Source organism: Micromonospora sp. FIMYZ51 (genome assembly GCF_038246755.1).
Lineage (GTDB): Bacteria > Actinomycetota > Actinomycetes > Mycobacteriales > Micromonosporaceae > Micromonospora.
On the sequence record NZ_CP134706.1, the window covers coordinates 1,026,358 to 1,083,701 of the forward strand.

The following is a 57,344-nucleotide window of genomic DNA, read 5'->3' on the forward strand; positions in this document are numbered from 1 at the left end:
ACTTCAGCAACGTCTGCTACGTGGGGTGCCGGTTCTGTGCCTTCGCGCAGCGGGAACGTGACGCCGACGCGTACCGGCTGTCGGTGGAGCAGGTGGCCGACCGGGCCGAGGAGGCGTGGGCGGCCGGTGCCGGCGAGGTCTGCATCCAGGGCGGCATCGACCCGAAGCTGCCGGTGACCATCTACGCCGACCTGGTCCGGGCGATCAAGGCGCGGGTGCCGCAGATGCACGTGCACGCCTTCTCGCCGATGGAGATCGTCACCGCGGCGGCCAAGGCCGGGGTGTCGGTGCGGGACTGGCTGACCGGACTGCGCGACGCGGGGCTGGACACCATCCCGGGCACCGCGGCGGAGATCCTCGACGACGAGGTGCGGTGGGTGCTGACCAAGGGCAAGCTGCCGACCGCCGCCTGGGTCGAGACCGTCAGCACGGCCCACGAGCTGGGCATCCGGTCCAGCTCCACGATGATGTACGGCCACGTGGACCATCCGGGGCAGTGGCTGGCGCACTTCCGGGTGCTGGCCGGGGTGCAGGACCGCACCGGCGGGTTCACCGAGTTCGTGGCGTTGCCGTTCGTGCACACCAACGCCCCGATCTATCTCGCCGGCATCGCCCGGCCCGGCCCGACCTGGCGGGAGAACCGGGTGGTGCACGCGATGGCCCGGGTGCTGCTGCACGGTCGGATCGACAACATCCAGTGCTCCTGGGTCAAGCTTGGCGACGCGGGCACCGTCGAGATGCTCCGCAGCGGCTGCAACGATCTGGGCGGCACGCTGATGGAGGAGACGATCTCGCGGATGGCCGGTTCGGGCAACGGGTCGGCGCGTACCGAGGAGCAGCTTCGGTCGATCGCGGCGGCGGCGGGCCGGCCGGTGCGTAGGCGTACCACCGCGTACGGTCACATCTGCGCGTAGCGTCGAACCTTCGCCCGGCGGCAGCCGTACCTGTCGATGCCGGCGGCGGTAGCGGCGAGGACCGCCGCCGGTGCCCCTCGCGGGGGCCGGCGCGGCAGGCGTCGCGACCCCCGTCCGCCATCGCGGGCGCGTGCGCGCCGCCGCTGGAAAGGTTGCCCATGAGAACTGAGTCCCGTAAGCGGCGCTGGCCGAAGCTGACCCGCCGACAGACGTTGACGGCTGCGGCCAGCGCCACCCTCGGTGCCGCCGCTCTCGCGGTGCCGGGTCTCTCGGCGGCCGGCGACGGCGACAAGGGCGCGGCCGGTCCGGACGAGACGATCATCGTGCATCTGCGCGACGCCCGAAACGGCACGATGGACGTGTTCGTCGGCGAGTCCCGCCTCGAGGTGCGGGACAAGGGCCTGGCGGACCGGCTGCGCAAGGCCGCCGCGCGGCGCTGATCCCGCTTCGGTCCGGCTCTTCTCGGCCGTCTTTCTTCGGCCCGGCGCGGGCTCTCGGCGCCCGGCCGGCCATCCGATTCACCATTCTGCCCAGTGAGGTGGGTTCGCCATGTCTTCACACCGCGAGGCACCGGAGATCGCCAAGGATCCGGTCGCCGATTCGTCGGACCTGTACGCTTTCGTCACCCCGAACAAGCCGGACACGGTGACGCTGATCGCCAACTACGTGCCGTTGCAGCTTCCCTCCGGCGGCCCGAACTTTTTCGAGTTCGGCGACGACGTGCGATACGAGATCCACATCGACAACAACGGGGACGGCGAACCGGAGGTCACCTACCGCTTCGAGTTCACCACCGAGATCACCAATCCGAACAGCTTTCTCTACAACACCGGCCCGATCGAGTCGCTGGAGAGCGAGAACTGGAACCGGCGGCAGTTCTACAGCCTGACCCGGATCGCCGACGGCCGCAAGCAACTGCTGGCCCGCAAGCTGCCCTGCCCGCCGAGCAACGTCGGCCCGCTCTCCATCCCCCGGTACGAGGACCTGGTCCGCCAGGCGACCTTCGCGCTCTCCACCGGGGAGAAGGTCTTCGCCGGGCAGCGCGCGGATGGCTTCTACGTGGATCTCGGCGCGATCTTCGACCTCGGTACGCTGCGGCCGTTCCAGCAGTTGCACGTGGCCGGCAAGAAACTGTTCCGGGAGGCCGGCGAGCCGGTCAACGCCCTCGACCGGATGAACGTGCACAGCCTGGCCATCCAGGTGCCGCTGGACAAGTTGCGGCGGCGGGCCGACCGCTACCACTGGCAGGAGCCGGCCTCGGTGATCGGGGTATGGACCTCGGCGTCGCGCCGGCAGGTCAAGGTGCTCGGTGACCGGTCCGCAGGCGACACCGATGCCGGGCCCTTCACCCAGGTGTCCCGGTTGGGCAATCCGCTGTTCAATGAGGTGATCGTGCCGATGGCACAGAAGGACCTCTGGAACACCCTGCCGCCGTCGGAGGACAAGCGGTTCGCGAAGTTCGTCGAGCAGCCGGAACTGGCCGCCCTGCTGCCGGTGCTCTACCCGGGCGTCTTCGACAACCTCGCCAAGTTGAACAAGTCGAAGAAGGCTCGCGCCGACCTGGTCGCCATCCTGCTCACCGGCATCCCGGAAGGACTGATCAACGGCTTCAGCAACGCCACCGGCGACGTCCAGGCCGACATGCTGCGGCTCAACACGGCCATCCCGCCGGCCCGCCGTCCGAACCGGCTGGGGGTGCTCGGTGGCGATCTGGCCGGCTGGCCGAACGGCCGTCGGGTCACCGACGACGTGGTGACCATCGCGCTGCGGGCGGTGGCCGGGTTGACCGTGCCGCTTGTCGACAAGAAGTTCACCCCGGACGATGCGGCGGCGGCGGTGACCCCGGGGCTGACCGAGGCGGACGTGACCGCGCCCTTCCTGCGGAACTTCCCGTTCCTCGGTACGCCGTACGACGGGTTCAACAATCCGCCGGTATCGGCCTGAACCAGGGAGGGAACATGAGCGGACACTCACACGTGTACGGGCCGACGGGTAGCGGGGCGGTGCTGCTCAACCTGGGCGGCGACACCGGTGCCTTGATCATCCATACCGGACGACAACTGCTCGGCCGGGAGATCGAGGTGAGCCGGGCCGATCAGGAGGACCAGTCGCGTACGCATGCTGCGGTGCGGGAACGGCAGGTCCGGGACGGCACCTTCCACAGCGCGGTCTATCCGGATCTTCCCGCTGGCCGCTATACCGTCTGGTGGGACGATGACACGCCCGCCGGAACGGTCACCGTCGCGGGTGGATTCGTCGCTGAGTTCGTCTGGCCTACCAGCACATCTCCGACTTCCGACTGACCCGCGAGGCACTCTGACGACCGCGTCCCGTCCACAATGTGGGCGGGACGCGGTCGTTGTTCACCCGCTCGACGGGCAGGACGGGCGGAGGCGCGTTAACCTTGCCCCTCAAGATCAACGAATCTTGAGGGGTGGCCTTCCCGGGGTTCCTGCCGGGCTCGATCGTCCGGCCGGGGCGTGGTGCGCCACGGGAGAAAACTCCGGCAACTCGCCGGGGAGGGCGTTACTCGGCCGGGGTCTGAATCGATAGGGCAAGGCGAGGACGGGGGTGGTCCGGACTGCCGTCCGGGCGCGTGTCGGGAGGGCGACTCCAATATCAAGTTTGGCTTGACGGCGCACGCATTACACGCGTGTAATTTGAATGGGGTTGTTCGCGCGGAACGCAGCAAAACGGGTCCGGACGGACAAACACGCCTTTCGCGTGGGGGGTTGCAGCGGCGATGACGCCGGTGCGCGACAAGGAGGCAATTGATGGACGGCCAGCTCGAGGCGGCCGACCTGCTCGGGAACGCGCCGGAGTGGCAGGAGCGGGCGTTGTGCTCGCAGACCGACCCGGAGGCGTTCTTCCCCGAGAAGGGCGGCTCTACCCGAGAAGCGAAGCGAATCTGTACGCGGTGTGAGGTCAAGGCGGAATGTCTCGAGTACGCTCTCGGCCACGATGAGCGGTTCGGCATCTGGGGTGGGCTCTCCGAGCGGGAACGGCGCAAGCTGAAGCGGCGGGCGGCCTGACTCGTCGGGCCGGGGCGGTTGGGGGACCGCCCTGCCCGGCCGAGCGGAGCTAGGGTTCCGCAGTGGAGCTCCGGTTCCCCGGCAGTGGAGTTCCGGTTCCCCGGCAGTGGAGTTCGGGTTTCTTCGGTGGAGCTAGAAGTCCCCGCAGTGGAGTTCGGGTTTCTGCGGTGGAGCTAGAGTCTCCGCAGTGGAGCTCGGTTTCTGTGGTGGGTTGCCCGTCGGCTCGTGCTCAGGCCAGCTCGTCCGGGTCGACGCCGAGCAGATTCGCCACCTGCTCGATGATCACGTCGTGCACCAGGTCGGCGAGATCCTCCCGATCCATCGCCCGGAACTCCAGGGGCCGTCGGTAGAGCACGATCCGGGGCGGCAACTCCTGGCGGCCGGGTCGGCCCGGGAGCAACCGGGCCAACGGCACCTCGCCGTCCTCCAGCACGTCGGAGTCGTAGACGTTCAGCTCGGGCGGCACATCCTCGACGGCGAACTCCACCCCGGCCAACTCCTTGGCGAACCGGCGTTCGAGCGTCTCGACGGTGTCCAGCACCAGGTCGTCGAAGATCTCCGCCTTGGTCCGCGCCAGCGGCACGGTGGCCGGCACCAGCCGCCCGCGCAGGCCCCGACCGTGCCGGTCGCGGTGGGCCCGCCGGCTGGCGCCGGGGCGGCGGTTCTCCGGGCTCGTCATGGGCAAAGGGTAGCTTCCGGAGATGACCGGACCGTATCAGCGCCGCCACCGTGGCGAGCCGCGTCGGTACGGGAGAAATGTGATCACCCAGATGGGCGTGTCGCAACGCGAAGCGGTGCGCCGGACCCGGTAATGGAGATACCCTGCGCCCGTGAGGTCACCACGGCGCTGCTCCCGTAATGGCTGCCCCCGGCAAGCGGTCGCCACGCTGACCTATGTCTACAACGAGTCAACGGCCGTGGTGGGTCCGCTGGCCGCCTTCGCCGAGCCACACACGTACGACCTCTGTGAGCCGCACGCCCGCAGCCTCACCGCACCCCGGGGCTGGGAAGTGGTCCGGCACGAGGGCGAGTTCGAGCCGCCGCCGCCCACCACCGACGACCTGGTCGCGCTGGCCGAGGCCGTGCGTGAGGCGGCCCGCCCGGCCCCCCGCCCACCCCAGGACGACCAGAACCACACCCCGAACACCCCCACCACTACCTCGTCCCGCCGCGGCCACCTCCGCGTAATCCCCCCACCCCACTGATCCCCGGCCCCCCTTTTCGTGGTTGATCATGAGGTTGGCGGCACTTTGAAGATCAACTACTGCCGCCAACCTCATGATCAACGGGGCAAGGATGGGGTGGGTGGGGGTGGGGCCAGGGTGGGTGGGGTGGGGTGGGTGGGGTTAGTGGTTTAGGAGGCGGGAGAGGGTGGCGGCGCGGCGGGAGGGGCGGTTGGTGCGGGACTCGGCCTCGTCGGCGGAGTGCATGATCCTCAGGCCGGCGTTGACCGCCAGCCAGCGCAGGGGTTCCGGCTCCCAGTTGGGAGAGCGGTGGTTGACCCAGGGTAGCCGGGTCAACTCGGTCTGCTCGCCCCGGATCAGGTCGGCAAGCGTGCGCCCGGCCAGGTTGCTGGTGCCCACGCCGTCGCCGACGTAACCGCCGGCCCAGGCCAGCCCGTCAGCCCGGTGGAACCCGACCGAGGCGGCCCAGTCCCGGGCGACCCCCAGCGGCCCGCCCCAGGTGTGGGTCACCGGCACTTCCGGGCCGAGCACCGGGAAGAGTTCGCCGAGGGTACGGCGCAACGCGGCGAAGACCCGTGGCTCCCGGTCGTAGCCCGGCAGGGTCCGCGAGCCGAAGTGGTACGGCGCACCCCGCCCGCCGAAGGCGAGCCGGCCGTCGGCGGTCCGCTGGCCGTAGATGATCATGTGTCGGTGGTCGGAGAACGTTTCCCGCTCGGCGAGGCCGATCTGCGCCCAGGTGGACGCCGGCAGCGGCGCGGTGGCGACCATCAGCGAGTAGACCGGCGCGATGGCCCGCCGCTGCCCCCGCAGCCCAGGGGTGTATCCCTCGGTCGCCCGCACCACCACCGGGGCGCAGATGGTCCCGTGCGGGGTGACCGCCGCACCCGGGCGGATCTCGGTCACCGGGGTCCGCTCGTGGATGGTCACCCCCCGGCGCTCGACCGCTCGGGCCAGGCCGCGTACCAGCCGGGCCGGGTGCACCGCCGCGCAGTGCGGCGTGTAGGTGGCGGCGCGTACCCCCTCGGCGGCGCACCGGCTCGCGGCCTCGTCCCGGCCGAGCAGGGTGAGGTCGGCCGGGCCGAAGCCGAACTCGCGGGCCTCCGCCACGGCCGCCTCGGCCCGCGCCACCTGCGGGGCGCTGCGGGCCAGCACCACCGTGCCGCCGTACGACAAGTGGCAGTCGATGCCCTCGGCGGCGACCACCCGGCCGACCTCGCGCACGGTGTCGTGCATCGCGCGCTGCATGGCGATCGCGGCGTCGCGGCCGTGCCGGCGGGCCAGCCCGGTCAGCGACGTCGGCAGCAGCGCCGAGCACCAGCCACCGTTGCGACCGGACGCGCCGAAGCCGGCCACCTGGCGCTCCAGGACGGTGATGCGCAGCGCCGGGTCGGCCTGCGACAGGTAGTACGCCGTCCAGAGGCCGGTGTAGCCGGCGCCGACGATCACCACGTCCGCTACGTCGTCGCCGGGCAGCGCCGGGCGCGGGGTCAACGGCTCGTCCACACTGGACAGCCAGTACGACAGGTCCTGGTAGCGCATGGCTGCTCCTAGAGGCGGGACCAGGCCTCGGTGAGTACACCGCGCAGGATCTGTTCGATCTCGTCGAACTGCTGCTGCCCGGCGATCAGTGGCGGGGCGAGCTGCACCACCGGGTCGCCCCGGTCGTCGGCCCGGCAGTAGAGCCCGGCGGAGAAGAGCGCGCTGGAGAGGAAGCCCCGCAGCAGCCGCTCGGACTCGGCCTCGTCGAAGGTCTCCCGGGTCGACTTGTCCTTGACCAGCTCAATGCCGTAGAAGTAGCCGTCGCCGCGGACGTCGCCGACGATCGGCAGGTCGGTCAGCTTCTCCAGGGTGGCGCGGAACGCGGCCTCGTTGGCCCGTACGTGCCCGACGAGATCCTCGCGGGCGAAGACCTCCAGGTTGGCCAGGGCCACCGCGCAGGAGACCGGGTGTCCACCGAAGGTCACCCCGTGGGCGAACATGCCGGTCTCGGTCAGGAACGGCTCCATCAGCCGGTCACTGGCGATCATGGCGCCGAGCGGCGCGTAGCCGGAGGTGATGCCCTTGGCGGTGGTGATGATGTCGGGCTGGTAGCCGTAGCGGACCGCGCCGAAGTACTCGCCGAGCCGGCCCCACGAGCAGATCACCTCGTCGCTGACCAGCAGCACGTCGTACGTGTCGCAGATCTCGCGGACCCGCTCGAAGTAGCCGGGCGGCGGCGGGAAACAGCCGCCCGAGTTCTGCACCGGCTCCAGGAAGACCGCCGCGACCGTGTCCGGCCCCTCCCGCTCGATGGCGCGGCCGATCTCCTCGGCGGCCCACCGGCCGAACGCCACCGGATCGTCGCCGTGCTCCGGGGCCCGGTAGAAGTTCGTGTTAGGCACCTTGATGCCGCCGGGTACCAGCGGCTCGAAGTCGGTCTTGATGCCGGGCAGCCCGGTGATCGACAGGGCACCCATCGAGGTGCCGTGGTAGGCGATGTACCGGCTCACCACCTTGTGCTTGGTCGGCTTGCCGGTCCGCTTGAAGTACGCCCGGGCCAGCTTCCAGGCCGCCTCGACGGCCTCCGACCCGCCGGTGGTGAAGAAGACCCGGTTGAGGTCGCCGGGAGTCAGCGCGGAGATCCGTTCGGCCAGCTCGACGGCGGTCGGGTGGGCGTACGACCAGAGCGGGAAGTAGGCCAGCTCGCCGGCCTGCTTGGCCGCCGCCTCGGCCAGCTCGGTGCGACCGTGGCCGGCGTTGACGACGAAGAGCCCAGCGAGCCCGTCCAGGTAACGGCGGCCCTGCGCGTCCCAGACGTAGGCACCCTCGCCGCGGACGATGGTCGGCACCTCGCTTGCGGAGTAGCTCGCCATCCGGGTGAAGTGCATCCAGAGGTGGTCGGTGGCGTTGGCCATGTCAGCCCCATCGGTCTCGGGCCGGTCAGGGGTCACCGGCCGCTCTGCCCACGGTTATCCCACAGCCTCGCGCCCAAAGGCAAGTGCAATCGGTTGACCAGGCGGCCTGTAGCAACGAATTCAGCGAGACGGAGTGACATGAGCAACGGAATCCGCATCTCCGCTTCGCCACACCCCGGCCCTGGCGACAGCGGTCGGGACCCGTGCCGTGCCCCGACCGGACCGAGGTCGGAACCGGTGATCGCCCCGGGTGGGTGCGGGGTGCGGGTTGGCAGGGGGTTGGGTGTGGCGGGAGGTGGTCGGCGGGACTCTTCTGGGGCGTTTGGGGGACGTTTCGGGGATGCGTGAGATGCGCCGAAACAGTCCTGCGGAACACGCCGGGAGCGGGCGGACAGTCTCACTCAGGGTGGCTAGCGTGCAGCGCAACGTGACGCTCGGGCGGAGGTCGGGAGATGAACGAGGCGCTGAGGCTGGCGATGGCGAACAAGGGCGAGACCGCTGAGTCGTTGGCCGGGAAGGTCGGCGTCGACCCGAAGACGGCGGGTCGGTGGGTCGCCGACGGGCGTACTCCGCATCCTCGGACCAGGGTCGCCGTCGCCACCGTGCTCGGGCGTCAGGCCGAGGAACTCTGGCCCGGGCCGTTTCGCCGTCGCGATCTGCCCTGGTTCCGGGAGTGGGCGGAACTGGAGCAGAAGGCCAGCTCACTGCGGTCATATGAGCCGCTGTTGGTGCCGGGGCTGCTCCAGACCGAGGCGTACGCCCGGGGGGTGCTGGCCACCGGCGGCCTGTTGCCGCCGACGGAGGTCGAGGAGATCGTCGCCGGGCGGTTGGCGCGGCAGCGGGTCCTGGAGCGGGAGAATCCGCTCCAACTGGTCGCGGTGATCGACGAGGTGGTGCTGCGCCGGCAGGTGGGCCGCGATCGGGCGGTGATGGCGGAGCAGCTTGCCCACCTGGCCGAGGCGGGCGAGCGGGAACACGTGCAGGTGCGGGTGATTCCGGCGGCGAACCCGTGGCACACCGGCCTGGCCGGGCCATTCGTGCTGGCCCGGACGCCGGATGGCGGCGAGGCGGCCTATCTGGACAATCAGCTGCGCGGTCAGGTGGTGACCGAGCGTGCCGACCTTGCTAGCCTGGGCGCTAGATGGGAGAGCGTCACCGGTGAGGCGCTGCCCCGTCGCCAGTCCATCGAGCTGATCAGGGAAGTGGCGACGACATGGAGATGACCGGCGCCCGCTGGCGCACCGCCACCCGCAGCAGCAACAACGGCGGCAACTGTGTCGAGGTGGCGGACAACCTGCCCGGCCGGATCCTGGTACGCGACAGCAAGGACCGGGCCGGCGGCCTGTTGACCTTCACCCCCGACGCCTGGCGCACCTTCGTCGCGGGCACCCCACGCCAAGCCGGCCGCTGACTGTCGCGGTTCGCCGTACCGGGCTGGCTGATCGACTCCGTTTCGCCGTAACGGCGGTATCAGGGCGGCGTCGACCCCGCCATTACGCCGTAACGGAGTTGATCAAGCAGGGTGGGTCAGGCGGTGCCCCAGCTGTAGGTCTGCTTGCGCAGCTTCAGGTAGACGAACGCCTCGGTGGAGACCACGCCGGAGACCGCGCGCAGCCGTTGCAGGATGTCCAGCAGGTGCGCGTCGTTGCGGCAGACCACCTCGGCGAGCAGGTCGAAGGAGCCGGCCGTGATCACCACGTAGTCGACCTCGTCGAGCTCGGCGATGCGGTCGGCCACGCTCTCCAGGTCGCCGTCGGTACGTAGGCCGATCATCGCCTGGCGGGGGAAACCGAGTTGCAGCGGGTCGGTGACCGCGACGATCTGCATCACGCCGGCATCGAGCAGGCGCTGCACCCGCTGGCGTACCGCTGCCTCGGAGAGTCCCACGGCCTTGCCGATGGTGGCGTACGGCCGGCGTCCGTCTTCCTGCAACTGCTCGATGATCTGCTTGGCCACGTCATCGAGCAGGACGTGGCTCGCGCCCTCGCGCACGCTGACCCGGCGTCCGCCGTTGCCGTTGTCGTGCTGCCGGTTCGTCATCGACCGCTCCCCATGTCCGTCATCCGGCTGAGCCTAAGCCATCGGCTGTCCCGGCGAAATTCGTCGTAGATGGCTATCCCGGCAACGGAATCCCTTGTAAGAGAACTTCCCTCATGTCAGGATCAGTCGTCCATCGCCATTGACCCTCCACCGGCGTGCGCACCCCCCGTCCCGCCGCCGATGATCCCCTAGGAGTCGTCACATGCGTAGTGCCCTCCGGCCCGTCACCCGGCGTCGTCTGCTCACTGGCACCATCGGCTCGGCCGCGCTGCTCGCCACGGGTGGCACCCTCGCCGGCTGCGGCACCCCCGCCGCACAGCAGACCGAGGCCGGCTGCGTCAGCGAGGACATCTCCAGTACGGAGAAGAAGCTCGCCTTCTCCAACTGGCCGCAGTACATGGATGTCGACGAGAAAGACGAGTCGAAGCGCCCCTCCCTGGACAGTTTCGTCAGCTCCAGCGGCATCCAGGTGACCTACACCGAGGACGTCAACGACAACAACGAGTTCTTCGGCAAGGTGCAGAACCAACTCGCCGCCTGTCAGAGCACCGGGCGGGACATCATGGTGCTCACCGACTGGATGGCGGCCCGGATGATCCGGCTGGGCTGGATCCAGAAGCTGGACAAGGCGAACCTGCCGAACGTCGAGGCCAATCTGCTGCCGTCGCTGCGCAACCGCCCCTTCGACGTGGACAACCACCTCGCCGTGCCGTGGCAGTCCGGTCTGGCCGGGCTCGCCTACAACGGCCGGGTCACCGGGGAGATCCGTACCATCGACGAGTTGCTTACCCGCCCCGACCTCAAGGGCAAGGTGACCGCGTTGACCGAGATGCGGGACACCATCGGGCTGCTGCTGATGTCGAACGGGCACAACCCGGCCGACTTCACCGGCAACCAGTTCGACGACGCGCTGAACAAGCTGCGCAAGGCGGTCGACTCCGGGCAGATCCGCCGGTTCACCGGCAACGACTACGCACCCGACCTGGCCAAGGGCGACATCGCGGCCTGCATCGGCTGGTCCGGTGACATCATCCAGCTCGGCTTCGACGACGATCGGATCAAGTTCGTGGTGCCCGACTCCGGCGTGATGCTCTGGTCGGACAACATGCTGGTGCCGAACCGGGCGACCCACAAGGCAAACGCCGAAGCGCTTATCAACCACTACTACGACCCGGCCATCGCCGCCCAGCTCGCCGCGTACGTTAACTACATTTGCCCGGTGCAGGGTGCGCAGGAGGAGATGGAGAAGATCGACCCGGAGCTGGCCGCCAACCCGCTGATCTTCCCGGACGACGCCATCCTCTCCAAGGCCCGGGTCTTCATGGCCCTGGACGAGCAGCAGGAGCGGGAGTACGAGACCAAGTTCCAGCAGGTAATCGGAGCGTGACGATGGCGCGGGACACCCCGGCCGGCGATCTGCGGCTGGCCAACCTCACCAAGACGTTCGGCCCGTTCACCGCCGTCGACGACCTGAGCCTGACCGTGCCACAGGGCTCGTTCTTCGCCCTGCTCGGTGCCTCCGGCTGCGGCAAGACCACCACCCTGCGGATGGTCGCCGGCCTGGAAGAGCCGACCAGCGGGCAGGTGCTGCTCGGCGACCGGGACATCGCCCGGCTGCGCCCGTACAAGCGGCCGGTCAACACCGTCTTCCAGAGCTACGCGCTCTTTCCCCACCTGGACATCTTCGAGAACGTCGCGTTCGGGCTACGCCGACGCGGCATCCGCTCGGTCGACGAGCAGGTCCGGCAGATGCTGTCGCTTGTGCAACTCACCGGCTACGAGCGGCGCCGCCCCGCGCAGCTCTCCGGCGGCCAGCAGCAGCGGGTCGCGCTGGCCCGAGCCCTGATCAACCACCCGCAGGTGCTGCTGCTCGACGAGCCGCTCGGCGCGCTGGATCTCAAACTGCGCCGCCAGATGCAGATCGAGCTGAAGCGGATCCAGACCGAGGTCGGCATCACCTTCGTGCACGTCACGCACGACCAGGAGGAGGCCATGACGATGGCCGACACGGTCGCGGTGATGAACGCCGGGCGGATCGAGCAACTCGGCGCACCGGCCGAGATCTACGAGTTCCCGGCCACCGCGTTCGTCGCCAACTTCCTCGGTCAGTCCAACCTGATCGCCGGTGAGGTTTCCGGCAGCAACGGCGACGACCTCCTGATCACCGCGCACGGCGCCCGGTTCTCGGTGCCGTCGGCCCGGGCCCGCGCCGACCAGGGCCCGGTCCACCTGGGCATCCGTCCGGAGAAGCTGCACCTGGCCAGCGCCGCCGTGCAGGTGCCCGCCGGCAGCCAACACCTGGACGGCACGATCACCGACGCCTCGTACGTCGGGGTGAGCACCCAGTATCTGCTGCGTACCGGGTGGGGGACCGAGCTGAGCGTCTTCGTCGCCAACAGCGGCGCGCAGCAGCGCTTCGCCGTCGGCGAGCGGGCCGTGGCGTACTGGGATCCCCGGCACGCCTTCCTGCTCGGCCGCCGCGCCGACGAGGACGACCGGACCACGCCCGTCCTGGACGAGCCGGTGGGCGCCTCCTCATGAGCGCGTTCGTTGCCCACGTACCCACCGGTTCCGGGCAGCCGGCGTCGCCGCCGCCGGCTGCCCGCTCGGGGCGACAGCGGTTCCTGCCGTACCTGCTCCTGCTGCCCGGCGCGGCCTGGCTCTTGCTCTTCTTCGCCGTGCCGCTGCTGCAACTCGCCTCGGCCAGCCTCTACGACCCGAACGGCACGCTCTCCACCGGGTACGCGATGACCTGGGCCTTCGGGAACTATCCGACGGCATTGCAGGCGTACTGGCCGCAGTTCGGCAGGTCATTCCTGTACGCCGGCATCGCGCTGGTGCTGGCGCTGCTGATGGGCTACCCGCTGGCGTACGCGATCGCGTGCAAGGCCGGCCGATGGAAGAACCTGCTGCTGGTCTGCGTGGTGGCGCCGATGTTCACCAGCTTCCTGGTGCGCACCCTGGCCTGGAAGACCATCCTGTCGGACAACGGCTGGCTGGTCGGGCTGCTGCGCGACGTGCACCTGCTCGGTCCGGACGGCCGGCTGCTGGCCACCCCGGTCGCGGTGGTGCTCGGCCTGACGTACAACTTCCTGCCGTTTTTGGTGCTGCCGCTCTACGCGAGCCTGGAGCGGCTCGACCACCGGCTGCTGGAGGCGGCCAGTGACCTGTACGCGAGCGCGTGGCACACGTTCCGCCGGGTCACCCTGCCGCTGTCCATGCCCGGCCTGATCGCCGGCACCCTGCTCTTCTTCATCCCGGCGACCGGCGACTACATCAACGCCGAACTGCTCGGCACGCCGAACGAATACATGATCGGCAACGTCATCGACTCGGCGTTCCTGGTCCGGCTGGACTACCCGCAGGGCGCGGCACTGTCGTTCCTGCTGATGTCGACGATCCTCGCGGTGGTCTTCGTCTACCTGCGCCGCGCCGGCACGAAGGAAATCCTGTGAGCGCGAGGAGTGCAGCGCAGCGGAGCCCCGCAGTCGCGAACGAAAGGCGGCACCGATGAGGGTCTCGCGCTGGTTTGCCCAGCACTGGGTGATGGGGGTGGCCCTGCTGGTGCTCGGCTACCTGTTCCTGCCGGTCGCCGTGGTCGCCGCGTTGTCGTTCAACCGGCCTTCCAACCGGCTGTCGTACGACTTCAACGAGTTCACCCTGGACAACTGGCGCAACCCGTGCGCCACCTCCGACATGTGCGACGCGGTGGTGCGCAGCGTGCAGATCGGGTTCATCGCCACCGTGGCCGCCACCGTGCTCGGCACCCTGATGGCGTTCGCGCTGGCCCGGCACCGGTTCCGCGGCCGGTCCGGGCTCAACGTGCTGATCTTCCTGCCGATGGCGACGCCGGAACTGGTGCTGGGCACCTCGCTGCTCGCCCTCTTCGTCGCCGGTGCGGTGCCGCTGGGCTTCTGGACCATCGTCATCGCACACGTGATGTTCTGCCTCTCCTTCGTGGTGGTGACGGTGAAGGCGCGGCTGGCCGGAATGGACCGGCGGCTGGAGGAGGCCGCGATGGACCTGTACGCCAGCGAGTGGCAGACCTTCCGGCGGATCACCCTGCCGCTGGTGCTGCCCGGCATCGTGGCCGCCGCCCTGCTGGCTTTCTCGCTCAGCTTCGACGACTTCATCATCACGAACTTCAACTCCGGCACCACCGTCACGTTCCCGATGTACGTCTGGGGCGCTGCCCAGCGGGGCATCCCGCCGCAGGTGAACGTGATCGGCACGGCCATGTTCCTGATCGCGCTGCTGCTGGTGCTGGCCAGCACGCTACGCGGCCGGCGGGCCCGGCGGGCGGCGCTCGCCGCACCGGTGGTCACCGGGCAGGCGGGTGGCCGGTCATGACCGGCTCCCGTACCGGCTCCGGGCGCCCGCACGGGGCGGTGCCGCGAGCCGGACGGGACGCCCTCGCCGACGCGGCGCCCGTGCCGTACTGGCTCGACCGTCCGGAGCGCCCCGATGCGCTGCCGCCGCTGGTCGGTAGCACCAGCACCGACCTGCTCGTCGTCGGCGGGGGCTACTCCGGGCTCTGGGCCGCGCTGCTCGCCAAGCAGCAGAACCCCGGGCGGGACGTGCTGCTGGTCGAGGCGGGCACCTGCGGCTGGGCGGCCTCCGGGCGCAACGGCGGGTTCTGTGCCGCCTCGCTCACCCACGGGCTGGCCCACGGGTCCGCGCGCTTTCCCGGGGAGATCGCCGAGTTGGAGCGGCTCGGCCGGGAGAACCTGGACGCGATCGCGGCGACCGTCGAGGCGTACGGCATCGACTGCGACTTCGAGCGCACCGGCGAACTGTCGGTGGCCGTCGAGCCGTACCAGCTCGCCGGCCTGGCCGAGGACGCGGAACTGGCCCGCCGGTACGGCCACGACGTGACCCTGCTCGACGCCGACGAGGTGCGCGCCGAGGTGGACTCGCCGACCTACCTCGGTGGGCTCTGGGACCGGGACCGGGTGGCGATGCTCGACCCGGCGCGGCTGGCCTGGGGGCTGCGCCGCGCCGCCCTGGAGTCGGGCGTCCGGATCCACGAGCACACCCGGGTCACCGGCCTGGCCCGCGACGGCGCGGCGCTGCGCGCCCGGACCGTCGGTGCCGGGGACGTGCCGGGCGTGGTGCGCGCCGGCCGGGTGGTGCTCGCGACGAACGCGTTCCCGCCGCTGCTGCGCCGGCTGCGGTCCTGGATCGTGCCGGTGTACGACTACGCCCTGATGACCGAGCCGCTGACGCCCGCCCAGCGGGACGCGATCGGCTGGCGTAACCGGCAAGGGCTGGCGGACACCGCCAACCAGTTCCACTACTACCGGATCACCGCCGACGGGCGGATCCTGTTCGGCGGGTACGACGCGGTCTACCACTACGGCAACCGGGTGGCGCCCGAACTGGCCCAACGACAGGCCACCTTCGCCGCCCTCGCCAGCCACTTCTTCACCACGTTTCCGCAGCTCCACGGGGTGCGGTTCAGTCACCGCTGGGGCGGGATCATCGACACCTGCACCCGGTTCTGCGCGTTTTTCGGCACCGCGTACGACGGGCGGCTGGCGTACGCGGCCGGCTACACCGGGCTCGGTGTCGGGGCGACCCGGTTCGGCGCCCGGGTGATGCTCGACCTGCTCGACGGCGCGGACACCCCGCTGACCCGGCTCGATCTGGTGCGGAGCAAGCCGCTGCCGTTCCCGCCCGAGCCGGCCCGCGCGGTCGGGATCGGGCTCACCCGCTCGTCCCTGGCGCGTGCCGACGCCCGGCAGGGACGGCGCAACCTCTGGCTGCGTACGCTCGATCGTCTTGGCGTGGGGTTCGACTCGTGATGCGTGTCCTGCTCGTCGGTGCCGGTGGCGTCGGGTCCGCCGCCGTCGCCATCGCGGCCCGGCGTACCTTCTTCGAGTCCATTGTGATCGCCGACTACGACGTCGACCGTGCGGCGCGGGCGGTCGCCGGCCGGGACGGACGCTTCGTGGCCGCCCAGGTCGACGCCTCCTCGGCGGCGGCGGTCGCCGCCCTGTGCCGGGAACACCGGATCACCCACGTGCTCAACGCGGTCGACCCACGGTTCGTCATGCCGATCTTCGATGGCGCGTACGCGGCCGGCGCGGACTACCTGGACATGGCGATGTCGCTCTCCCGGCCGCACCCGACCCGGCCCTACCGGGAGACCGGCGTCAAGCTCGGCGACGAGCAGTTCGCGGCGGCCGACCGGTGGGCCGCCGCTGGCCGACTGGCGCTCTGCGGCATCGGCGTCGAGCCCGGCCTCTCCGACGTCTTCGCCCGGTACGCCGCCGACGAACTGTTCCGGGAGATCGACGAGATCGGCGTACGCGACGGGGCGAACCTGACCGTGGACGGCTACGACTTCGCCCCGTCGTTCTCGATCTGGACCACGATCGAGGAGTGTCTGAACCCGCCGGTGATCTGGGAGGCCGGGCGGGGCTGGTTCACCACCGAGCCGTTCAGCGAGCCGGAGGTGTTCCACTTTCCGGCGGGAATCGGGCCGGTCGAGTGCGTAAACGTCGAGCACGAGGAGGTGCTGCTGATCCCGCGCTGGATACCGGCCAAACGGGTCACCTTCAAGTACGGCCTCGGCGACGAGTTCATCGAGGTGCTCAGGACGCTGCACAAACTCGGCCTGGACTCGACCGTGCCGGTGACGGTCAAGGGCGTCCAGGTGTCTCCGCGCGACGTGGTGGCCGCCTGCCTGCCCGACCCGGCCACCCTCGGCGACCGGATGCGCGGCAAGACCTGCGCCGGCACGCTCGTGACCGGGGTGGGCACCGACGGCCGACCGCGATCGGTCTACCTCTACCACGTGGTCGACAACGAGTGGTCGATGCGCGAGTACGGCCACCAGGCGGTGGTCTGGCAGACCGCGGTGAACCCGGTCGTCGCCCTGGAACTGCTCGCCAGTGGCGCATGGTCGGGCACCGGCGTGCTCGGCCCGGAGGCCCTGCCCCCGAGGCCCTTCCTCGACCTGCTCACCGACTACGGCTCCCCCTGGGCAATGGAGGACCGTCAGGTTTAGCTCGGGCTATAGTTCGTCCATGGTTCTGGTCGTGGACTTGCCAGTGAGTACGAGCGGAGGGGGGAGCGGTGACCGAGTTCCACGATTGGGATGAGGTGCGTGCAGAGCTTGGAAGTGACGAGGCAGCCTACGAAGAGGAGCGGGCGCGCACCGAGGCGTGGGTGAGCGCCTATCACCTCGCGGAGGAACGCAAGCGCCTCGGGCTCACGCAGCGGGAGGTAGCCGAGCTGATGGGGGTCACCCCGGGACGGATCAGTCAAATCGAGAACGGCGACCTCGATGTGAACGAGGTTGCGACCTTGAGTCGCTACGCCAATGCCCTCGGGGCCAGGCTCCGGATCATCTTCGACTACGGGAACGACCTTCGTCAGATCGCCTAGAAACAGTGGGCTCTGCGGAGCCCGAGGTTGAGGTGTGGCGAACAAAAGGCCAGAAAAGGGAGTTATCCCCCATTCGTTCGGTCGCGTTGTCCGGTGCACTTGCCCGTGTTTGTCCCTGGGGCGGGGACGTGGAGGATTGCGGCGGCGGGCGCTTACGGAATCCTTAACCCCTGCCTGCGAACGTATGCCGGACGACGACGGACCACGGGGAGCGGACACGTGCGGGTACTGGTGGCGGACGACGAGCGGTTGCTTGCGGACACGGTCGCCGAGGGGTTGCGCCGCCTCTCCATGGCCGTCGACGTCTGCTACGACGGCGACGGCGCGCTGGAACGGATCGGGGTGAACCGCTACGACGTGGCGGTGCTCGACCGGGACATGCCCGGGCACACCGGCGACGAGGTGTGCCGCAGCCTCACCGACTCCGGCACCGGCACCCGGGTGCTGCTGCTCACCGCCGCCGCCGGCATCCGGGACCGGGTGGAGGGCCTCGGGCTGGGCGCCGACGACTACCTGACCAAGCCCTTCGCCTTCGCCGAACTGGTCGCCCGGGTGCAGGCGCTGGGCCGGCGTTCCGCCCCGGCGCTGCCGCCGGTGCTGGCGCAGCACGGCGTCACGCTGGACGTGGCCCGGCACACCGTCGGGCGGGACGGGCGGTCGGTCCACCTGAGCCCGAAGGAATTCGCCGTGCTGCACGTGCTGATGCGCGCCGAAGGCCGGGTGGTCAGCGCGGAGGAACTGCTCGAACAGGCGTGGGACGAGTTCGCCGACCCGTTCACCAACGTGGTCCGGGTGACCGTGATGACGCTTCGCAAGAAGCTCGGGCAGCCGCAGCTCATCCACACCGTGCCCCGGGCCGGCTACCGGATCGGCGCTGCCCAGTGACGCCGCGCCGACGCATCGTGCTTGTCGGTACGCTCGCCCTGCTGGCCGGCTACGTCCTGCCGACGTTGACCATCTGGGTTCTCGGCCGGCTCTGGATGTGGGGTCAGGGTCTCTGTGGGCTGTCCGCCGTCGACCCGATCTGCCGGCGAGCGGCCGAACTCGCCGGTGTTGGCCTCGCCTTCGCCCCGCTCGCCGCGCTCGGGATCGCCGTGGCCGGCATCTGGGCCGCCGCACTCTGGTGCCTACGTCCGGTCCGGGATCTCGCCGGACCGGTCGCGCACGTCGGACCGCAGAACCTCGGCTACCGGATCCGGCCGCGCGGCGACGACGAACTGGCCCAACTGGCCCGGTCGATCGACCAGATGATGGAGCGGATCGCCGCCGGCTACGAGGGACAGCGGCGGTTCGCCGCAAACGCCTCGCATGAACTGCGTACGCCACTGGCGGTGCAACGCACGCTGATCGAGGTCGGCATGGCCCAGTCGCTAGACAGTGCCCAGCTCGACCTGCTCACCAGCCAGCTGCTGGCGACGAACGAGCGCAACGAGCGGTTGATCGAGGGGCTGCTCGCGCTCAGCGAGAGCGACCAGGGACTGCGGTCGCGCCTGCCGCACCGGCTCGACGAGATCGTCGGCACCGTGCTCGCCGCCCACCAGGATCGGGCCACGGCGGCCGGGGTGACCATCGAGAGCCACCTGGCTCCCCGAATGGTGATGGGCGAGCGGGTGCTGCTGGAGCGCCTGGTGACCAACCTGGTGGAGAACGCGATCAAGTACAACCGGGCCGGTGGCACCCTCACCGTCACGGTCGGCCACAACCCGGCGCTGACCGTGGTCAACACCGGCCAGCCGGTGCCGGCCGAGGCGGTGGCCGGGCTCTTCGAACCGTTCCGCCGGCTGACCCGGGACCGGACCAACCAGAGCGGCGGAGCCGGCCTCGGCCTGGCCATCGCGCGCTCGATCACCCAGGCGCACGACGGGCTGATCGCCGCCCGACCCGCCGAGTACGGCGGGCTGCGAGTGGACGTCCAGCTACCCGCCGCACCCTGACCCCGGCCACAACCCACGACTGATCAGCCCGAAACGGGGCCGCGAACGCGGCGACCCGGCCCTCGGCGTGCCCGACGAACGTCGGTGAACAGGAGAGCAGTGTGACAACCCGCGACCGGCAGGAGTGGGCGGACGTCGCCAAGGGCGGCTGCATCGTGCTGGTCCTGCTCTGGCATGTGATCACGAAGGACTACCTCCAGCTCGACTGGCGGCTCGACGTGCCGGTGGCGGGCGCCTGGGGGACGCTCGGCGAACTGCTGCTGCCGATGCGGATGCCGCTCTTCTTCACCCTCTCCGGGCTGTTCGCGGCGTCCGCCGTGCAGCGGCCGTGGCGGGCGGTCGGCCGGCCCCGGATCGTCCGCTTCCTCTACCTGTACGCCGTCTGGCTCCTGATCCACACCGCCCTGCTGGCCCTCGCCCCGGGCTTCCCGACCGACCGGGCCACCAGCCCGGGAGAGTTGCTGCTCCAGCTGACCATCACCCCGTCCAACCTCTGGTACCTGTACGCGCTGGCGCTCTACTTCGTCCTGGCCAAGGCGCTGCGTCGGGTCCACCCGGCGCTGTTGCTGGTCGCGGCGGGGGCGCTCAACGCCGTGGTGTCGGCCGGGCTGCTCGACGCTCCCGGCAACCGGGCCGGGCTCTACCAGAATCTGGTGTTCTTCCTCGCCGGCCTGCACCTGCGGCGGTACGTCCGACGCTGGGCGGGCGCGGTGACCGGCCGGCGCCTGGTGGGCACGGCGACGGCGTACGCCGTGCTGCTGGCGATCGTGACGGCGACCGACGCCGGCCGGCTGCCCGGCGTGGCGTTGCTGCTGTCGGCGGTCGCGGTGGCGTTCGGGATCGCCGTCGCGGTCCGGCTCGTGCACTGGCCCTCGATCGCCCAGCCGCTCGCCGCCCTCGGCCGTCAGACGCTGCCGATCTACGTGATCCACATGCCGGTGCTCGCACTGCTGCACCGGCTGATCGCCGAGCCGATCGCCAACCTGGGCGACTCCGCCCGGTTGGCGCTGGCCTTCGGCTTTCCGTTCTCGCTCACCGTCCTGGTGCTGGCGCTCAGCCTGGCCGTGCACCGGGCGCTGCTGGCGGTCCGGGCCGGGTGGCTGTTCGACCTGCCCAAGGGACGTATCGCCAGCCGCCCGACCGGCGCACCACCGCACGATTCGACGAAGGAGACCACATGTTCGACGCAGATCCAGCTGGTTTGACCAGTGCAGAAATCGATGTGGCGGAAGCGGCGCGCTGGCTCGACGGCCGGGTGCTGCGTACGCCGCTGCTGCGTTGCCCCGCGATCGACAGGTTGGCCGGCGCCCGGGTGCTGTTGAAGGCGGAGAACCTGCAAACCGGCGGCTCCTACAAGATGCGCGGCGGGCTCTACGCGGTCGGTCGGCTCGCGGCGGCCGGACACCGGGGGGTGGTGGCGCAGAGCACCGGCAACCACGCGGTGGCGGTGGCACTGGCGGCCCGGCACCACCACCTGGCCGCGGCCGTGGTGCTGCCGGTCGACGCGGCACCGACCAAGATCGCCAAAGCTCGGGCGGCGGGGGCCCGGGTGATCCTCGCCGGCACCACGGTCGCCGAGCGGCTGGCGGTGGCCCGCCGGGTCAGCGACGAGAGCGGCCATCCGCTTGTCGACGCGTACGACCACCCGGACGTGGTCGCCGGACAGGGCAGCGCCAGTCTTGAGCTGATCGAGGAGGCGGAGCGCGCCGGCACCCCGCTGGACCTGCTGGTGTTGCCGGTCGGCGGGGGCGGCGGCGTGGCCGGTGCCTGCCTGGCCGCCGCCGGTCGGCCGATCGAGGTGTACGGGGTGGAACCGGTCGGCTGCGACTCGCTGGCCCGGAGTCTGGCCGCCGGTCGACCCACCCCGGTCCGGCCGGCACCGACAATCGCCGACGGCCTGCGGCCGGCCTGCGTGGGCGAGCTGCCCTTCGCCATCCTGCGGGACCGGCTGCAAGGCGCGATCCAGGTGGACGAGGACGAGATCGCCGAGGCGTTCCGGCTGCTCCTGATGGAGCTGAAGGTACTGGCCGAGCCGTCCGGGGCGGCTGGCCTGGCCGGCGCACTGCGGTTGACCGCACCCGGTCGGGCCGGTCCGCGTACCGGCGGCCCGTCCCGCCTCGCGGCTGGCGGTCGATCGTCGCGGCAGGTCGGCGGCGCGCGTCGGCGGCGGACCGTCGGTGTGGTGCTGACCGGGGGCAACGTGGAGGCGGAACTGGTCGCCCGATTGACCACCGCCGGGATCAGCGAAGAGGTGGCAGCGTGAACGGGCGACAGGCGAGCGGATCGGCGGCCCGGGACGGTGGTGGCGGGGGTACCCCGGTGCGGGTGGGCGTGCTGTTCGGCGGACCGTCGGCGGAGCACGAGGTCTCCTGCGCTTCGGCGCTCGGCGTCGCCCGGGCGCTGACCGGCGGTGGATACCGGGTGGTGGCCATCGGCGTCACCCGTACCGGCCTGCTGCGCCTCGTTCCGGACGCGGTGCTGACCGGCCTGCTCGACGGCGACACCACGGCGCAGCGGGCCATCGACGATCGGCTGACGGTGACCGGCCCGGCCGTGGAGCTGCGGTCCGGCCGGCACCCGTCGACCGCGCTGGTGACCGCCGTGGACGCGCCCGGCACGGTGCACGCCGAACTGGACGTGGTCTTCCCGGTGCTGCACGGCCCGCACGGCGAGGACGGTGTGGTGCAGGGACTGCTCGAATCGCTCGGCGTGCCGTACGTCGGATGCGGCATCCTCGCCTCGGCCGTCGGCATGGACAAGGTGGCGACGAAGCGGGCGCTGCGCGGCGAGGGGGTGCCCATCACGCCGTACGTCTGGTTCGACGGGCCGACCTACCGGGCCAGTGAGGACCCGGAGAAGCTGGTGGTGGGGCTGCGCCGGCCGTTGTTCGTGAAACCGGCCCGGATGGGCTCCTCGATCGGCATCAGCCGGGTGGCCGACGGTGACGACCTGGCGGCGGCGATCGACGAGGCGCTGCGGCACGACAGCCTGGTCGTGGTGGAGCAGGGGGTGACCGGCCGGGAGTTGGAGTGCGGGGTGCTCGGCGGCGGCCGACCGGAGGCGTCGACGGTGGGTGAGGTCCGGGTCAGCGGCGGCTGGTTCGACTATCAGCAGAAGTACCTCGCTGACAGCGACCCGATGACCGTGCCGGCCGCGCTGCCCGACGAGGTGACCGAGCGGATCCGGGAGCTGTCGGTACGCGCGTTCGTGGCCATCGGCGGCTGGGGACTGGCCCGGGTCGACTTCCTGTACGACGAGACGGCGAACGAGCTGTACGTCAACGAGCTGAACACCATGCCGGGCTTCACCGCACACTCGATGTACCCGAAGGTGTGGGCGGCGGCCGGCGTCGGCTACCGCGAGATCGTGGACCGGCTGGTCGCGCTCGCCTTCGCCCGGCACGCGGACCGGCCCGGCGGCAGGGGAGAGCAGCGATGATCCTGCTCTGTGACCCGCGCGTCGCGGCGGTACCCGGCGCCGACGACGGGGAAGCACTTGTGGACCTGCGTGAGCGGCCCGAGCTGCGGTTGGACGAGCGGGCCGCCGACCCGGCCGGTGCGTACGCCCGGTTGCGTCGGGGGGTGGTGGACCGTCTGCTGGCCGCGCAGCGTGCCCTCCCCGACGGCCTGCGCCTGTTGGTCATCGAGGGATACCGGCCGTACCAGGCGCAGCTGGACATCTTCACCGGCTACCGGGACGAGCTGCACCGCAATCACCCGGACTGGTCGCCGGAGCGCGTCCACCAGGAGACCACCAAGTTCGTCTCGCCGGTCGAGGTGGCCCCGCACAGCACCGGCGGAGCGGTGGACCTGACGCTCTGCACCGACGACGGCGTCGAACTGGACATGGGCACCGTCGTGGACGCCACCCCCGAGGCCAGCCACAATGCCTGCTTCACGACCGCGACGTCGATCGGTGCAACCGCCCGGCGCAACCGGCGGATCCTGGTGACCGCGCTGGCCGGGGCGGGCCTGGTGAACTACCCGACCGAATGGTGGCACTGGTCCTACGGCGAACGGTACTGGGCGTTGCTCACCGGGGCCCCACGCACCCGCTACGGCCCGGTGTGAGCCGACCCGGCGTACCCGCCCGTACCAGCTCCAGCGAGGTACGGGAGTGGCGCGCCGGCCGGCACTGGCGACCAATTCCCGGTCGGCACCCCACTGCTTGCCGGCAACAACACGGTCAAGCCGCTGCGCCGGGCGAAGAGGTCGGGTGGGTGTCGCGCGGTGCGGACGCGACACCCACCCGGCCGGTCTGTCAGCCGAAGGCGGCGTCGAGGATGTCCAGGCTGCGGGCCAGCTCGTCGGCGGAGATGACGAGCGGAGGCAGGAAACGCAGCACGTTGCCGTAGGTGCCGCAGGTGAGGGTCAGCAGACCGGCGGCGTGACAGGCCGCCGAGACCGCCGACGCGGCGGCCGGGTCCGGGGTGAGGGTGCCCGGCTGCACCAACTCCACGGCGAGCATCGCGCCGCGACCGCGTACCTCGGCAATGCGTGGGTCGCGTTCGGCGATGGCCCGCAGACGCGCGGCCAGCACCGCCTCGATCCGCCGGGCGGCGGCGACCAGATCCAGCTCGTGCATGGTCTCGATGGCCGCCAGCGCGGCGGCGCAGGCGATCGGATTGCCACCGTACGTGCCGCCGAGCCCGCCGACGTGCACCGCGTCCATCAGCTCGGCCCGGCCGGTCACGGCGGCCAGCGGTAGCCCGCCGGCAATGCCCTTGGCCAGGGTGATCAGGTCAGGTTCGACCCCCTCGTGCTGGCAGGCGAACCAGTCCCCGGTGCGGCAGAAGCCGGTCTGGATCTCGTCGGCGACGAAGACCACCCCGGCCGCCGTCGCCCAGGTACGCAACGCCGGTAGAAACCCCTGCGCCGGTACGACGAAACCACCCTCGCCCTGGATCGGCTCGATCAGCAGCGCGGCCACGTTCTCCGCGCCGACCTGCTTCTCGACCAGCTCGATGGCGCGGGCGGCGGCGGTGGCGCCGTCGAGGCCACCGTCGCGCAGCGGGTACGACATCGGCACCCGGTAGACCTCACCGGCGAACGGCCCGAACCGGTGCTTGTACGGCATGTTCTTCGCGGTCAACGCCATGGTCAGGTTGGTCCGGCCGTGGTACGCGTGGTCGAAGACCACCACCGCCGGCCGCCCGGTGGCGTGCCGGGCGATCTTCACGGCGTTCTCCACCGCCTCGGCACCGGAGTTGAACAACGCCGAGCGCTTCTCGAAACCGCCAGGGGCAAGCGCGTTGAGCCGCTCGCAGACCGCCACGTACGACTCGTACGGCGCGACCATGAAGCAGGTGTGCGTGAAGCGCTCCACCTGCGCGCGTACCGCCTCGACCACCCTCGGCGCGGAGTTGCCCACGTTGGTGACCGCGATGCCGGCGGCGAAGTCGATCCACTCGCGGCCGTCCACGTCGGTGATGGTGCCGCCGGTGGCGGTGGCCACGTACGACCCGATGACGCTGCCCACGCCCCGGGCCACGGCGGCACCCCGCCGCTTGTGCAACTCCGCCGAAGATGTCATCGGTGGTCAGCTCTCGATGTTGTGCATGACGTGCTTGATCCGGGTGTAGTCCTCCAGGCTGTAGACGGAGAGGTCCTTGCCGTGGCCGGAGTGCTTGAAGCCGCCGTGCGGCATCTCGGAGATGAACGGGATGTGGGTGTTCACCCAGACGCAGCCGAAGTCGAGCCGCCGGGTCATCCGCATCGCCCGCCCGTGGTCGCGGGTCCAGACCGAGGCGGAAAGGCCGTAGTCGACCCCGTTGGCCCAGCGCACCGCCTCGTCCTCGTCGGAGAACCGCTGCACGGTGATCACTGGCCCGAAGACCTCGTCCTGGATGATCTCGTCGTCCTGCCGGACACCGGAGACGACGGTGGGCGCGTAGAAGTAGCCGCGCTCGCCGACCTGCGCGCCGCCGGTCTGCACCGAGGCGTGGTCGGGCAGCCGGTCGAGGAAGCCGCGTACCCGGGCCAGCTGGTTGGCGTTGTTCAGCGGGCCGTAGAGGACGTCCTCGTCGTCCGGCGCGCCGGTCCTGGTGTTACGGGCCTGCTCGGTCAGGGCGGCGACGAAGTCGGCGTGGATGCCCGGCGCGGTCAGGACCCGGGTCGCGGCGGTGCAGTCCTGGCCGGCGTTGAAGTAGCCCCCCATCGCGATCGCCTCGGCCGCCGCCGCGACGTCCGCGTCGTCGAAGATCACCACTGGCGCCTTGCCGCCCAACTCCAGGTGGGTCCGCTTCAGATCGGGCGCGGCAGCGGCGGCGACCTCCATGCCGGCCCGGGTGGAGCCGGTGATCGACACCAACTGCGGGGTGGGGTGCGCCACCAGCGCCCGCCCGGTGTCCCGGTCACCGCAGACCACGTTGAACACGCCCGGCGGCAGGTACTCGGCGGCGATCTCGGCCAGCAGCAGCGTCGACACCGGCGTGGTGTCCGAGGGCTTCAGCACCACCGTGTTGCCGGCCGCGAGCGCGGGCGCGATCTTCCAGACCGCCATCATCAGCGGGTAGTTCCAGGGCGTCACCTGGGCGCAGACCCCGATCGGTTCGCGCCGCACATAGGAGGTGTGCCCGGCCAGGTACTCGCCGGCCGAGCGGCCCTCCAGCAGCCGGGCCGCACCGGCGAAGAACCGGAACTCGTCCACGGCCGGCGGCAGCTCCTCCTCGGCGGTGAGCTGCCGGGGCTTGCCGGTGTTGCGTACCTCCGCGTCGACCAGGTCGGCGGCCCGCGCCTCCACCGCGTCGGCGAGCTTGAGCAGCGCCTTCTGCCGCTCGGCCGGGGTGCTGTCGCGCCAGCCCTCGAAGGCGGTGGCGGCGGCCCGCATCGCCGCATCGACGTCTGCGGCACCGGAGACCGGGGCCTGGGCGAACACGTCGCCGGTACACGGGTCGATCAGATCGGCGTAGCCACCGTCGACCGGCTCGACGTACTCGCCGTTGACGAAGTTGCGCAGCTTCTGCTTGTCACTCATGACTGGATCACTCCGAGGGGTCCGGGGGTCACGCTGCGGCGGTTATCGCAATCTTGGTGCCATCTTCGCTACTGAATTCGCGGCAGACAAGGGCTAAGGCGACCGTTTCCGTGGAGCGCACGCTGGACTACGCTGCCTGCGTGGAAGCCACACCGTTCTTCGTCGCCGGTCGCCCCGCCCACGGTGCCGACGAGGTGACCGTCCGTCACCCGTACGACGAGCGCCCGGTCGGTCGTACCACCCTCGCCACCGCCGACCAGGTCGAGGCGGCCGTGGCGGCGGCGGCCGGGGTGGCGACGACGGCCGCCGGCCTGCCCGCCCACGCCCGCGCGGCGGCCCTGGACCATGTCTCGCGCCGACTCGCCGAGCGGGCCGACGAGGTGGCCGCCCTGATCACCGCCGAGAACGGCAAACCGATCAAGTGGGCCCGCGCCGAGGTGAGCCGGGCGATCTCGACCTTCCGCTGGGCGGCCGAGGAGACCCGGCGCTTCTCCGGCGAACTGCAACGCCTCGACACCGACCCCGCCGCGACCGGCCGTATCGCCCTGGTCCGGCGGGTGCCCAAGGGACCGGTGCTGGGCATCACGCCATTCAACTTCCCGCTCAACCTGGTGGCGCACAAGGTCGCTCCGGCCCTCGCGGTCGGTGCGCCCATCGTGGTCAAGCCGGCACCGGCCACCCCACTGTCGGCGCTGCTGCTTGGCGAGATCCTGGCCGAGACGGAACTGCCCGAGGGAATGTTCTCGGTGCTGCCGCTGCCCAACGAGCGCGCCGCCGAACTGGTCGCCGACCCCCGACTGCCGGTGGTCTCGTTCACCGGTTCCGGGCCGGTCGGCGCGGCCATCCGGCGCGCCGCGCCGGAAAAACACGTGACCCTGGAACTGGGCGGCAACGCGGCGGCGCTGATCTGCGAGGACTGGTCGGGCAACGAGGACCTCACCTTCGCGGCACAGCGAATCGCCACCTTCGCCAACTACCAGGCCGGGCAGTCCTGCATCGCCGTGCAGCGGGTCTACGTGCACGAATGGCTCTACGACGGGTTCCTGCCCCGGCTGGTCGCGGCCGTGCGGGAACTGCGTACCGGCGACCCGACCGACCCGCTGACCGATGTCGGCCCGCTTGTCTCCACCGACGCCGCGCGCCGGGTCGAGGCATGGGTGGACGAGGCGGTGGCGGCCGGCGCCACAATCGAGACCGGCGGTCTCCGGGACGGCGCCACCTATCCGCCGACCGTCCTGAGCGCAGTGCCGAAGGACGCCAAGGTCAGCACCGAGGAGGTGTTCGGCCCGGTGCTCGTCGTGGACCGGGTGGAGAACGACAGCGCCGGCTTCGCCGCCGTCAACGACTCGGCGTACGGCCTCCAGGCCGGCGTCTTCACCCACCGCCTCGACGTCGCCTTCACGGCGGCCCGGACCCTGGAGGTGGGCGGCGTCATCGTCGGTGACGTACCGTCCTACCGCGCCGACCAGATGCCGTACGGCGGCGTGAAGGGCAGTGGCGTCGGCCGCGAGGGCCTGCGTAGCGCCATGGACGACTACACCGACCCCCGAGTAACCGTCCTCACCGGCGTAGAGCTGTAAGGAAGGGCCCCTTATTAACGCCTCGGGTAGAGGAAGGGCCCCTTATTAACAACCGGCGGCGGTTCACCAGGTGCCGTCGTCGCGTACCCGGGCCGGGGCGCGGCCGAGTAGCAGCGTGGTGAGCGCCTCGTCGATGTCCGCGCCGAGGAACCACTCGCCGGCCTGATCCAGCGCGAAGATCCGGCCCTGCTCGTCCACAGCGATGATGCTGTGCTGGTGCTCGGTGCCGATCGGAAACAGCCGGACCCCGAGTACCGCCGCGAAATCGGCAAGCGTGTCAGCGGTGTGCGCGATGGTGTGCGGCCGGATGTCAAAACGGGAAATCCAGACCTGCTCACCGGGACCGAGTCGGGCGCCGACCAGGCTCGGGAAGGCGGTAAGGGTTCGTAATGCGGCCGGAAATGCTTGGTGCGAGTGACTCCTCCCGGTAACGGCGACGACATCTCGGACTCCTGCGGCGGCCATGACCTGGTCGCCGAAGTGGGGACGCCAGCCGGCCGCGACGAGTGCATTTGTCACTTCGGACGAAAACCTGCCGGGCTCCGGGTCGGCTGCCGGCTCGGGATACCACGGTGCCGTCCAGCCACGGTCAGACCAGGGCAGGACGTTGAAGTGGACGAGAAAGTTGATGCAGGAATCGCAAGGTCGTTCGGCGCGCCCGCCGGCCGGGTCGCCGGCCTCCCGCACGAGGTAGCAGTCGAAACGGGCTTCGCCGAGCAGGGCTGCCGCGTCGCCGGCGTCCATCGGGGCGATGCCTTCGGCGGCTCGGCGCTGGTCGTACTGGTGTAGGACATCGGATACGACGACGAACTCGGCGTGTCGGTCGCCGCCACGGACCAGATGCCCTGGGGGCAGTTCGTCGAGGTATGCGCGGACCAACGGATGATGATTGAGTTCCACGTCTCCCTTGACGCCGTGCGCGGTGAAGATCCGCCCTTCGATGGTCAGGTGCGCCGCAGTGGTGGGGGTGGCGGCTCGACGGATCTCCCGCAGCAGCTGGCTGGCCGGGTCCACGGTGCGTGGAACCGGGGGCCCGGTCGGGCGACTGCGACGGAAGAGCTGCTCGACCACGTCGGGCGGGACCCGGGGCCAGGTGCTCACCTCGCCGGTCTCCTTGTCGACCACCGTGGTCGGTAGGTCACCGGGGAGGGCTCTGGCCTGCGTGGACACCGTCGACGTGATGACGTAGCCGAGATCGAACTCCGTCACGACCGGATGGCATTCGTGCCCCAGGCGCAGTGAGTCGCGGCGCGCCCATACCGCCGCAATCTGCTCGGCCTGCTCGCGGTCAATCACAACGGCGAACCTACCGGACAACATGAATTCGTGGCAGCCGGTATGGTTCGCTTTACCGACGGTGACGAGAGGTGTTGCGTTGACCGACAACGTGGACCGTGCAGCCAATCGCGCCCTGCGGGCCCGGTTCGACGAGGTGTTCGGGCAATATCAGCAGCTTCGGTCCGGTTTGGACGAGCTACAGGCCCGGCTCGCCGAGCTGCGGGTGACCGAACGTTCCGAGGACGGGCAGGTCACCGCAACCGTCAACGCCCGGGGCGAACTGGTGTCGGTGGAACTGGCTTCCGCGATCTACCGGGACCGCGATCCCAGGGCGCTGAGCACGAAGATCACCGCCACGGTACGGCGGGCCAGCGCCGCCGCGACAGCGGCCACCCAGGAACTCGTGGCGGGCTACCTGCCGGCCGGCTCCGGCACCGCCGACTTCCTGCGTACCGGCGACTTTGGTGCCCTGCTCGGCCGGGCCGACACAGTGCTGCGCCGGGGCGAGTGATGGCCGGGCAGCTCTGGCTAGATCCGGTGCGAGCCCGGCGCGCCGGGGCGGACCTGACCCGCGTCGGTGAGGCGGTGACGGGGCGTCGCGCAGAGGATGGTGCCGCGATAGCGGCGGCGAGCGCCCGGCGGCCGTGGGGGCGCGACGATATCGGCGCCGCGTTCGAGCAGCAGTACCGCGGCTACGAGGAGATGGCGCTGCGGGTCTGGGCGGGAGTGGGCCGCAGGTTGGCGGAGCTGGGTTCGGACGTGGTCCGTTCCGTGGAGGCCAACCTGGAGACGGACGCGGCCAACGCCAGCCGGCTGAACCGGGTGGCCGAGACCGGGCCAGAGCGCTGATTCCCGGACCGGGAGGACGTCGATGACGGTGCTGCCGAGCCCGATCCCGCACCCTTTGGACTACTCGCCCTGGGACCTGCCCGGCTGGATCTACGAGGCGCTCGACTGGGTGATCGGCGTGGAATGGCCGGAGGGCGACGAACGCGCCGTCTGGGATCTGGCCGACCAGTGGTACGCGGTCGCCGGGGTCCTCGCCGGCCCGCAGACGGACGCGAACATCGCTGCCACCGAGGTTCGCCAGGGGTACGGCGCGGTCGGGGCGGTGGCAGCCGCGTTCGACATCGCGTGGCAGCGGGTGGCCGATGGCGAGGAGGCGCCACTGCCGGTACTGCTCGCCGTCAGCCAGGACCTGGGCCGGGTGGTGGAGGAGTGCGGCTGCGACATCGAAGGCGCCAAGCTCGAAGTCTGGATCGAGCTGGGCATTCTGGTGATCGAACTGCTGGCGCTGGCAGTGGCGGCGGTGCTCACCGCCGGGGCCGCCTCACCTGCCGCCGCCGGGGCGATTGCCGCGACCCGGTTCCTGGTGCAGCAGATTTTTCGGCGGCTGCTGGCCCAACTGGCCCGTAAGACCCTCAAACAGGGCCTCAAGGAGGCCGGGGAACGGGCAGCGAAGCAGGTGACCAAGGGTGGGGCGAAGGGCCTGACGCGCCGCGCCGCCCGGGAAGGGCTGGAGGAGGCGGCCGAGGAAGCGGGAGTGAACCTGGCCACCCAGGCGTACCAGAACTCGACGGGTCGCCGACAGGGTGTCGACGTCACCGACCTGGGAACCAACGCGATCGGCGGCCTGGCCGGCGGTGCTGCGGCGCCGCTGGCCGGCCTCGGCCGGCACGCCACCGGCCGGGCAGCCCGGATGGCGGAGCATGTCGGCCGGGAGATGACCGGCGAGGTGATCGCCGACCAGGCGGCGAGCCTCGCCACCGGGCAGGGACTGACATCCCTGGAAGACGCCGTGCGGGCGGCAGCGTCTGGTGCCCGTGGTTCGGCCACCGCCCAGACCGATCACGCCCTGCAAGCTCGGCTCAACGGCCAGCTCAGCGCCCTGTCCGATCCGTCCCTTCCACCGCTGATACTGCCCGGTCCAGCTTCTCCCGAGCTATTGCTCGACTCCGCAGCACCGGCGTATGCCGCTGGGCAGGGTTCGACGGGAGAAGTGTCGATCCCTACCCAGCGGAGCCCGGTCGAGCCGCTGTCCGCCGGGCCGTCCGCTGCTTCCCCGCTGCCCGCCGGGCCCTCGCCGGCTCAGGAGGGCAGCGTCGTCCCGGTGCCTTCCGCTGAGTCGCCGCAAGCTGCGCAGGCGACGCAGCCCGCCGGCCACGACCCGGGCCGGACACCGGACCGTCAGACCGAGGCGGGCCAGCGGCCGGAGCCGGACCAGCCGATCCGCGACGTTCCGACGATTGAGGTGCCACGCCCGGGCGAGGCAACCAGCGCACCTTCCGCCGTGAGTCAGTCGACGACGGTCCCGACGGGCGGCCCGGTCAATCCGCCGGGCCCGACGCTCTCCACGGTTGCCCCGCCGTCGCTCACACCGGGGCCGGGTGTCGTCACCGCCGTGGATATGACCGGCACGGGCACGATGGGTGGGACGGCGACCGGTACCGGCGGGCCATCTATCGTGGGCGGGCCAGCGGCGGCCCAACCGACGGTGTACCCGCCGCCAGCAAGACCAACAGAGGGCATCCCGTCCGTGGTCTCATCACCGCGACCGGAACCGCCCCCTGCTCCGCCACGGTCGGCATTGGTCGAAGCGCTCGCCCCGACCTCTCATGCTGTGCACCGCCCGGAAAGCGCCCCCGCTCCGACCTCGCCGTTCCGGCCGCCGGATCGCCACGACGGTAATTGGACCGCCGAGCGGGAATCCCTTGAACGACGCCGCTACCAGGGCCACTACGAGTCGCAGCGGGCACGTTATGAGGACACGCGCCGCTCGCGTGACGCGGCGCGGCTGAGGGGTAACGCGGCAGAGCACTACCGTAGGGCGGCTGAATACGCCGCCTACGCCCGCCAACTTCACCGCTCGGGCCAGCGGCAACTCTCAGATGACTGGCAACGTGCGGCGAACGAGGAGACTCGTGCGTACGGTGAGTGTCTGGATCTGGCGGACGAGGTGCTGGCCGGTTCCGTTGTGCCGGAGATGGTGGCGGTCGACCGGCCGGAGGACTTTCGCCGGATCAACGACGACGTAGGTGATCTTGCTGCGGGAGCGATCGAGACCAGCGACCGCTCGGCACTTTCCGGTGACGATCATCCGCCGCCGATCGACCGGTCCCGCCGGTACGGCCAGCCTGGTGGGCTGCGCCCACCGCTTGCCCTGCACCAGTTGGACGTGGAGCGGCAGATGCCCCGGGACCGGGCCGGCAACGTGCTGCGTACCGCAGATCCCCGGGTGGGCGACTGGTTCGGGCTGGTCAACGACGGTGGGCCGCAGGCCGACCCGACCCGAGGCATCAACTGTCTGGACTGCACGCTCTCGCTCTTCGACACCTGGGTGCACGGCCGTCCACGGGTTTCGGCGCCGCGCACCTTCGATGCGTACCAGTCCGGCGACGTCACCCGGCCGCTCAACGGTGAGCAGGACGGCACCGCCCGGGTCGAGGACGTCACGGGCGGGCGTTTCCAGCGGCTCTGCGACGGTACCGCCACCACGGACGCCGGCCGGCAGCAAGCACTGGACGCGGGCTACCGCAACCTGCACGACCAGCTTCTGCTTGGTGGCCACGGCAGCTTCGCCTTCGTCGTGAACCATCTGGAGCGGGGCGGTTCGCACATCTGGGTGGCGCTGAACCAGAACGGCACCGTGCTCTACGTCGACCCGCAGATCGGGTTGGTCAGTGACCGTCCGCTGTATCGGCATCATGGTGCCGCGTACCCCTTCAATGCGCTCGATGCGGACGTGTTGGTGCTCGACGGCACCGCCCGGCCGATGCCGCTGACCGGGTTGCAGCGGGGCTTGTACAGCCGACGACCGGACCTGCCGGGTTATCCATCAGCCAAGGAGCATCACGGCTACGGGGAGCCGTACCTCAATCGAGTGCACCTGCTCGGCGGCCCCGAGTAGGTCGCGGAGGCCGGCCGCCCGAGAGGGCCGAGCGCGGCGACCGCGAAGCCGGGTGGGCTGACGGTCCTCGGCGACGGCTCGGGTATCTCGCGGCCACCGCGGTGCGGCAAGCGCACGAAGCCGGGCAGCGGGGGTCCTCTCCGGGTGCCACATTCTGTTTCAGCCGTGAAGTGACGCCCGTCTCAATCAAGGTTCAAGATTGAAGCTGCTGCTCTATGCTCGACTTCAAGATTGAAGCTATCGATGTCGGGAGTAGTAATGACCTTGTTCCGGCTGGATGCCAGCATCCGCACCCACGGCTCGGCGAGTCGCGAGATTGCCGACATCGTCGAGGCGGAGTGGCTCGACAGGCACCCCGGCGACGTGGTCGAGCGTCGTCACATCGGGGTCGACGTACTGCCACCGGACCGGTGGGCGGCAGCGGTGGCCGGCGGGATGACTCCGGCCGAGGAGCGTACCGCCGAGCAGCGTGCGGGCCTTGCCCTGGCCGCGACGCTGATGGACGAACTGGTCGCCGCCGACGCGATTCTGTTCGCCGTGCCGCTCTACAACTACGGCGTCTCCGCGCACTTCAAGATGTACGTGGACCTGGTTCTCGCCGACCCGCGCGCGACCGGCAAGAACTTCCTCGCCGGCAAGCCGGTCGTGCTCGCCACGGCCCGCGGCGGCGCCTACGGGACCGGCACTCCGCGCGAGGGGTGGGACCACTCCACGCCGTACCTGCGTCGGATCATCGCCGACTGCTGGGGTGCCGATCTGACCGTGGTGGAACGTGAGTTCACCCTCGTCGGCGTCAACCCCGCGCTCGACTCCTTCGCTGACCAGGCCGCGCAGATGCATGTCGAAGCCCTGCACGCCGCCCGGGAGGCCGGGCGTGCCCTCGGCGCGCTGCCCGTCTCGGCCTAGGTTCGTCTCGGCCTAGGGCTCGTCTCGGCCTAGGTTCGTCTCGGCCTAGGGCTCGTCTCGGCCTAGGGCTCGTCTCGGCCTAGGGCTCGTCTCGGCCTCGGGCCCGACCCGACCTCTGCCAGTCGGCCGAGCAGCCGGACGATCACCGGCGGGCAGAGGGTGGCGCGGCACACAGCCGGGATGCTCGACGGCCACCCCAGGTCAGCCCCCGGTAGTAGCCTGACCGCGATTCCCCGCCCGGGGGAGGAACGGTGGTTGATCATGTCGGTACGTCGGCACGCGGCGCGGCTCGCGACGGTCTGCGTACTGCTGGGGGGCCTTGTGCTGCTCGGCGGCGTGCCCGCGCATGCCGACGAGGACCAGGTGCGGGTCCGGGCCGCCGGCAAGTTCACCGCTGGCCGCTCCGCTGAGGGGGTGTCGGTCGAGGTACGCAAGCGCACCGAAGGGTGCGTCCGGGTGCGCAGCGCGCTTGGGCTGAGCCTGCCCGGCGTACGGGCCGACCAGATCGCTGTGCAGGCCAACGTGCAGGGTCGCTGGGTGCCGGTGAGCGTCTCCGGTGACGACGGATTGCTCACCACCGCCGCGATCGCCCCGGGCCGCGACGAGCTCTGCCGGGGCAAGCGCGCGTCGATGCGGTACCGGGTGGCCTTCGGGTCGGACGCACCCGACGGCCGGTTGATCGTGACCGGTGAGGCGGTCACCGCCGGGGGTGCCGTGCTGGGCCGGGCCGCGGTGGCCTCCCGGGTGGTCGGTGGACGGGTCGCGCCCTCGCCCTCGCCGTCACCCACCCCGTCGCCGACGCCGGACGAGGATCCCGTGGAGGAGACGCCGGCTGAGGTGGTGCCGACGGTGGCGCTCGCCGCGGACGGCCCGGGCGACCTGGCGCAGACGGCCGGCGAGTCCTCGGGCGGCTCACCGGTGATGTACTTCGGCATCGCCATGGTCGCGGCCGGCGCGCTGCTCATCGGGCTACTGATCCACCGTGCCCGCAAGGACCGGCGGCAGCGCCACGAGCTGCCCGAGGTTCCATTGCCGCGTAACCCGGGCGGCACCACCTACCGGTCCGGGCAGGGCGCGGGCGCCGCGCCGGTCCTGCCGGGTCCGGGTACCGGTCCGCCGGTGCCCCGAGGGTCCGGCGTCGTGCCACCACCGCCACCCGGCCAGGTGTACGGGTCGAGCCGGCCCGGCACGCCCCGCGTCTACGGCGCTCCGTCCGCGCCCCGCCAGCCGGGCAGCGTGTACGGGGCGCGGCCGGCCGACTCCGGCGAGCGCACTCCGGCGATGCCACCGGAAGCGCCCGCCGGGCCACCCGCGCGGCCGGATGCGCCGGCCGGACCGCCGGACCCCGCCGGACCGCCGGACCCATCGGCGACCGGCGGCGCGGACGAGGATCCGAATCCTGTACGCGACCTCCCCGGCTGAGCCGGGGCGGGAGCGCCCCCTCCGATACGCTCAGCTTCGTTGGCGTCCTGCGGCCGAGGAGTGGAACTGGTGTCTGATCTGTCCCAGATCGTGAAGGCGTACGACGTCCGTGGGACGGTGCCGGACCAGTGGGATGAGCGGGTGGCCGGCGCGCTTGGCAGCGCCTTCGCCCAGATGCTCGACGGTGCCGGTGAGCCGGGTGCGGCGGTGCTGATCGGGCACGACATGCGGGCGTCCGGGCCGGGCCTGGCGGCGGCCTTCGCGGCCGGCGTCCGTGCCGAGGGCCGCCCGGTGATCGAGATCGGGCTCGCCTCGACCGACATGGTCTACTACGCCTCCGGTGCGCTCGGGCTGCCCGGCGCGATGTTCACCGCCAGCCACAACCCGGCGCAGTACAACGGCATCAAGATGTGCCACGCGGGTGCCCGCCCGGTCGGCCAGGACAGTGGCCTGGCCGAGGTCCGCGACCGGGCACAGGCCCTGCTGGACAAGGACGAGCCGCTCGGTGAACCGAACGCGCCGGCGCAGCGGCGGGACCTGCTCGCCGACTACGCGGCACACCTGCGCACGCTTGTGGACCTCACCGGCATCCGGCCGCTGACGGTGGTGGTCGACGCGGGCAACGGCATGGGTGGGCACACCGTGCCCAGCGTGCTCGGTGACGCCGTGCTGCCGGCCCTGCCGCTGCGGATCGTGCCGCTGTACTTCGAGTTGGACGGCACGTTCCCCAACCACGAGGCGAATCCGTTGGACCCGGCCAACCTGGTTGACCTGCAACGCGCGGTGGTCGCGCACGGCGCCGACATCGGGCTGGCGTTCGACGGCGACGCCGACCGCTGCTTCGTGGTCGACGAGCGCGGTGAACCGGTCTCGCCGTCGGCGATCACCGCCCTGGTGGCGACCCGTGAGCTGGCGAAACACCCCGGCTCGACGGTCATCCACAACCTGATCACGTCGAACGCGGTGCCGGAGATCATCCGGGAACACGGTGGTCAGCCGGTGGTGGCCCGGGTGGGCCACTCGTTCATCAAGGCGGAGATGGCGCGTACCAACGCGATTTTCGGTGGTGAGCACTCCGCGCACTACTACTTCCGGGACTTCTGGTTCGCCGACACCGGCATGCTGGCCGCGATGCACACCCTGGCGGCGCTGGGCGAGCAGTCGTTGCCGCTGTCCACCCTGGCCGCCGAGTACGAGCGGTACGCCGCCTCGGGAGAGATCAACTCGACCGTGGCGGACCAGGTGGCCAAGCTGGCCGAGGTGCGGGCCGCGTACCCGGACGCCGAGGTCGACGAGCTGGACGGGCTCACTTTGCGCTTCCCCGACGGCGCGTGGTTCAACCTGCGCGCATCGAACACCGAGCCGCTGTTGCGGCTCAACGTCGAGGCACCCACCATCGAGCGGATGACGTCGCTTCGGGACGAGGTGCTCGACCGGGTTCGCCGATAAGATCGCTCGCGCCGATCGGCACCGTCGATCGGTCAATCCGCATACGTGGAAGGAGCCGCGCAGTGGCCCTCGACCCGCAGTTGCTGGAAATCCTCGCCTGCCCGGACACACACCATGCGCCGCTGAACTACGACGCGCAGGCCCAGACGCTCACCTGCACCGAGTGTGGCCGGATCTTCGAGGTCCGGGACGACGTGCCGGTGCTGCTGCTGGACGAGGCGCGCGGTCGCGCGGAGTCGTCGTGATCGACGGGACGGCCGGCGTCAGCGGCCACCGCCACGCCGACGACCGGCTGCTCGACGACCCGCAGGCGTTGGCCGAGCGGGACCCGGGTGGCATGTTGCGGCACACCGCCTCGGCCGGTGCCCAGGTCCGCGAGTCGGCGGCGCTGGCTGCCGAGGCGAACCTCGCCGTACTCGCCGACGACGGACGCCCCCGGGCGGTCGTCATCGCCGGCATCGGCACCGCCGGGCGTACCGGTGACGTGCTCGCCACCGTCGCCGGGCCGCGCTGCCCGGTGCCGGTCATCGCGCACCGCAGCGCGGGCGTGCCCGGCTGGGTCGGCGCGGCCGACGTGGTGATCGCGGTGAGCGCCTCCGGCCGCAGCCCCGAGGCGCTCGGCGCCGCCGAGGCCGCCCACCGGCGGGGTGCCCGGCTGGTCGCGGTGGCCCCGCCGGATTCGCAATTGCAGTCGGTGGCCGAGCGGGCCCGTGCCCCGTTCATCCCGGTGCCCCGGCGGGCCCCGGCCCGGGCCAGCCTCTGGGGGCTGACGGTGCCGGTTCTGCTGGCCGCCCGGGCGCTGGGGCTGGTGAAGGTGAACGAGGCGGACCTCGCGGAGACGGCGGCCCGGCTGGACGCCGACGCCGACCGCTGCCGCCCGACCGCCGAGTCGTTCGTCAATCCGGCGAAGTCTCTCGCGTTGGGCCTGGCCGGGTCGATCCCGATCGTGTGGGGTTCGTCGCCGCTGGCCTCGGTCGCCGCCCGCCGCTTCGGCGACACCCTGTCGGCAAACGCCCGGTATCCGGTGGTCACCGGGGCACTCGGTGAGGCCGGTCGGGGACGGGTCGGTCTGCTGGACGGCGTCTTCGGTGGTCTCGCCGAAGGGGAGCGGGACATCTTCGCCGACCCGGACGAATCCTCGGGCGAGGAGACCCGGCTGCGGCTGGTGCTGCTGCGCGACGGCGGCCTCAATGCCGAGGACGACGCCGACGAGCCCCTCGCGGTCGAGGAGCGCCGGGCCGATGCGGTGCAGACGCTCGCCGAGCGGCGTGGCGTACGGTGCGACGTGGTGACCGCCGAGGGCGGTTCGGCGTTGGAACGGCTGGCCTCGCTGGTGGCGGTACCGGACTTCGCGTCGATCTACCTGGCGTTGGCGCACGGCCTGGATCCGATGGCGGTGCCGGCGATCACGGAGATGAAGGAGCTGTCCAACCAGTGAGCAGCCAGGGCGGCACGAAGGCGATCGTCGCCGCGTTGCTGGCCAACCTCGGCATCGCCGTGACGAAGTTCGTCGCGTACCTGTTGACGAGTTCGTCGTCGATGCTTGCCGAGTCGATCCACTCGGTCGCCGACACGGGCAACCAGGCCCTGCTGCTCGGCGGCAGGCGGGCCAAGCGGGCGGCCACTGCGCAGCACCCCTTCGGCTACGGCCGGGAACGGTACGTCTACGCGTTCATCGTGGCGATCGTGCTGTTCACCCTGGGCGGGCTCTTCGCGCTCTACGAGGCGTGGCACAAGTGGTCCGAGCCGCACGGGATCACCAGCTGGCAGTGGGTGCCGGTGACTGTGCTGCTGGTGGCGATCGTGCTGGAGTCCTTCTCCTTCCGTACCGCGATCAAGGAGTCCAACCTGGTCCGGGGCCGGGAGACCTGGAACCGGTTCATCCGTCGGTCCAAGGCCCCGGAGCTGCCGGTGGTGCTGCTGGAGGACTTCGGCGCCCTGGTTGGTCTGGTCTTCGCGTTGTTCGGAGTGGGGATGACCCTGGCCACCGGCAACGGTCGGTGGGACGCGGCGGGCACCGCGATGATCGGTCTGCTGCTGGTGACGATCGCGATCGTGCTCGCGGTGGAGACGAAGAGCCTGCTGCTCGGCGAGGGAGCCGAGCCGGTGGATGTGGCGGCCATCGAGCGGGCGGTCATCGCCGGCCCCGAGGTCGAGCGGATCATCCACATGAAGACGCTCTACCTTGGCCCGGAGGAGTTGATGGTGGCCGCGAAGATCGCGGTGCCGCGCTTCGAGAGCGCCGAGGACGTGGCCCGGGGCATCGACGCGGTCGAGGCCCGGATCCGGGCCGCCGTGCCGGTCGCCCGCGTGATCTATCTGGAGCCGGACATCTACCATGCCGAAGCCGGGCCGACGGAGGCGTCCGGCTGACGGGAGAGCTGACCGTGGAACCGCTGTACGGGCCGATCAAGGACTACGCCTGGGGGTCCCGTTCGGCGATCGCCGAGTTGCAGGGCCGCCCGGTGCCGAGCGACGGACCGGAGGCCGAACTCTGGCTGGGCGCGCATCCGGGCGCGCCGGCCGAGGTCGACCGCGACGGGGCGCGGATCGCGTTGACCGAGGCGATCGCGGCCGACCCGGACGGCTGGCTCGGCCGACCGGTGCTCGACCGGTTCGGTCCCCGGTTGCCGTTCCTGCTCAAGGTGCTGGCTGCGGAGGCCCCGTTGAGCCTGCAAGCCCATCCGGACGCCGAGCAGGCCCGGGCCGGGTACGCGGCGGATCAGGCCCGTGCCACCGGGGGCCGCCGCAACTACGTCGACCCGTTCCACAAGCCGGAACTGCTTGTGGCGCTCGGGCCGATGGAGGCGCTCTGCGGGTTCCGGGATCCGGCCAGCTCGGCGGCGGTGCTCGCCGGGCTGGGCGTACCGGAGCTGCGGCCGGTGCTCGACGCGCTTGGTGCCGGGCCGGCGGGGCTTGCCGAAGCCGTACGCCTGCTGCTGACCTGGCCGGTGGCGGAGCGTGCCGGGCTGGTCGCGGCGGTACGGGCGGCGGCGGTCGCCGGGCCGGACGCGAAGTTGGTGGCGTTGCTGGCCGAGGCGTATCCAGCCGACCCGGGGGTGCTCGTCGCGTTGCTGCTCAACCGGGTCCGGTTGGCCCCCGGCGAGGCGATCTGGATGCCGGCCGGGAACCTGCACGCGTACCTGCGGGGTACCGGCGTCGAGGTGATGGCGGCCAGCGACAACGTGTTGCGCGGCGGTCTGACCCCGAAACACGTGGACGTGCCCGAACTGCTCCGGGTGCTGCGCTTCGATCAGCTCGACCAGCCGGTGGTGTCGCCCCGGCCGGTGACCGACGGGGTGGTGACGTGGCCGGTGCCGGTGCCGGACTTCGCGCTGTATCGGGTGACGGTGGCGGCCGACCGGCCCGAGGTGACGCTGACGATGCCGGGGCCCCGGGTGGTGCTCTGCACGTCCGGCGGGGTCACCGTGGCCGACGCTGCCGGGTCGGTGACGCTCACCACGGGGCGGGCCGCGGTCGGCGCGGCCGACGTCGGGCCGTTGGTGGTGGCGGGTGCCGGCACGGCGTACGTCGCCACGACCGGCCTGAGCTGAGGTCTTCGGATTTCCGGAAGGCCAACCCGCCGTGACTCGCCGACATGTCCGACTTTCCCGGAATAGCTTGACTCAGTTCTTGCTCTGTGTGACTCTACAAGTGCGCAGCGTTGTCGCGACGAATCGTCCGGGAACGCGCGGGGGAACCAAACCGGGGGGATGCGCGGGGCGGACGGCGATGGACGGCACACGTCCATTACCGGCCGCCCCGTGCGCTGCGCGCAACTTGCCCCGCGCGCTCATGGGTGGCGCGCGTAAGGTGGATGGCTGCGCAGCATCGTCGTCCGACAGGAGCATTTATGACCAGCACCCTCCCGGCGTCCGCCAGCGGCACGTCGTCCGAGGCCCGGCCGCGCACCCTCGCCGAGGGCGACTACAAGGTGGCGGATCTGTCGCTCGCCGAGTTCGGGCGCAAGGAAATCCGGCTTGCCGAGCACGAGATGCCCGGACTGATGGCGATCCGCCGTGAGTTCGCCGACGCGCAGCCCCTTGCGGGTGCGCGGATCACCGGCTCGCTGCACATGACCATCCAGACCGCCGTGCTGATCGAGACCCTCGTCTCGCTCGGCGCGCAGGTCCGCTGGGCCTCCTGCAACATCTTCTCCACCCAGGACCACGCCGCTGCCGCGATCGTCGTCGGCCCGGACGGTACCCCTGATGCCCCGTCCGGCGTGCCGGTCTACGCCTGGAAGGGCGAGACCCTGGAGGAGTACTGGTGGTGCACCGAGCAGGTGCTCGACTGGCCCGACGGACAGGGCCCCAACATGATCCTCGATGACGGCGGCGACGCCACCCTGCTCGTCCACAAGGGTGCCGAGTTCGAGAAGGCCGGCTCCGTGCCGCCGGTCGAGTCCGCCGAATCGGAGGAGTTCGCGGTCGTGCTCGGCCTGCTGCACCGCTCGCTGGCCAGCGACAACCAGCGCTGGACCCGGATCGCCGCCAACATCAGGGGCGTCACCGAGGAGACCACCACCGGTGTGCACCGTCTCTACGAGATGCACCGCGCCGGCACCCTGCTCTTCCCGGCGATCAACGTCAACGACTCGGTGACCAAGAGCAAGTTCGACAACAAGTACGGCTGCCGTCACTCGCTCATCGACGGCATCAACCGGGCCACCGACGTGCTGATCGGCGGCAAGATGGCGGTCGTGCTCGGCTACGGCGACGTGGGCAAGGGCTGCGCCGAGTCGCTGCGCGGCCAGGGCGCCCGGGTCGTGGTGACCGAGGTGGACCCGATCTGCGCGTTGCAGGCGGCAATGGACGGTTACCAGGTCGCCACGCTTGACGACGTGGTCGAGATCGCCGACATCTTCATCACCGCGACCGGTTGCTTCGACGTGATCACCAACGAGCACATGGCCCGGATGAAGCACCAGGCGATCGTCGGCAACATCGGTCACTTCGACAACGAGATCGACATGGCCGGCCTGGCCAAGCGCTCGGACGTCACCCGGGAGAACATCAAGCCGCAGGTCGACCTCTGGAAGTTCGACGACGGCCACGCCATCATCGTGCTCTCCGAGGGCCGCCTGCTGAACCTGGGCAACGCCACCGGCCACCCGAGCTTCGTGATGTCCAACTCGTTCGCCAACCAGACGATCGCCCAGATCGAGCTGTACACCAAGACCGCCGAGTATCCGATCGGCGTGTACGTGCTCCCCAAGCACCTGGACGAGAAGGTCGCCCGGCTGCACCTGGAGGCGCTCGGCGCCAAGCTCTCCACGCTGACCAAGGAGCAGGCCGCCTACCTCGGCATCCCCGTAGAAGGCCCCTTCAAGCCAGACCACTACCGCTACTAACCCCACCCCCACCCCCACCCCCACCCCCATTTTCACGGTTGATCATGAGGTTGGCGGCAGTCTTCGATCTTCAAGCTGCCGTCAACCTCATGATCAACGGGGCGGGTCGGGGGGATGGTGGGGTCGGGGGATGGTGGGGGCGGGGTGGGCGGATCCAGGTCCAGACGCACCAGACCAGCCAGGTGACGGAGACCAGCGCTGCCAGGGTGCGTAGCCGCAGCGCGCTGAGCAGCACCACCACTGCAAGTACGGCCAGCCACGGTCCGAAACCCCTCATCACAGCCTCCTCGGGTGTCTCGGCGCCGGCCGCCGGCACCGTCGCCGCAATTCTGCGTCCCAGAGCGCATCGTCGAACAGGCGTGCTTGCCGCAGCCGACGCCGATCGGCTGGGCCGCCCAGAGAAATCAGATCCGGCCTGCTGCGGGCACGCGTACTCCTGGCGGCGGAGCGGTGGCGCGCGACGGCGCGGCCAGGAATCATGGTGACACGCGCGATCCGACCGGGTGCAGTCCCGCCCGGTGGGCGGGCTCGCGCGGCGGTGTCACCAGACCGGTGCCGGGGCGCAGTGCCCGTGGCGCCGGTAGCGTGCCGGTGCCGCCGAACCCACCGAACTTGACGGGATGGAAACATAAACCCCATGAGAGCCCGGGTACTGGTGGTCGACGACGACCCCGCGCTCGCCGAGATGCTCGGCATCGTGCTGCGCAGCGAAGGTTTCATGCCGTCCTTCGTGGCGGACGGGGAACGGGCCCTGGCCGCGTTCCGCGACAACCGGCCCGACATCGTCCTCCTCGATCTCATGCTGCCCGGGATGAGCGGCATCGACGTGGCGCGGGCGATCCGGGCCGAGTCTGGGGTGCCGATCGTCATGCTGACCGCCAAGAGCGACACGGTCGACGTCGTGCTGGGCCTGGAGTCGGGGGCCGACGACTACGTGGTGAAGCCGTTCAAGCCCAAGGAGTTGGTGGCCCGGATGCGGGCCCGGCTGCGGCGGGGCGAGGACGCGGCGCCGGAGTTGCTCACCATCGGCCCGCCCGGCAACCAGATCGCCATCGACGTGCCGGCGCACACCGTCAGCCGCAACGGCGAGGAGGTGAAGCTGACTCCGCTTGAGTTCGACCTGCTGGTCGCGCTGGCTCGCAAGCCGCGTCAGGTCTTCACCCGGGAGGTGCTGCTGGAGCAGGTCTGGGGATACCGGCACGCGGCGGACACCCGGCTGGTGAACGTGCACGTGCAGCGGCTGCGCGCCAAGATCGAGCCAGATCCGGAGCGGCCGGAAATCATCCTCACCGTGCGGGGCGTGGGCTACAAGGCGGGTACCGGATAGCCTTGGTCGCACTGTGACCACCTCCCCGATTCCGGATCTTGACAAGACCTCCCGCCGGCGCGGCGCCGGCTGGGAGCTGTGGCGTGGGCTCAGCGGTCGGGGTGCCCGGCTGGTCGCCGGCCTGCACCAGACCTGGCGGCGCTCGTTGCAGCTGCGTGTGGTGACCATCACACTTGTGGTGTCGAGTCTGCTGGTGGGCGGTTTCGCGTACCTGATCGCCGACAAGATCACCAACATCCTGCTGGACAACGCCAAGACGGACGTCCAGCTGCGGCTGACCAGCGGCGCGGAGTACGCGGCCAAGCAGTTCAGCCTCTACAGCCAGCCGCAGGAGGCGCAGCTCCAGGAAACCATCGACGGCACGGTCAACTATCTGGCCGGCGGCGGTCAGCAGCAGACCAGCGGCCTGGTGGTGGCCCTCACCGCCGACGCCTCCGGCGAGATGATCGAGCCGCGCAGCTCGCCGGCGGTGAACTTCCAACCGCTGATCAGCCCGGAACTGCGCGCCGCGGTGTCCGGCGGCAACGTGGCCAACCAGATCCGTACCGGACGGCTCGGCGACGACGGGAGCGCGACGAAGTACCTCGTCTACGGCTCGCCGGTGCCGACCCGATTCGGGCAGGTGGAGCTCTACTACTTCGTACCGCTGACGTTGCAGGACACCACGGCCGGTCAGGCGCGGGCCACCGTGGTGGCCACCGGGGTGGCCCTGGTGCTGCTGCTCGGCGTGCTCGCCGCGTTGGTCACCCGGCTCGTGGTGACCCCGGTGCGGGTGGCCGCCCGGACCGCCCAGCGGCTCTCGGCCGGGCTGCTCGACCAGCGGATGGCGGTCAACGGCGAGGACGACCTGGCCCTGCTCGCCGCGTCGTTCAACCAGATGGCCACCAACCTGCAACGGCAGATCCTCCGCCTGGAGGAGATGTCACGGTTGCAGCGCCGGTTCACCTCCGACGTCTCGCACGAGCTGCGGACCCCGCTGACCACGGTACGGATGGCGGCCGACCTGATCTTCGCCGAGCGGGACGGGTTCGAGCCGGCGGTGGCCCGCAGCGCCGAGCTGCTCCAGGCCGAGCTGGACCGGTTCGAGGAGCTGCTTACCGACCTGCTGGAGATCAGCCGGTTCGACGCGGGTTTCGCGGTGCTCGACGCCGAGCCGACCGACCTGGTGCCGGTGGTGCATCGGGTGGTGGACCGGCTCGCCGGGCTGGCCGAGCGGGTCGGTGTGCAGGTGGAGTTGGATGTCCCCGCCGCCCCGGTGATCGCCGAGATCGACCCGCGCCGGGTCGAGCGGGTGCTGCGCAACCTGGTCGGCAACGCCGTCGAGCACGGCGAAGGCCGGCCGGTGCGGATCGCCCTGGGGATGGACGAGACGGCCGTCGCGATCACCGTCCGCGACCACGGTGTGGGGCTCAAGCCGGGCGAGGAGAAGCTGGTCTTCAACCGGTTCTGGCGGGCCGACCCGTCGCGGGCCCGGCAGACCGGCGGAACCGGGCTGGGGCTGTCGATCAGCCTGGAGGACGCCCGGTTGCACGGCGGCTGGCTTGAGGCGTGGGGCGCACCCGGCCAGGGTGCCCAGTTCCGGCTCACGCTGCCAGCGCGGGCCGGTGACCGGCTCACCACCTCGCCCCTGCGCCTGGTGCCGGCGGACGCGACCCCGCCGTTCGGCGCAGCGACCGGCAACGGCCTGTTGGCCATCGGTCCCGGCCCGGGTGGTGCGCTCCCGATCGTCCGGCAGCCCGCGTCGAGTGACACCCCGACCAGCGGCCCCGAGCGGCCCGCGGAGGTGGGTTCGTGAGCCGTCGCCTGCTCAGTGGCGTGCTCGCCGGCACGCTGATGCTGGCGGGCCTGGGCGGCTGCGGCATCCCCGAGAACACCGACGTCCAGATCGAGCAGCGTGGACCGGCCGCCGAGACCAGCTGGTCGTCGGGGCGGGGCACCGAACCGCCCACCCGCACGGCCAGTGGCAGCGACGCCGAGGCGTTCGTGCGCAACTTCCTGGCCGCGGCGGCCGGCGAGCCGGATCGGGCGTACGACCGGGTCAAGCAGTTCATCGCGCCGACCGACCGGGAGGGGTTGCAGGACAAGCCGGGCAGCGAGGTGGCGCTGTCGGTGGTACGCCTCACCGACGATCCGGTGATCGAGCCGGACGTGGACAGCATGAAGGTCACCATCACGGTGCAACAGGTCGGGTTGCTGCGGGCCAACGGCGTCCTGACCCCACCGCTGGCCACCGAGACGACGTACGAGTTCCGGCTGGTCAACGCCGGTCCGGCGGGCCAGGACGACATCGGCTTCTACGTCAGCGACCCGCCCAACCTGCTGCTGCTCAGCGACGAGGCGCTGCGCCGCTTCTACGAGGCCAAGTCGATCTACTTTTGGAATTCCGATCGCACCCGGCTGGTGCCGGACCAGCGCTATCTCTCCTCGGCGGTGCCGGCGGAGCGTCGGGTGAGCGAGGTGGTCCGATGGCTGACCGGGGGCCCCTCCGAATGGCTGCGGATCGGCGTCTCCGGCCTGCCCGACCGGACCGAGATGATCAACAACGCGACCGGTTCGGATGGGCGCTGGGAGGTCAACCTCGACATGCCCGGCGTCGACGACCAGCGCCTGGAGCAACTCGCCACCCAGCTGGCCTGGTCGCTGCGCGACCTGGATCTGGACGGCACGCTGGAGATCAAGATCCTGAACCAGCCTCGCAAGCTGGTCGACCTCGGTGAGCAGCGGTCGAACAACCAGCTGTACCGCTTCGAGGAAGGCGCCCAGCGGTTCTGCGTCTACGAGGGGGCGATCCACGCGCTCGCGGTGGCAAATGAGCTGCCCGGCATGGTTCCGGTGGCCGCCGAGGTGAACCGTGACGTGGTCTCCGCAGGGCTGCGCCGTGCTGGTGGGGAGGTGCTGGCCGCGCTGGTGATCGCCGGGGAGAGCGGTCGACAGCGACTCGCCGTCGGTCGTGGCCAGGGCACGGTGCAGAACTTCGCCACAAGCGAGTCCGCGCACGCCGCGATCGGCCGGCCGGTCTGGATCCGTACCGACGGTCGACCCTCGGGGCTGGTGGTCGTCGACGGCGGCCTCTACCGCTTCGACGACCAGGCGGTGCTGCGGCCGGTGTCGATCGGCGTACCCGGTCGGGTCAGCGCGGTGGCGGCCGCCCTGGACGGGCACCGGATCGCCGTGATCATCGGCGGTGTGCTGCACGTCGCCGCGATCGGTTGGGAGGGCGGTGTGCCCACGGTCGGCCCGGTCCGACGGCTGGTCGTCTCCCTGGTCAACCCGACGGCGGTGGACTGGGCGGGGGAGAACCGGCTCGTGGTGGCGGGATCGGCCGGTCGCCCGGCGATCTACGACGTCAGCGTCGACGGTGCCCTGGAGACCCGGCTGCGGGAGGACACCGGCGCGGCGGCCACCCAGTTGAGCGCCGTACCCGCCCAGCTCGCCCCGCCCGCCGGCTCGTTCATGTACGAGGCCAACCGGGTCGCCTACCGCAGCAACCCCTTCCAACGGCTGGAGCGGGAACACGTCCAGAACGTCACCCCGCCCCCGGCCGGAGTACGTGCGGGCTACCCCACCGCTCCCTTCTTCCTCTACTGAGCGACAGCCGTGCTGGGCGGGCTGTGGGCGGATCTGGCCGATCTGGTGCTGCCCGCCGAGTGCGCCGGATGCCGGGAACAACGGCCGGGGCTGCGCCGCGGCATCTGCCCGGTGTGCGTGCGTGCGCTGCGGGCACTGCGTCCCGGCCCGGTGCGACCGGTGCCGGCCCCAGCCGGGTTGCCGCCCTGCCACGCCCTCGGGGCGTACGGCGGGCCGCTGCGGGAGACCCTGCTGGCGTACAAGGACCACGGCCGGCACGCGCTGGCCCGGCCGTTGGGGGAGTTGCTCGCCGAAGTCGTGGCGGCGGCGGTCGGTGCGGTCCGGCCGGTGCTGCTGGTGCCGGTGCCGGACACTCCGGCGGCGGCGCGTGCCCGCTTCGGCGACCACCTCGAGCGGATGACCCGGCACTGCGCCCGGCGGCTACGGGCCGCGGGGTGGCCGGTCCTGGTGCGTCGTCCGGTGCGGGCCGCACCCCGCCCGGACTCGGTCGGGCTGGACAGCGCCGGCCGGGCGGTGGCGGCCGAGGCCGCGTTCCGCGTTCGGCCGGGCAGCGCTGCGGCACCGCCGGGCTCGACCGTGGTGCTGCTGGACGACATCGTCACCACCGGGGCCACCCTCGCCGCGATCAGTCGGGTGCTGACCGCGCAGGGGCTCGCTCCGTCGTCGGCCGCGGTGCTGGCCGCGACCCGGAAAAGGCACCAACGGTGACTGATTGTGTTTCCGTTTCACCCCATCGTGTATGAGCTGTGGAAATTACTCGGCGGTATTGGCGACCAGGGGTGACGGCCGGGCAAACAGGAGTTAGCGTTTGCTTGTCAGGGGTAGGAAGGCCAACCAACCACCCACCCCCGGCGGTGAGAGGAGGCGTAGCCGTTACCACCGGTCGACGCCGAGCGGGACCTCCGACGGACGTACGACCGGGTTTCTCGGATCAGAAGACCGTCCGAACGAGGGAGGTCACGTGGACATCGTGGTCAAGGGCCGTAACGTCGAAGTGCCGGACCATTTCCGGGTGCACGTAGCAGACAAGCTGGCAAAGATCGAACGCTACGACCACAAGCTAATCCGTGCCGATGTCGAACTGTTCCACGAGCGCAATCCGCGCCAGTCCGACCACTGCCAGCGGGTGGAGATCACCTGCTACTCGCGGGGCCCGGTGATCCGGGCGGAAGCCTGCACCAACGACTTCTACAGCGCGTTGGACGCGGCGATCGCCAAGCTCGACGCCCGGCTGCGCCGCGCCGCCGACCGGCGGCGTATCCACCGTGGCCGGCACGCGCCGCTGTCGGTCGCCGCCGCCACCGCCGGCCTGCCGGTGACCGACCTGCCCGCGCTGGCCGCGCCCGCCGGTGCCGCCACCGCGGTCGCCGAGCGGACCGAAGAGGAACACGACGAGTACGACGACCAGCCGTGGCACATCGCGCGGGAGAAGGTCCACCCGGCCGAGCCGATGACCGTGGACGACGCGCTGTTCCAGATGGAACTCGTCGGCCATGACTTCTACCTGTTCCAGGACAAGGAATCCGGCCGACCGAGCGTGGTCTACCGGCGACACGCCTACGACTACGGGATCATCTCGCTGGACATCTGAGGCTGCGGCGCCGGCTCGGGGGAACTGACCGACCCGAGCCGGCGACTCCGTCTCAGCCCGCCAGATCGCCAGGTAGCAGGCCGAAAACTGTGGAGTCGGCGCGCACCCCGGCGCCGCCGGGCAGCCGTCCGCGCAGCAGACCCTCACGCCGGAAACCGGCCCGCTCCAGCACCCGCTGCGAAGCGACGTTCTCCGGCAGGGTGCCCGCCCACAGCCGGGCCAGGCCGACGTGTCGGAAACCCCATCCGACGAGCAGTCGTACGGTGCGGGTGGCCAGTCCTCGTCCGCGCCACTGCGGAAACAGGCTGTAGCCGATCATCCCCTGGTTGGCCGGCTGGTCGAGGAGCAGCATGCAGTTGCCCGCGACGGTTCCCGACGCCGCGTCCAGGATGACCATGGTTGCGCTCCTGGCGACCAGCCACTGGTTCGGCGCGTTCCGGCAGTGCTGCTCCATCGTCTCGCGGGTGGGTGGCTCCGGCGGCACCCGGCTGGCCACCACCTCCGCGCCGGTGTGCAGCCGGTACATCGCGTCGACGTCATCCGGCCCGAGGGCGCGCAGCGCGACCACGCCGTCGGTCAGCCGACCGCCGGGCAGGTCCGGCAACGGACGCGGGACCGGTCCGGGCGGGTCGTCGGCGAGGCGTACCCACACCGTCAGGTCCCGCCGGCCGCCGCCGCGTACCGCACTGGCGGATCGGCGTACGCCCTCGGGGTGGAATCCGGCGGCCAGCGCGACCCGCTGGCTGGCCACGTTCTCGACGCTGGTGAGCAGCTCCAGCCGGACGATGCCGGTGGCGAAGGCGTGCCCGGCCAATGCCCGGGTGGCGGCCGTGGCCAGGCCCCGGCCGCGCGCCCACGGTGCCACCCAGTAACCGATCTCGGCCTGGCCCCGCTGCGCCACCGGGTTGCTCAGGCCAACGGTGCCGAGCAGCCGGTCGGTCTCCGGGTCGGCGACGGCGTACGCGGCACCGCCGCCGGCGAAGGCCGCCGGGGCGCCCTCGGTGACCCACCACCGGGCGTCGGCCTCGGTGTACGGATAGGGCAGGCCGTCGAGGAAGCGTTGGGTGAGCGGGTCGGCACAGCCGGCGGTGATGTCGGCGATGTCGGCGAGCCGAAACGGCCGCAACCGGAGGCCCTCGCCCTGGATCAGGGTGGCGCTCACGCCGTCACCTGCCGGGTCAGGTCCTCGGCGAGCAACGCGCCGACCCAGGCGTCGACCCGCTGGCCCCGGTGGTTGAGGGCGCCCCGGGCGGTGCCCTCGATCGTGAAACCGGCCTTCTCGGCGACTCGGCGGGAGGCGACGTTGCCGACGTGGCTGCGCCATTCGACGCGGGCCAACCCGAGCGTGGTGAAACCCCAGGTGGTCAACGCCGCGAGCGCGGCCGGCAGGTAGCCCCGGCCACGGACGCGCGGCGCGGCCATGAAGCCGACGTCGGCCAGCAACGGGTCGGTGGGTGACAGGCGCAGGTCGATCGACCCGGCGTAGTGGTCCCGCCCGTCGGCGATCACGTAGCTGGCGGCGGTGCCACTGGCCCAGTTGTCCCGGCAGTGGGTGCGGAAGGATTCGGCCGCCGACCGGTCGTACCGCTCGGGGACGGTGGTCCAGCGCAGTGTCTCCGGATCCTGGCAGGTGCTGATCACCGCGTCGAGGTCGCGCTCCTCCAGCGGGCGCAGGCGCAGCTCGTGCTCGCCGGCGGTGGCGAAGAGGGTGGGCTGCGGCCGGCCGAAGACGGCTGCGCGGCGGGCCTCCAGCGTGCCCGGCCCGGCCGGGCCGACCTCGCCGGGCGCCGGCACATCGCCGGGCAGCAACGAGCCGAACCACTCGTAGCTGCCGCCAGCCGGGTCGGCGGAGCGCAGTCGTCCCTCGATCCGGAATCCGGCCCGGAGCGCGACCAGCCGGGAGGCGTGGTTGCCCACCTGGGCGCCCCAGGCCAGCCGCCGCAGCTTCAACTCGGTGAACGACCAGCGGGCCACGGCCCGCACGGCGCGTACCGCGACGCCGCGCCCACGTGCCCACGGTGCGGTCCAATAGCCGATCTCGCTGAGTTCGTGGGTGCGGTCGATCGTGTTCAGTCCACAGCCGCCGAGCATTTCGCCGGTGGCCGCGTCGCAGACCAGGAAGGGTGCTCCGGTGCCCTCCTGCCACTGCCGTGCCCGCTTGGCGACGAATGTTCGTGCGTGTTCCGGCAGGTACGGAAGCGGCATGCTGGTCCAGCGCTGGATGTCCGGGTCCTGGAAGGCGCGGTGCAGGGCGTCGGCGTCCTCGGCGTGCCACGGTCGTAACACCAGACCGGCCTCGTTGATCTCCACGGGCTCCATCCGACCCATCGTGCCGGATCGTTCGCCCACGGCGTAACCGAAAAACCGGGGCGCAGGCGAGGCTGCGACGCGTTATGTCGGTTTCGCGATGACCGACCCCTGCCACCAGTGACCATCTGCCCGATGGAACGCCTACGATGGTTCGAGACTGTCTAGGGGAGCGTTGATCCGTGTCGATTCTGGAAAAGGTCCTCCGCGCGGGCGAGGGGCGCATGGTGCGCCGGCTCAAGGCGATTGCCGCCGCCGTCAACTCGATCGAGGACGACTACGTCAACCTCACGGACGACGAGCTGCGCGGCATGACCGAGCAGTTCAGGGAACGGCTCGCCGATGGCGAGACCCTGGACGACCTTCTGCCCGAAGCATTCGCGGTCTGCCGGGAGGCAGCGGCGCGGGTGCTCGGCCAACGGCCGTACGACGTGCAGGTGATGGGTGGCGCGGCGCTGCACTTCGGCAACATCGCCGAGATGAAGACCGGTGAGGGCAAGACCCTGACCTCGGTGATGCCGGTCTACCTCAACGCGCTCTCCGGCAAGGGCGTGCACGTGGTCACGGTGAACGACTACCTGGCCCAGCGGGACGCCGCCTGGATGGGTCGGGTGCACGAGTTCCTCGGCCTGACCGTCGGCGTGGTGCTGCCCAACCGGCCGGCCGCCGAGCACCGCGCGGCGTACGAGTGCGACATCACCTACGGCACGAACAACGAGTTCGGCTTCGACTACCTGCGCGACAACATGGCCTGGTCGAAGGAGGAACTGGTCCAGCGCGGCCACAACTTCGCCGTGGTCGACGAGGTCGACTCGATCCTGATCGACGAGGCCCGAACCCCGCTGATCATCTCCGGCCCGGCCGAGCACTCCGCCCGTTGGTACGGCGAGTTCGCCGCCGTCGTGGCCCGGTTGCAATCCGGCAAGGACGGCGAGGGCGACTACGAGGTCGACTACTCCAAGCGCACGATCGCAGTCACCGAGCGGGGCGTGGCAAAGGTCGAGGACCGGCTCGGCATCGACAACCTCTACGAGTCGGTGAACACTCCGCTGGTCGGCTACCTGAACAACGCCATCAAGGCCAAGGAGCTCTACAAGCGCGACAAGGACTACATCGTCAGCGACGGTGAGGTCCTGATCGTCGATGAGTTCACCGGCCGCATCCTGCACGGCCGCCGGTACAACGAGGGCATGCACCAGGCGATCGAGGCCAAGGAGGGGGTGGAGATCAAGCAGGAGAACCAGACCCTGGCCACCATCACCCTCCAGAACTACTTCCGCCTCTACGACAAGCTCTCCGGCATGACCGGTACCGCCCAGACCGAGGCGGGCGAGTTCAACAAGGTCTACAAGGTCGGCGTGGTGACCATCCCGACCCACCGGCCGATGGTCCGCCAGGACCGGGCCGACGTCATCTACAAGACCGAGAAGGCCAAGTTCAACGCGGTGATCGAGGACATCGCCGAGCGGCACCACGCCGGGCAGCCGGTGCTGGTCGGCACCGTATCGGTGGAGAACTCCGAGATCCTGTCCCAGTTGCTGCGCCGCCGGGGCATTCCGCACTCGGTGCTGAACGCGAAGTTCCACGCCCGGGAGGCGGAGATCGTCGCCCAGGCCGGTCGCAAGGGCGCGGTCACGGTGGCCACCAACATGGCCGGCCGAGGCACCGACATCCTGCTCGGCGGCAACCCCGAGTTCCTCGCCGCGAGCGAGTTGCGCCAGCGTGGCCTCGACCCGGCGGAGAACGCCGAGGAGTACGACAAGGCCATGGAAGAGGTCCTGCCGAAGTGGAAGCAGGCCTGCGACGCCGAGGCCGAGGAGGTGGCCGCCGCCGGCGGGCTCTACGTGCTGGGCACCGAGCGGCACGAGTCCCGGCGGATCGACAACCAGCTGCGCGGTCGCTCCGGCCGGCAGGGCGACCCCGGTGAGTCGCGGTTCTACCTCTCCCTCCAGGACGAGCTGATGAAGCGGTTCCGCTCCGGCGCCGTCGAGGCGGTGATGGACCGCTTCAACATCCCGGAGGACGTGCCCATCGAGTCGAAGATGGTCACCCGCCAGATCAAGAGCGCGCAGGCCCAGATCGAGGGCCAGAACGCCGAGATCCGCAAGAACGTCCTCAAGTACGACGAGGTCATGAACAAGCAGCGCCAGGTGATCTACGCCGAGCGGCTGCGCGTACTCAACGGCGAGGACCTCTCCGACCAGGTCCGCAACATGATCGACGATGTGATCGAGGCGTACGTGCGGGGGGCCACCTCCGAGGGGTACGCCGAGGACTGGGATCTCGATCAGCTCTGGACCAGCCTCAAGCAGCTCTACCCGGTGAGCGTCACCGTCGAGGAGTTGGAGGAGGAGGCCGGCGGTTCGCGCAGCGCCATCGACGCGGACTTCCTGGTCTCCCGGCTCAAGGAGGACGCGCACGCCGCGTACGACCGCCGCGAGGAGCAGCTCGGTGCCGAGGGCACCCGCCAGCTGGAGCGGATGGTGCTGCTCCAGGTGATCGACCGCAAGTGGCGGGAACACCTCTACGAGATGGACTACCTCCAGGAGGGCATCACGCTGCGGGCGTACGCCCAGCGTGACCCGGTGGTGGAATACCAGCGCGAGGGCTTCGCCATGTTCACCACCATGATGGACGGCATCAAGGAGGAGACGGTCGGCTTCCTCTACAACCTCGAGGTGCAGGTGAACGAGCCGGAGCCCGAGGCCGAGGAGGTCCAGCTGCTGGAGAAGCCGGTGGAGATCAAGGCCAAGGGCCTGCGCCGCGCGCCGCAGCAGGGGTTGCAGTATTCCGCTCCGACCATCGACGGCGAGGCCGGTGCCGGCGGGGTCGCCGTGCAGCGCGACGATCAGCGGGCACCCGCACTCGGCATCGGCAGCCCGGAGCCGGACGCTCCGGCCGCGCCGGGACGGACCGCTCCGGCGGCACCGCAGCGCCCGGCCAGCGCTCTGCGTGGCCCGGGGGTCGCCGCCAGCACGGCTCGGCAGGCAACGGCGTCGTCGGGCCAGGCGTCCGCCAGCAACGGACCGTCCCGCAACGCACCGTGCCCCTGCGGCTCGGGTCGCAAGTACAAGCGTTGCCACGGTGCCCCGGGAGGCACCTCGGCCAGCTGAGGCCCGGCTAGGGCCTGCGTCGAAGCCCCTGGCTGGCCTGCGGCGGCCCAAGCGACGACCGGCCGTGTTGGGAATTGGTCCGGATACCGGTGTTGTATCCGGACCAATTCCCGCCTTGCCGGACCGCCGCCTGGACTCCGCCTCGGCTCGACCGAGGACTTCGACCAGGCCCTAGGGGCACCGCGCGTGCCGCAGCGGTGGCGTTCGACAGTTCGACGGAGCCGTGGTCCACGTGACCACGGCTCCGTCGTGCGTGCGGCCACCCCACCGGGCAAGCCCTCGGCGACCAGGCTCAGCGGTCACGCAGGTCGGCGGTCACGGGGCTCAGAGGACGCGCAGGTCGGCGGACGCGCAGCTCAGCGGTCACGCAGGTCGGCGGACACGCAGCTCAGCGGACACGCAGCTCAGCGGTCACGGGGCTCAGAGGACGCGCAGGTCGGTGCAGAGCCAGTCGCCCCGCCGGTGTTCCAGCCGCAGCGCCATCGCCCAACTGCTGCTGGCGGCACCGCTGAGCACTGCGGCGGCCTCGATGGCGGTCGGTCGGGGCTCGCAGACCCGCAGCCGGCGCAGCCGAAGACTGGGCCGGGGCGAGCGGCGGCGCGCCGGGGCGCCACGGGTGGTGGCGCGGGCCAACTCGGGCAGCAGCTGGGCGGAGCGGGTCGGATCGAGTTGACGCCGCAGCTGCACCGGCGACCGGAAACCGTTGAACACCTCCAGGCAGCTGGCGACGAAGCGGTGCGCGACCCGGGTCGCCGCCGGGGTCGCGGTGGCCAGCGCGCCCGGTGGTAGCTGCCGGGACGGATCGCGGCCGGGGCGCAGCGGCATCGGACGGGCGGTGCCGCGCCGGGTGGCTGGCCGGCCGGGATCGCCCGGCGCGAGCAACTGTCCGGCGGCGAAGAAGTCGAGGGCGAGCTGATGATCGCCCGGCGTGGGCCAGGCACCGTTGCTCTCGTCCGTGAAGGGCGGGTCGAGCGCGGGTGCCGGCCGTAGCAGCACGGGTGGTCGGCTCGGCCCGAGTCGTCGACGGTCGTTCATCTGCTGGCCCTCACCTTTCGCCGTTTCCTTGCGTTTGCCTTCGTTTGCCTCCGTCCAGTGCCCATTCTCCGGCCGGCAGAGCCATCGGTCAATGGCTGTGCGAGGTGGTGCGGCTACTCCGGGTCGCGCTCGGCAAGCGGGTTGCCGCGTACCCACTCGGCGGTCTCCGCGTACTTGCGTTGGATGTACTCCTCCAGCCGGGCGCGCTCCACGCGCCACTGGCCCCGGCCGCCGATCTTGATCGCGGGTAGTTCGCCGCTGCGTACCATGTGGTACACCTGCGAGTCCGACACGTTCAGCTCGGTGGCCACGTCGGACAGCAGCAGGAATCTCGGCTCCACGAGAACTCCCCGGGTTGACGTCGTTTGCCTCAGTTTGCCATCACCGAAGGCGTCCGCGCCCAGCCGCGATTTTCCTGCGGGCGGGTGCGGAGTGTATGACGGTCAGGGCGTGCGGCGGGGCCGTACGCTCGGCCGGCGGAACCGCTGGCGAGCGGAGCAGATCGGGGAGACGACGTGACCGACGAGCTTGTCCGGGTGTACCTGCCGGCAACCGTGCCGATGCTGACCAGGCTGCCCCAGCACGGCCTCGACGCGGCGCAGGCGCACGCGGTGACCCCGGCGCTGCGCGAGTGGTACGCCGAGGGCGACGAGGAGGAACTGGAGTACGTTGCCTTCACCCGGGCCGCGCAGGACGCCCTACAGCTGATCCGCCACGACCCGGCCGCGCCGCGTCGCCGGGTGGTGGTCTCGGCGGATCTGCCCGCCAGCGCCCTCGATCGGGGTGATGCCGAGCTGGGTTCCAGCGTGGTGGGACTGCGCGGGATGGTGCCGGTCGCCGCCGTGGCGGCCATCCACGTGGACGGCGCGGACGCCGTGCCGGACGTCACCGCTGCCGCAGACGTGGTCGTGGAGGCGCTGGCCGGCGATCCGGACGCCCAGTTCACCGTCGACGCCGCCGAGGACCACGAGTTGGAGTGGTACGACCCCAGCGAACTGGAGCTGCTGCTGCGCGCCACCACCGGTCAGGAGTGACCGGCGCGCACTCAGCGAACGACGCTTTCCGTCTCGTCGGCGCTGCCGGTCTTGTCGGCGCTACCGGCCTCGTCGGCGCTGTCGGTCTTGTCGGTACCGCCGGTCTTGTCGGCGCTGCGGGTCTTGTCGGCGCTGTCGGTCTTGTCGGCGCTGGCCGGCTCGTCGGCGGTAACGACGCTGGACTCGTTGTCGGGAGCCGGGCCGAGGGTGCGGCCGAAGGCGATCAACGCGGTAAGCGCGCCGACGAAGAGCACCCAGATGCCGTTGTCCACTCGTGAGGTGCCGAGCGAGGTCTGCGCCACCGCGTCCGCGTCGCTGAGGGCCGCAGCCAGGTCGAGCAGGGAACGCCCACCGACCCGGATGATCACTTCGGCGAGCAGGAGCAGCAGCCCCGGCCCGGCGCCGGCAACCAGGTAACCCGGCCAGCGCGGCCCGGCTCCGCCGGCCCGCCGCCGGGCCCAGCTGAGGTAGCCGAAGGCCAGTGCACCGGCGATGAGGCCGGCGAGCAGCGACTCGGTGCGGGACACCCAGGCGGCTGCGGTGACCAGGGACTGCTGGCTGTCGCCGGCACCGAAGAGGTTGAACAGGGGGTCCCGGGCCACGCTGAAGGCCACCACGAAGAGCAGCGTGCCAAGGGTCGAGCTGGCCACCGCGCCGACCACCGCGCCGCTGCGGGCCCCGGCCAGTGCGCCGCCGATGATCGCGGCGGCGGCGGTGGTGCCGGCGATGGTGCGGGTGGTCGTGTTGCCGGCGTAGGTGAGATCGATCGCGAGCGCCGCGGCGAGCCCGACCAGCAGGCCGGCCGCGACCGCAGCCCCGAAGCGCAGGGTCACCCCGGTCCGGCGGCGGGTCACCAGCTCACCGGCGGCCAGCCCGACCGCGGCACCGGCCACCAGCGCGGCCGAGATCACGCCAGGCAGCGCGAAGGCCGACAGGCTCACCGCGGTCACCCCGGCGGTGGTCGAGTTGATCGCCTCGCGGGTCGACCAGAGCATCGCCGCCAGCCAGCCGGCCGCCAGCAGTGCCAGCACCAGCGCGCCGGGAGCCGCTGCCGGCTGCCCGTTCGACGCGGCAGAGTCGGTGGATGGC

The 57,344-nt window shown here is 71.0% G+C and carries 52 protein-coding genes and 1 pseudogene (2 of these 53 only partly in view); 40 read left to right on the forward strand and 13 right to left on the reverse strand.

What is annotated here, in order from left to right:
* The 5 genes and pseudogenes from QQG74_RS04940 to QQG74_RS04960 form a co-directional block, all read left to right on the forward strand.
* Positions 1 to 914: pseudogene (locus QQG74_RS04940) on the forward strand (bifunctional FO biosynthesis protein CofGH); it begins 1,665 nt to the left of the window's first position.
* A gap of 158 nt (positions 915 to 1,072) precedes the next feature.
* Positions 1,073 to 1,354: a hypothetical protein gene (locus tag QQG74_RS04945; protein ID WP_341719102.1), complete on the forward strand. Its 282-nt coding sequence runs from the start codon at positions 1,073 to 1,075 to the stop codon at positions 1,352 to 1,354.
* Between the two features lie 109 nt (positions 1,355 to 1,463).
* Positions 1,464 to 2,858 carry a DUF4331 domain-containing protein gene (locus QQG74_RS04950; protein WP_341719103.1) on the forward strand — a complete coding sequence of 465 codons (1,395 nt, stop codon included), beginning with the start codon at positions 1,464 to 1,466 and terminating at the stop codon, positions 2,856 to 2,858.
* 14 nt (positions 2,859 to 2,872) lie between these two features.
* Complete coding sequence (locus QQG74_RS04955) at positions 2,873 to 3,217, forward strand: phospholipase (protein WP_341719104.1); 345 nt, start codon at positions 2,873 to 2,875, stop codon at positions 3,215 to 3,217.
* A gap of 471 nt (positions 3,218 to 3,688) precedes the next feature.
* Positions 3,689 to 3,946 carry a WhiB family transcriptional regulator gene (locus QQG74_RS04960; RefSeq protein WP_111245606.1) on the forward strand — a complete coding sequence of 86 codons (258 nt, stop codon included), beginning with the start codon at positions 3,689 to 3,691 and terminating at the stop codon, positions 3,944 to 3,946.
* A gap of 229 nt (positions 3,947 to 4,175) precedes the next feature.
* On the opposite strand, the gene QQG74_RS04965 is transcribed toward QQG74_RS04960, so the two are convergent.
* Positions 4,176 to 4,625 carry a metallopeptidase family protein gene (locus tag QQG74_RS04965; RefSeq protein WP_341719105.1) on the reverse strand — a complete coding sequence of 150 codons (450 nt, stop codon included), beginning with the start codon at positions 4,623 to 4,625 and terminating at the stop codon, positions 4,176 to 4,178.
* Positions 4,626 to 4,776: 151 nt separating this feature from the next.
* Between QQG74_RS04965 and QQG74_RS04970 the strand changes: the two genes are divergently transcribed.
* Positions 4,777 to 5,151 carry a DUF3499 domain-containing protein gene (locus QQG74_RS04970; RefSeq protein WP_341719106.1) on the forward strand — a complete coding sequence of 125 codons (375 nt, stop codon included), beginning with the start codon at positions 4,777 to 4,779 and terminating at the stop codon, positions 5,149 to 5,151.
* 141 nt (positions 5,152 to 5,292) lie between these two features.
* Here the strand turns inward: QQG74_RS04970 and QQG74_RS04975 are convergent, their stop codons facing one another.
* Complete coding sequence (locus QQG74_RS04975; RefSeq protein ID WP_341719107.1) at positions 5,293 to 6,669, reverse strand: FAD-dependent oxidoreductase; 1,377 nt, start codon at positions 6,667 to 6,669, stop codon at positions 5,293 to 5,295.
* A gap of 8 nt (positions 6,670 to 6,677) precedes the next feature.
* A complete protein-coding gene (locus QQG74_RS04980; RefSeq protein ID WP_341719108.1) occupies positions 6,678 to 8,024 on the reverse strand; it encodes an aspartate aminotransferase family protein in 1,347 nt (448 codons plus the stop codon).
* 452 nt (positions 8,025 to 8,476) lie between these two features.
* Between QQG74_RS04980 and QQG74_RS04985 the strand changes: the two genes are divergently transcribed.
* Positions 8,477 to 9,247: a helix-turn-helix transcriptional regulator gene (locus QQG74_RS04985; RefSeq protein ID WP_341719109.1), complete on the forward strand. Its 771-nt coding sequence runs from the start codon at positions 8,477 to 8,479 to the stop codon at positions 9,245 to 9,247.
* Positions 9,238 to 9,435: a DUF397 domain-containing protein gene (locus QQG74_RS04990; protein WP_341719110.1), complete on the forward strand. Its 198-nt coding sequence runs from the start codon at positions 9,238 to 9,240 to the stop codon at positions 9,433 to 9,435. The genes QQG74_RS04985 and QQG74_RS04990 overlap by 10 nt, the downstream gene beginning before the upstream one ends.
* Positions 9,436 to 9,551: 116 nt before the next feature.
* Here the strand turns inward: QQG74_RS04990 and QQG74_RS04995 are convergent, their stop codons facing one another.
* Positions 9,552 to 10,064 (reverse strand): Lrp/AsnC family transcriptional regulator, encoded by a 513-nt coding sequence (locus tag QQG74_RS04995; RefSeq protein ID WP_341719111.1) that lies wholly within the window; start codon positions 10,062 to 10,064, stop codon positions 9,552 to 9,554.
* 202 nt (positions 10,065 to 10,266) lie between these two features.
* On the opposite strand from QQG74_RS04995, the gene QQG74_RS05000 reads away from it, so the two are divergent.
* From QQG74_RS05000 to QQG74_RS05060, 13 genes are all read left to right on the forward strand, one after another.
* Positions 10,267 to 11,451 (forward strand): spermidine/putrescine ABC transporter substrate-binding protein, encoded by a 1,185-nt coding sequence (locus QQG74_RS05000; protein ID WP_341719112.1) that lies wholly within the window; start codon positions 10,267 to 10,269, stop codon positions 11,449 to 11,451.
* 2 nt (positions 11,452 to 11,453) lie between these two features.
* Positions 11,454 to 12,605: an ABC transporter ATP-binding protein gene (locus QQG74_RS05005; protein WP_341719113.1), complete on the forward strand. Its 1,152-nt coding sequence runs from the start codon at positions 11,454 to 11,456 to the stop codon at positions 12,603 to 12,605.
* Positions 12,602 to 13,519, forward strand: coding sequence for an ABC transporter permease (locus tag QQG74_RS05010; protein WP_341719114.1), 918 nt, complete (start codon positions 12,602 to 12,604; stop codon positions 13,517 to 13,519). The genes QQG74_RS05005 and QQG74_RS05010 overlap by 4 nt, the downstream gene beginning before the upstream one ends.
* A 55-nt stretch (positions 13,520 to 13,574) precedes the next feature.
* Positions 13,575 to 14,414 (forward strand): ABC transporter permease, encoded by an 840-nt coding sequence (locus QQG74_RS05015; RefSeq protein WP_341719115.1) that lies wholly within the window; start codon positions 13,575 to 13,577, stop codon positions 14,412 to 14,414.
* Positions 14,411 to 15,868, forward strand: a complete 1,458-nt coding sequence (locus QQG74_RS05020) for an FAD-dependent oxidoreductase (protein ID WP_341719116.1) — start codon at positions 14,411 to 14,413, stop codon at positions 15,866 to 15,868. The genes QQG74_RS05015 and QQG74_RS05020 overlap by 4 nt, the downstream gene beginning before the upstream one ends.
* Positions 15,868 to 17,076 carry a saccharopine dehydrogenase C-terminal domain-containing protein gene (locus QQG74_RS05025; protein ID WP_341721142.1) on the forward strand — a complete coding sequence of 403 codons (1,209 nt, stop codon included), beginning with the start codon at positions 15,868 to 15,870 and terminating at the stop codon, positions 17,074 to 17,076. Before QQG74_RS05020 ends, QQG74_RS05025 begins: the two co-directional genes overlap by 1 nt.
* A 68-nt stretch (positions 17,077 to 17,144) precedes the next feature.
* A complete protein-coding gene (locus tag QQG74_RS05030) occupies positions 17,145 to 17,456 on the forward strand; it encodes a helix-turn-helix domain-containing protein (RefSeq protein ID WP_341719117.1) in 312 nt (103 codons plus the stop codon).
* 219 nt (positions 17,457 to 17,675) lie between these two features.
* Complete coding sequence (locus QQG74_RS05035) at positions 17,676 to 18,341, forward strand: response regulator transcription factor (protein WP_341719118.1); 666 nt, start codon at positions 17,676 to 17,678, stop codon at positions 18,339 to 18,341.
* Positions 18,338 to 19,390 carry a HAMP domain-containing sensor histidine kinase gene (locus QQG74_RS05040; protein WP_341719119.1) on the forward strand — a complete coding sequence of 351 codons (1,053 nt, stop codon included), beginning with the start codon at positions 18,338 to 18,340 and terminating at the stop codon, positions 19,388 to 19,390. The genes QQG74_RS05035 and QQG74_RS05040 overlap by 4 nt, the downstream gene beginning before the upstream one ends.
* Positions 19,391 to 19,491: 101 nt before the next feature.
* Positions 19,492 to 20,595 (forward strand): acyltransferase, encoded by a 1,104-nt coding sequence (locus tag QQG74_RS05045; RefSeq protein ID WP_341719120.1) that lies wholly within the window; start codon positions 19,492 to 19,494, stop codon positions 20,593 to 20,595.
* Complete coding sequence (locus tag QQG74_RS05050; RefSeq protein WP_341719121.1) at positions 20,568 to 21,653, forward strand: pyridoxal-phosphate dependent enzyme; 1,086 nt, start codon at positions 20,568 to 20,570, stop codon at positions 21,651 to 21,653. Before QQG74_RS05045 ends, QQG74_RS05050 begins: the two co-directional genes overlap by 28 nt.
* Complete coding sequence (locus QQG74_RS05055; protein WP_341719122.1) at positions 21,650 to 22,828, forward strand: D-alanine--D-alanine ligase family protein; 1,179 nt, start codon at positions 21,650 to 21,652, stop codon at positions 22,826 to 22,828. Before QQG74_RS05050 ends, QQG74_RS05055 begins: the two co-directional genes overlap by 4 nt.
* Positions 22,825 to 23,460 carry a M15 family metallopeptidase gene (locus QQG74_RS05060; protein ID WP_341719123.1) on the forward strand — a complete coding sequence of 212 codons (636 nt, stop codon included), beginning with the start codon at positions 22,825 to 22,827 and terminating at the stop codon, positions 23,458 to 23,460. Before QQG74_RS05055 ends, QQG74_RS05060 begins: the two co-directional genes overlap by 4 nt.
* A 190-nt stretch (positions 23,461 to 23,650) precedes the next feature.
* Here the strand turns inward: QQG74_RS05060 and gabT are convergent, their stop codons facing one another.
* The gene (gabT, locus tag QQG74_RS05065) at positions 23,651 to 24,922 is read right to left on the reverse strand and encodes a 4-aminobutyrate--2-oxoglutarate transaminase (protein WP_341719124.1); all 1,272 of its coding nucleotides are present in this window, start codon (positions 24,920 to 24,922) and stop codon (positions 23,651 to 23,653) included.
* A 6-nt stretch (positions 24,923 to 24,928) separates the two neighbouring features.
* Positions 24,929 to 26,365: a gamma-aminobutyraldehyde dehydrogenase gene (locus QQG74_RS05070; protein ID WP_341719125.1), complete on the reverse strand. Its 1,437-nt coding sequence runs from the start codon at positions 26,363 to 26,365 to the stop codon at positions 24,929 to 24,931.
* Positions 26,366 to 26,505: 140 nt separating this feature from the next.
* Here QQG74_RS05070 and QQG74_RS05075 point away from each other — a divergent pair, with 140 nt between their 5' ends.
* A complete protein-coding gene (locus QQG74_RS05075; protein WP_341719126.1) occupies positions 26,506 to 27,945 on the forward strand; it encodes an aldehyde dehydrogenase family protein in 1,440 nt (479 codons plus the stop codon).
* A gap of 63 nt (positions 27,946 to 28,008) precedes the next feature.
* Here the strand turns inward: QQG74_RS05075 and QQG74_RS05080 are convergent, their stop codons facing one another.
* Positions 28,009 to 29,154 (reverse strand): SUKH-3 domain-containing protein, encoded by a 1,146-nt coding sequence (locus tag QQG74_RS05080; RefSeq protein ID WP_341719127.1) that lies wholly within the window; start codon positions 29,152 to 29,154, stop codon positions 28,009 to 28,011.
* A gap of 166 nt (positions 29,155 to 29,320) precedes the next feature.
* Here QQG74_RS05080 and QQG74_RS05085 point away from each other — a divergent pair, with 166 nt between their 5' ends.
* The 11 genes from QQG74_RS05085 (at position 29,321) to ahcY (ending at position 42,260) form a co-directional block, all read left to right on the forward strand.
* Positions 29,321 to 29,734 (forward strand): YbaB/EbfC family nucleoid-associated protein, encoded by a 414-nt coding sequence (locus tag QQG74_RS05085; RefSeq protein WP_341719128.1) that lies wholly within the window; start codon positions 29,321 to 29,323, stop codon positions 29,732 to 29,734.
* Positions 29,735 to 29,808: 74 nt separating this feature from the next.
* A complete protein-coding gene (locus tag QQG74_RS05090; protein WP_341719129.1) occupies positions 29,809 to 30,072 on the forward strand; it encodes a hypothetical protein in 264 nt (87 codons plus the stop codon).
* Positions 30,073 to 30,094: 22 nt separating this feature from the next.
* Positions 30,095 to 33,130 carry a toxin glutamine deamidase domain-containing protein gene (locus QQG74_RS05095; protein WP_341719130.1) on the forward strand — a complete coding sequence of 1,012 codons (3,036 nt, stop codon included), beginning with the start codon at positions 30,095 to 30,097 and terminating at the stop codon, positions 33,128 to 33,130.
* Positions 33,131 to 33,388: 258 nt separating this feature from the next.
* Complete coding sequence (locus QQG74_RS05100; protein WP_341719131.1) at positions 33,389 to 34,036, forward strand: NAD(P)H-dependent oxidoreductase; 648 nt, start codon at positions 33,389 to 33,391, stop codon at positions 34,034 to 34,036.
* Between the two features lie 261 nt (positions 34,037 to 34,297).
* Positions 34,298 to 35,458, forward strand: a complete 1,161-nt coding sequence (locus QQG74_RS05105) for a hypothetical protein (protein WP_341719132.1) — start codon at positions 34,298 to 34,300, stop codon at positions 35,456 to 35,458.
* A 69-nt stretch (positions 35,459 to 35,527) separates the two neighbouring features.
* Positions 35,528 to 36,907 (forward strand): phosphomannomutase/phosphoglucomutase, encoded by a 1,380-nt coding sequence (locus QQG74_RS05110; protein WP_341719133.1) that lies wholly within the window; start codon positions 35,528 to 35,530, stop codon positions 36,905 to 36,907.
* 62 nt (positions 36,908 to 36,969) lie between these two features.
* Positions 36,970 to 37,152, forward strand: a complete 183-nt coding sequence (locus tag QQG74_RS05115) for a Trm112 family protein (protein ID WP_341719134.1) — start codon at positions 36,970 to 36,972, stop codon at positions 37,150 to 37,152.
* Positions 37,149 to 38,345: an SIS domain-containing protein gene (locus QQG74_RS05120; RefSeq protein ID WP_341719135.1), complete on the forward strand. Its 1,197-nt coding sequence runs from the start codon at positions 37,149 to 37,151 to the stop codon at positions 38,343 to 38,345. The genes QQG74_RS05115 and QQG74_RS05120 overlap by 4 nt, the downstream gene beginning before the upstream one ends.
* Positions 38,342 to 39,280 carry a cation diffusion facilitator family transporter gene (locus QQG74_RS05125; RefSeq protein WP_341719136.1) on the forward strand — a complete coding sequence of 313 codons (939 nt, stop codon included), beginning with the start codon at positions 38,342 to 38,344 and terminating at the stop codon, positions 39,278 to 39,280. Before QQG74_RS05120 ends, QQG74_RS05125 begins: the two co-directional genes overlap by 4 nt.
* A 14-nt stretch (positions 39,281 to 39,294) precedes the next feature.
* Entirely contained in the window at positions 39,295 to 40,461 is a 1,167-nt protein-coding gene (manA, locus tag QQG74_RS05130; protein WP_341719137.1) for a mannose-6-phosphate isomerase, class I, read from the forward strand.
* Positions 40,462 to 40,760: 299 nt separating this feature from the next.
* Positions 40,761 to 42,260: an adenosylhomocysteinase gene (gene ahcY / locus QQG74_RS05135; RefSeq protein WP_341719138.1), complete on the forward strand. Its 1,500-nt coding sequence runs from the start codon at positions 40,761 to 40,763 to the stop codon at positions 42,258 to 42,260.
* 70 nt (positions 42,261 to 42,330) lie between these two features.
* Here ahcY and QQG74_RS05140 read toward each other — a convergent pair whose 3' ends face one another.
* Positions 42,331 to 42,537: a hypothetical protein gene (locus QQG74_RS05140; RefSeq protein ID WP_341719139.1), complete on the reverse strand. Its 207-nt coding sequence runs from the start codon at positions 42,535 to 42,537 to the stop codon at positions 42,331 to 42,333.
* Positions 42,538 to 42,897: 360 nt separating this feature from the next.
* On the opposite strand from QQG74_RS05140, the gene mtrA reads away from it, so the two are divergent.
* The 5 genes from mtrA to raiA all read left to right on the forward strand — a co-directional run bounded on the left by mtrA (position 42,898) and on the right by raiA (position 48,766).
* Entirely contained in the window at positions 42,898 to 43,587 is a 690-nt protein-coding gene (gene mtrA, locus QQG74_RS05145) for an MtrAB system response regulator MtrA (protein WP_013731734.1), read from the forward strand.
* Positions 43,588 to 43,600: 13 nt separating this feature from the next.
* On the forward strand, positions 43,601 to 45,382 hold the full coding sequence (gene mtrB / locus QQG74_RS05150) for an MtrAB system histidine kinase MtrB (protein ID WP_341719140.1): 1,782 nt from the start codon (positions 43,601 to 43,603) through the stop codon (positions 45,380 to 45,382).
* Positions 45,379 to 47,175, forward strand: coding sequence for an LpqB family beta-propeller domain-containing protein (locus QQG74_RS05155; RefSeq protein WP_341719141.1), 1,797 nt, complete (start codon positions 45,379 to 45,381; stop codon positions 47,173 to 47,175). Before mtrB ends, QQG74_RS05155 begins: the two co-directional genes overlap by 4 nt.
* A gap of 45 nt (positions 47,176 to 47,220) precedes the next feature.
* Positions 47,221 to 47,883 (forward strand): ComF family protein, encoded by a 663-nt coding sequence (locus tag QQG74_RS05160; RefSeq protein ID WP_341721143.1) that lies wholly within the window; start codon positions 47,221 to 47,223, stop codon positions 47,881 to 47,883.
* A 253-nt stretch (positions 47,884 to 48,136) separates the two neighbouring features.
* Complete coding sequence (raiA, locus tag QQG74_RS05165) at positions 48,137 to 48,766, forward strand: ribosome-associated translation inhibitor RaiA (RefSeq protein WP_341719142.1); 630 nt, start codon at positions 48,137 to 48,139, stop codon at positions 48,764 to 48,766.
* 52 nt (positions 48,767 to 48,818) lie between these two features.
* On the opposite strand, the gene QQG74_RS05170 is transcribed toward raiA, so the two are convergent.
* Positions 48,819 to 49,928 (reverse strand): GNAT family N-acetyltransferase, encoded by a 1,110-nt coding sequence (locus tag QQG74_RS05170; protein ID WP_341719143.1) that lies wholly within the window; start codon positions 49,926 to 49,928, stop codon positions 48,819 to 48,821.
* The gene (locus tag QQG74_RS05175; protein WP_341719144.1) at positions 49,925 to 51,085 is read right to left on the reverse strand and encodes a GNAT family N-acetyltransferase; all 1,161 of its coding nucleotides are present in this window, start codon (positions 51,083 to 51,085) and stop codon (positions 49,925 to 49,927) included. The genes QQG74_RS05170 and QQG74_RS05175 overlap by 4 nt, the downstream gene beginning before the upstream one ends.
* Before the next feature lie 170 nt (positions 51,086 to 51,255).
* On the opposite strand from QQG74_RS05175, the gene secA reads away from it, so the two are divergent.
* Complete coding sequence (secA, locus tag QQG74_RS05180; RefSeq protein ID WP_341719145.1) at positions 51,256 to 54,186, forward strand: preprotein translocase subunit SecA; 2,931 nt, start codon at positions 51,256 to 51,258, stop codon at positions 54,184 to 54,186.
* A 420-nt stretch (positions 54,187 to 54,606) separates the two neighbouring features.
* Here the strand turns inward: secA and QQG74_RS05185 are convergent, their stop codons facing one another.
* Together QQG74_RS05185 and QQG74_RS05190 are read right to left on the reverse strand one after the other, a co-directional pair.
* On the reverse strand, positions 54,607 to 55,221 hold the full coding sequence (locus tag QQG74_RS05185) for an Rv3235 family protein (RefSeq protein WP_341719146.1): 615 nt from the start codon (positions 55,219 to 55,221) through the stop codon (positions 54,607 to 54,609).
* A gap of 113 nt (positions 55,222 to 55,334) precedes the next feature.
* Positions 55,335 to 55,562, reverse strand: coding sequence for a helix-turn-helix domain-containing protein (locus QQG74_RS05190; protein ID WP_204034581.1), 228 nt, complete (start codon positions 55,560 to 55,562; stop codon positions 55,335 to 55,337).
* Positions 55,563 to 55,736: 174 nt separating this feature from the next.
* Between QQG74_RS05190 and QQG74_RS05195 the strand changes: the two genes are divergently transcribed.
* Positions 55,737 to 56,255, forward strand: a complete 519-nt coding sequence (locus QQG74_RS05195) for a hypothetical protein (RefSeq protein WP_341719147.1) — start codon at positions 55,737 to 55,739, stop codon at positions 56,253 to 56,255.
* A gap of 11 nt (positions 56,256 to 56,266) precedes the next feature.
* Here QQG74_RS05195 and QQG74_RS05200 read toward each other — a convergent pair whose 3' ends face one another.
* Positions 56,267 to 57,344 carry the 3' portion of a hypothetical protein gene (locus tag QQG74_RS05200; RefSeq protein WP_341721144.1) on the reverse strand. The gene runs 74 nt beyond the window's last position, so 1,078 of the gene's 1,152 nt are visible here — the last part of the coding sequence; its start codon lies beyond the right edge, outside the window — the gene reads right to left on this strand; it ends in the stop codon at positions 56,267 to 56,269.

Excerpts from the sequence above, each read along its gene's own strand:
- QQG74_RS05010 (WP_341719114.1), top strand. The coding sequence starts at position 12,602 with ATGAGCGCGTTCGTTGCCCACGTACCCACCGGTTCCGGGCAGCCGGCG.
- QQG74_RS05005 (WP_341719113.1), top strand. The coding sequence starts at position 11,454 with ATGGCGCGGGACACCCCGGCCGGCGATCTGCGGCTGGCCAACCTCACC.
- QQG74_RS05185 (WP_341719146.1), bottom strand. The coding sequence starts at position 55,221 with ATGAACGACCGTCGACGACTCGGGCCGAGCCGACCACCCGTGCTGCTA.
- QQG74_RS05050 (WP_341719121.1), top strand. The coding sequence starts at position 20,568 with ATGTTCGACGCAGATCCAGCTGGTTTGACCAGTGCAGAAATCGATGTG.
- QQG74_RS04950 (WP_341719103.1), top strand. The coding sequence starts at position 1,464 with ATGTCTTCACACCGCGAGGCACCGGAGATCGCCAAGGATCCGGTCGCC.
- QQG74_RS05140 (WP_341719139.1), bottom strand. The coding sequence starts at position 42,537 with ATGAGGGGTTTCGGACCGTGGCTGGCCGTACTTGCAGTGGTGGTGCTG.
- QQG74_RS05105 (WP_341719132.1), top strand. The coding sequence starts at position 34,298 with ATGTCGGTACGTCGGCACGCGGCGCGGCTCGCGACGGTCTGCGTACTG.
- QQG74_RS04960 (WP_111245606.1), top strand. The coding sequence starts at position 3,689 with ATGGACGGCCAGCTCGAGGCGGCCGACCTGCTCGGGAACGCGCCGGAG.
- QQG74_RS04955 (WP_341719104.1), top strand. The coding sequence starts at position 2,873 with ATGAGCGGACACTCACACGTGTACGGGCCGACGGGTAGCGGGGCGGTG.
- QQG74_RS05015 (WP_341719115.1), top strand. The coding sequence starts at position 13,575 with ATGAGGGTCTCGCGCTGGTTTGCCCAGCACTGGGTGATGGGGGTGGCC.
- QQG74_RS05000 (WP_341719112.1), top strand. The coding sequence starts at position 10,267 with ATGCGTAGTGCCCTCCGGCCCGTCACCCGGCGTCGTCTGCTCACTGGC.
- QQG74_RS05060 (WP_341719123.1), top strand. The coding sequence starts at position 22,825 with ATGATCCTGCTCTGTGACCCGCGCGTCGCGGCGGTACCCGGCGCCGAC.
- QQG74_RS04980 (WP_341719108.1), bottom strand. The coding sequence starts at position 8,024 with ATGGCCAACGCCACCGACCACCTCTGGATGCACTTCACCCGGATGGCG.
- mtrA (WP_013731734.1), top strand. The coding sequence starts at position 42,898 with ATGAGAGCCCGGGTACTGGTGGTCGACGACGACCCCGCGCTCGCCGAG.
- QQG74_RS04995 (WP_341719111.1), bottom strand. The coding sequence starts at position 10,064 with ATGACGAACCGGCAGCACGACAACGGCAACGGCGGACGCCGGGTCAGC.
- QQG74_RS04965 (WP_341719105.1), bottom strand. The coding sequence starts at position 4,625 with ATGACGAGCCCGGAGAACCGCCGCCCCGGCGCCAGCCGGCGGGCCCAC.
- QQG74_RS05175 (WP_341719144.1), bottom strand. The coding sequence starts at position 51,085 with ATGGAGCCCGTGGAGATCAACGAGGCCGGTCTGGTGTTACGACCGTGG.
- QQG74_RS04945 (WP_341719102.1), top strand. The coding sequence starts at position 1,073 with ATGAGAACTGAGTCCCGTAAGCGGCGCTGGCCGAAGCTGACCCGCCGA.
- QQG74_RS05095 (WP_341719130.1), top strand. The coding sequence starts at position 30,095 with ATGACGGTGCTGCCGAGCCCGATCCCGCACCCTTTGGACTACTCGCCC.
- QQG74_RS04985 (WP_341719109.1), top strand. The coding sequence starts at position 8,477 with ATGAACGAGGCGCTGAGGCTGGCGATGGCGAACAAGGGCGAGACCGCT.
- QQG74_RS05025 (WP_341721142.1), top strand. The coding sequence starts at position 15,868 with ATGCGTGTCCTGCTCGTCGGTGCCGGTGGCGTCGGGTCCGCCGCCGTC.
- QQG74_RS05100 (WP_341719131.1), top strand. The coding sequence starts at position 33,389 with ATGACCTTGTTCCGGCTGGATGCCAGCATCCGCACCCACGGCTCGGCG.
- QQG74_RS05070 (WP_341719125.1), bottom strand. The coding sequence starts at position 26,365 with ATGAGTGACAAGCAGAAGCTGCGCAACTTCGTCAACGGCGAGTACGTC.
- ahcY (WP_341719138.1), top strand. The coding sequence starts at position 40,761 with ATGACCAGCACCCTCCCGGCGTCCGCCAGCGGCACGTCGTCCGAGGCC.
- QQG74_RS05020 (WP_341719116.1), top strand. The coding sequence starts at position 14,411 with ATGACCGGCTCCCGTACCGGCTCCGGGCGCCCGCACGGGGCGGTGCCG.
- gabT (WP_341719124.1), bottom strand. The coding sequence starts at position 24,922 with ATGACATCTTCGGCGGAGTTGCACAAGCGGCGGGGTGCCGCCGTGGCC.
- QQG74_RS04975 (WP_341719107.1), bottom strand. The coding sequence starts at position 6,669 with ATGCGCTACCAGGACCTGTCGTACTGGCTGTCCAGTGTGGACGAGCCG.
- QQG74_RS04990 (WP_341719110.1), top strand. The coding sequence starts at position 9,238 with ATGGAGATGACCGGCGCCCGCTGGCGCACCGCCACCCGCAGCAGCAAC.